The sequence below is a fragment of the Streptomyces sp. SAI-135 genome, from assembly GCF_029893805.1.
Taxonomy (GTDB): domain Bacteria; phylum Actinomycetota; class Actinomycetes; order Streptomycetales; family Streptomycetaceae; genus Streptomyces.
The window spans coordinates 6,737,959-6,795,629 of record NZ_JARXYP010000002.1 but is presented as its reverse complement, the minus strand read 5'-3'; the positions used below and the strand labels follow the sequence as shown (position 1 = coordinate 6,795,629).

Below are 57,671 nucleotides of genomic sequence, written 5' to 3'. Positions count from 1 at the left end.
CATCACCGCATATGGCGTTCGATACTCGTCACGTCCGCGTGGGGTGCCCTGGCAGTTGTCGTCACCGGTGCCGTCGGTGCCGCATCCGTGGTCGTCAGCGGCTGGCTCGCCCGTGGTGTCGAGGAAGCCAACGGAGACCGGCGTACGGCACTGGAGCGCAGCTCTCTCGGGGAATACTTCGGCGGGGTCAGCGCGGTCTTCTCCGGACTGGCTCTGCTCCTGCTCGTGGCCACTCTTCTGCTCCAGCAGCGTGAGCTGCGGATGCAGCGTCACGAACTCGCCCTGCAACGCGAGGAACTCGTCTCGTCCCGCAATGAGTTGCACCGGAGCGCCGAGGCCGACTTACGGGCCCTCCATGTCCAGCTGACACAGATGGCCATGGACGATCCCGCCCTGGCCGAGGTCTGGAACGACTACCCGGGTGAGTCGCCACAGACCCTCCGGCAGAATCTCTTCGCCAACTTGACCTTCAGCCATTACCTGTTGGTCTACAAGTGGGGCGGCATCACGGAGGCCGAGCTGGTCGCGCGAGCGGGAACACTGGTGCAGAGCTCCGCCTTCAACAGGTATTGGGAGGCTTCCCGTGGCGCGAAGGAAGTCCTGCCGCCCGATACCGACGAAGGGCGGTTGTTCAGGATCTTCGAGAGCGCGATTCGGGCCGCGCAACAGCCCGACGCGCCTCCGCCCCCTGGCTGACAAGGTGCGTCACCCCACCGGCACCGCCACCGGCGCCCCCGGCCCCACATACCGCGCCACCGGCCGAATGATCTTCGAGTCCGCCGCCTGCTCAAGGATGTTCGCGCTCCAGCCGACCACCCGAGCCGCCGCGAACGTAGGCGTGAACATCTCGCGGGGCAGCCCGCACAGCTCCATGACCACGCCCGCGTAGAACTCGACGTTGGTGTGCAGCTCCCGCCCCGGTTTCAGCTCGGCCAGGATCGCCTCCACCTGGCGTTCCACCTCGACGGCGAAGGCCACCCGGGGTCCGCCGAACCGCTGGGCGACCTCCCTGAGCATCCGGGAACGCGGGTCCTCGGTGCGGTAGACGGCATGGCCGAAGCCCATGATCCGTTCACCGGCCAGTACCCGCTCACGGATCCAGGGACCGATACGGTCGGGCGTGCCGATCGCGTCCAGGGTGTCCAACGCCCTGCTCGGCGCACCGCCGTGCAACGGTCCGGACAGCGCGCCCACCGCGCCCACCAGACACGCCACCACATCCGCTCCCGTCGACGCGATGACCCGCGCCGTAAAGGTTGATGCGTTGAAGCCGTGATCAATGGTTGAGATCAAGTACTGCTCGACCGCCCGGGCCCGCTGCGGCTCCGGCTCCGAACCCGTCAGCATGTAGAGGTAGTTCGCCGCATACGAGAGATCCTCCCGCGGCTCCACCGGCTCGAGCCCCTTGCCGAGCCGGTGCAACGCGGTGAGCAGCGTCGGCACCGCCGCGGTCGCCACGAGCGTGTCCCGGCGCCGCTCGTCCGGGTCGACGTCGTACACCGGCCGGAACCCCTTCGCCGCTCCGAGCAGCGACAACGCGGTGCGCATCCCGGCCAGCGGCCCCGAACCCCCGCTCGCCGCCGCGATCGCCGGCAGTGCCGCCCGCACCGCGTCCGGCAGCCGCCGCAACGCCGCGGTTTCGGCGCGGAAGGCCACGGCCTGTCCGGCGTCCGGCAGCTCACCATGAACCAGGAGATGCCAGACGTCCTCGAATCCGCGGGCCTGCGCGAGCTCGACGGCCGAGTACTGGCGGTAGTGATAGAACCCCTCGCGCCCCCGGACGTCCCCGACCTCGGTGTCCGTGACGACGACTCCTGCGAGTCCGCGCGGTACGTCGACGAGTGTGGTTGCGGACCTGTTGACCGACATGATTCCTCCCTGGACTTGATTCGACTGTCCATGGTTGACTCAACGCCTGTCAATGTTGATTGGATCAATACATACTAATCAACCTACCCGGCTGCGGATACGGTGACCTCTTATGCGCGATCAAGACCCCCTCCCCGGTCCCTCGGAACACCGGCTCAGCACCAAGGAAGCCGCCGAACTGCTGGGCGTGAAGCCCGAGACCGTCTACGCCTACGTGAGCCGCGGCCAGCTCAGCAGCCGACGCGTCCCCGGCGGCCGGGGCAGCACCTTCGACGCCAAGGAGGTGGAGACCCTCGCCCGGCGCAACCGCCGGGAGAGCGGCGGGAGTCCGGGTTCCGGCGGCGACCTGTCCGTACGGACCCGCATCACGTTCATCGACCGGGACCGCTACTACTTCCGGGGCGTCGACGCGACCGAACTCGCCGCACGCCACTCCTACGAAGAGATCGCGGAGTGGCTCTGGACCGGGCACATGCAGCCCGGCGTGACCTTCAGCGCCCCCGACGCCACGGTCGACACGGCCCGCCGCGCGGTGGACGCGCTGCCCGAGCACACCGGCCCCACCGACCGGCTGCGCGTCGCCGCGATCGCCGCCGCGGCGGCCGACCCGGTGCGTTTCGACCTCTCCGAGGAGGCCGTGCTCGGCACCGCACGCACCCTCATTCCCACGCTCGTCGCCGCCCTGCCGCCCGTGCTCCACGACCGGCGCCGTGACGACGTCCGGCTGGCACCCCGCCTGTGGACACGGCTCAGCGGACGCAAGCCCGACGAGGCGTACCTGCGCGCCCTGGACACCGCCCTCGGCCTTCTCGTCGACCACGACCTCGCCGCCTCGACCCTCGCGGTCCGCGTGGCCGCGTCGGCCCGCGCCCACGCCTACGCGGCCGTCTCCGCCGGACTCGGCGTCCTTGAAGGCCCGTTGCACGGCGCGGCCAGCGGGCTCGCCCACAAACTGCTGCTCGACGTGCTCGACCGGGGCGACGCGGCCCCCGTGATCGCGGAGGAGCTGCGGGCCGGTCGCCGCATCCCGGGCCTCGGTCACCGGCTCTATCCGGGCGAGGACCCACGCGCGCGTGCCCTGTTCGCCCTCCTGGAGGAGATCCCGCGCGCCGAGCCCGCCCTCCTCGCGGCCCGGGACATCGTGGCCACCACCGCTCGCCACACCCCTCTGCACGCCAACGTGGACCTGGCCCTCGCCGTGCTCACCGCCTCCTCGGGAATGCCGGCCACGGCCGGAGAGACGATCTTCGCCGTGGCCCGTACGGCGGGCTGGATCGCCCACGCGCTGGAGGAGTACGGCGAACGCCCGCTGCGCATGCGCCCGAGCGGCATCTATGCGGGCCCGAAGCCGCCGCAACCACTGCCGGAGCACTGAAAGAGGCGCGGCCGGAAGTCACCGTGCCGCAAGTCAGGTTAGGCTCACCTCTGTGAGTACCTGCTCAACGGTCTCGCACGACCTCGACGAGCCCGTTTCCGGAACCGCGGCCACCGCAAGGACCTGGCTGCTGTTGGAACAGCCCGGTCCCTGGGGCGCCAAGGCGCTCACTTCGAGCCACCTGGACCCCGCGCTGGGCCGTGCCCTGGAAGCCGCGGCGAAGGACACCGGCGTACGCGTCGCGCTCATCCGCCGCCCCGGGAGGCACGCCGACAGCGGCACACCCACCACCCGGCAGGTGTACGCCGCCCACACCGTGCCCGGTCACGTGTGGCTGCACAGTGCGACGACCCGCGATCCGCGGGACCTGCTCGACCTGGATTTCGCCGCCCTCGGCAAGGGCGACCACAGCAGCTTCGGCGCAGCACTCGGTGGGCGCCCCCACACCGGCGATCCGCTCGCGCTCGTCTGCACCAACGGCAAACGGGACCGCTGTTGCGCCCTCCTCGGCCGGCCGCTCGCCGCGGAACTGGCCGCCTCGGGCGTCGAGGGCGCCTGGGAGGTCACCCATCTGGGTGGTCACCGCTTCTCCCCGACGCTGCTCGTCCTGCCGTACGGCTACGCCTACGGACGCGCCGAGGCCCATGCCGTCAAGCAAGTCCTGCACAGCGTCCAGGAGGGCCGGATCGTGGTCGAGGGGTGCCGTGGCGGTTCCGCCTGGGAGCGCCCCGGCCAGGCGGCCGAGCTGGCCGTCCGCACGGCGGTGCGCGAATACGCGGCCGAGGCCCTGACCGTCGTACGCACCGACGGCGCGGCCCCGCACTGGGAGGTGACCGTCGCGCACGCCGACGGCCGTCACTGGCGCGTCCTGGTGGCGCAGACCGCCGCCCTGCCGCCCCGTCCGGAGAGCTGCGGGGCGTCCGCGCTCGGCTCGCCCGCGCGCATGGACGTGGTGGCGATGCACGAGGTGCGGCCGTCGGCAGCACTCGCGAGTTGACCGGGCCCACGGCCCCGTCAACTCATTGATCAAGAGATCCATGCCACACCCCCTGCGGCGGATCCGTCGCCTCCCCGTACCGTCATGGGTATGAGCCGCACTGCCCCCACCCGCCGCCTGCGCCTCGGCCTGCCTCGCAGGGTGTTCTCGCAGGTGCTTCTGATGCAGTTGGCGATCGCCGCGGGAGTGGCGGTGCTCGCGACCGGACTGTTCCTCGCGCCCTTGAGCAACCAGCTGGACGACCAGGCGATGCGCCGGGCGCTGGCCATCGCCCAGACCACCGCCGCGGAGTCGCAGATCGCCGAGCAGGTCAAGGACACGCCGCCGCTGCCCGACGGCCCGGTGCAGCGGGAGGCTGAGAGGATCCGCAGGGCGACCGGGGCCGAGTACGTCGTGGTGATGGACTGGCGAGGCGTCCGCTGGTCGCATCCCACGCGCAGCGAGGTGGGCAGGATCGTCTCGACCGACCCGGGCCAGGCCCTGGCCGGCAAGGAGATCATGCAGATCGACAGCGGCACCCTGGGGCGCACGGCCCGTGGCAAGGTGCCGCTGTACGACAGCGAGCACAAGATCGTCGGAGCCGTCTCCGTCGGCATCGCCTACGACAGCGTGCGCGCCCGGCTGATCCACGCGATCCCGGGACTGTTCGCCTACGCCGGCGGAGCCCTCGCCGTCGGCGCGCTGGCAGCCTGGCTCATCTCCCGGAGAGTCCAGCGACAGACCCGTGACCTGGCCTTCTCGGACATCTCCGCACTCCTGTCCGAGCGCGAGGCCATGCTGCACGGCATCCGGGAAGGCGTCGTCGCACTGGACCGCGCCGGCCGGATCCGCCTGCTCAACGACGAGGCCAGACGTCTGCTGGGCATCGGCGACGAGGCCGTCGGGCGCTCCCCGGACGAGGCGCTCGGGGACGGCCGTACGGCCGACGTCCTGGCCGGACGGGTGACGGGCACCGACCTGGTCACCGTGCGGGGACAGCGGGTGCTGGTCGCCAACCGCATGCCCACCGACGACGACGGTGCCGTCGCCACCCTGCGCGACCGCACCGAGCTGGAGCAGCTCGGCCGGGAGCTCGACTCGACCCACGGTCTCATCGACGCGCTGCGCGCCCAGGACCACGAGCACGCCAACCGTATGCACACGCTCCTGGGGCTGCTGGAGCTGGAGATGTACGACGACGCCGTGGAGTTCGTGGGAGAGGTGGTCGGCGACCACCGGGCCACCGCGGAGCAGGTGACCGAGAAGATCGAGGACCCGCTGCTCGCCGCGCTCCTGGTGGGCAAGGCGACCGTCGCCGCCGAGCGCGGGGTGGCCCTGTGGGTCTCCGACGGGACCCGGCTGCCGGACCGGCTGGTCGATCCGAGTGGCCTGGTCACGATCGTCGGCAACCTCGTGGACAACGCCCTGGACGCCGTCGCCGGCGCACCGCACGCGCGCGTGGAGGTCGAACTGCGCACAGAGGGCCGTACCGCCGTCCTCAGAGTGCGCGACACCGGGCCCGGAATCCCGGCGGAGCAGCGGGAACTGGTCTTCACCGAGGGCTGGTCCACCAAGGAGCCCCCCGCGCACCGCGGGCGCGGCCTCGGACTGTCCCTGGTACGCAAGCTCGCCGAACGCCAGGGGGGCAGTGCGACGGTCGGCGAGGCCGGTGGCGGGGGCGCGGAGTTCACCGTCGTCCTGCCCGACGCACTGGCGGAACCGCAACCGGCGCTCACCGCATCGACCGCCCCGCAGGCGGCCACCGAGGAGGAGTCGTGATGATCGAGGTCCTGGTCGTGGACGACGACACCCGCGTGGCGCGCGTCAACGCCGCCTACGTCGAGAAGGTGCCCGGCTTCCACGTGGCGGGCGAGGCGCACAGTGCCGCGGACGCGCTGCACCAGCTGGAGAGCCTGCCCCATGTCGACCTGGTCCTCATGGACCACTATCTGCCCGACGAGACGGGCCTGGCGGTCGTCCAGGAGATGCGCCGGCGCGGCCACCAGACCGACGTGATCATGGTGACGGCGGCGCGGGACGTCACGACCGTGCAGGCGGCGATGCGCCATGGCGCGCTGCAGTACCTGGTCAAGCCGTTCGCGTTCGCGGGCCTGAGGGCCAGGCTGGAGGCCTACGCCGAGCTGCGGCGCACCCTGGACGGCGGCGGTGAGGCGGAACAGGCCGAGGTCGACCGCATCTTCGGAGCTCTCTCCTCGCCTGCGGAGCCCGATCTACCCAAGGGGCACTCACCGACGACGGTGGAGCTCGTGCGCAGGTCCCTGATGAACGCCGAAGGGCCCTTGTCGGCGCAGGAGATCGCCGACCGGACGGGGGTGAGCCGGCAGACCGCCCAGCGCTATCTGAAGCTCCTGGAGCGCACGGGGCGGGCCAGACTCACCCTCAAGTACGGCGACGCGGGCCGCCCGGAACACCGTTACGTGTGGGCGACCCGCGCGTGAGGAGGCTCAGCCCGCGTTCTGCGCGGCGGCCTTCTCGACGAACTCGGTCGTGTACGTCTTGTCGAGGTCGACGTCGGCGTTCTGGATGTTGGGGTTGAACGCCTTGAGGACCTTCTCGACGGTCTCGGGACCGTTCTCGGGCATCACGCCGTCCTTGGTGAACATCGGCAGCGTGTTCTTGATCGCCACCGCGTACAGCAGCTTGTTGCCCTGCGAGTAGTCGGCGGGCATCTTGTCGGCGATCTGGGTGGCGCTGTGGGTGGACATCCACTTGAGCGTCTTGACGAATGCATTGGCCAACTTCTGGACGGTGTCCTTGTGACCGTTGACCCAGTCCGTCTGCATGTACAGGCTTGACGACGGATACGGTCCGCCGAGTGCCTCTTCCGAGCCCTGGGGTGTGCGCATGTCCAGGAGGATCTTGCCGGCCTTCTTGTCCAGGATCGTGGCGACGGTCGGGTCGGTCGTCATGCCGCCGTCGATCGCGCCCTGCTGGAGCGCCGAGATGAAGGTGGGTCCCGCACCGACGGCGACCGGGGTGAAGTCGCTGACCTTCACGCCGTTCTTGACGGCGAGGTACTTGGTGAGGAAGTCGGTCGAGGAGCCCAGGCCCGTGACGCCGAGCTTCTTGCCCTTGAAGTCCTTGGGTGAGGTGATGTCACCGGCCGCCTTGTTCGAGACGATCTCCACCTCGCCGGGCGCGTGCGAGAACTGCACGACCGACTCCACGTCCTTGCCCTTGACCTGCAGATCGAGCGTGTGGTCGTAGAAGCCGACGGCTCCTTGGACCTGGCCGGAGACGAGCGCTGTCTCGGCCTGGACGCCTGCGGGCTCGCTGAGCAGCTCGACGTCGAGTCCCTCGGAGTCGAAGTAGCCGAGCCGCTGGGTCAGCATCGCGGGCAGGTAGATGACCTTGTCCAGGCCACCGACCATGATCTTGACCTTGGTCCCCTTGCCGTCGCCCTTGCTGCCGGAGTCGGCCGATGCCGAGCTGGCGGCGTCGTTGGCACAGGCGGTGAGCGAGGAGAGGGCGAGCAGGCCGGCGGCGGCCAGGGTGGTGTATCTGGCGGTCTTGCGCATGGAGTTCACGTCCTTGTGAGGGGCGGTGCGGGAAGGGCTCAGGCCGGAGGGGGCTGGGCTTGGCAGGGCTGGCGGGGGCCGTGGCTGGGCAGGGCTGGGGCTCGGGAGGGGGAGGCCGTCGTGGGCCGCCTCAGCCGTCCGGCCTCAGCTGTCGGAACTCGTCGGCTTCCAGCGGAAGATGCGGCGCTCTGCGAAGGTGAGCAGCCCTTCGGCGAGGAGTGCAACGACAGCGAGGATGACCATCGCGGCGTACACCCCGGCCGCGTTGAAGGTGCCCTGCGACTGGGCGACGAGCAGGCCGATGCCCTTGGTCGCGCCGATGTACTCGCCGACGATCGCGCCGATGAGGGCGAAGCCGAAGCTGACGTGCAGGCTGGTGAAGATCCACGAGGTCGCGGAGGGGATGACGACCTGGAGCGTCACCCTGCGGTCGCTCGCGCCGAGGATGCGGGCGTTGGCGACCAGGTTGCGGTCGACCTCGCGGGCGCCCTGGAAGGCGTTGAAGAAGACGGGGAAGAAGACCAGGACGACGGCCGAGGCGACCTTGGAGGCCGGTCCGAGTCCGAACCAGATCACGAAGATGGGTGCAAGGACAATCCTCGGTATCGAGTTGAGCACCTTGATGTATGGACCAAGGACGTCGGCGAGCAAGGTGATCCGCCCCAGCGCAATACCGAACACCACACCGGCCACCACACCCACGACCCAGCCCAGCAGCGCCTCGTAGAGCGTGTACCAGATCTGTTCGCCCAAGGAACCGAGAGCGGTCCCGTGCGTCACCCAGGTCCAGATCTGGTCCCAGATCTTCGAGGGCATGGAGAAGTTGAAGGGATCGATGGCCTCGGCCCGCGAGAGCACCTCCCACAGGCCCAGGACGGCCACCAGGAGCAGCACGCGGGACGCGCCGACGACGATCCGGCGTCTGCGGGCGGCACGCGCGCGTGAATGCGCGCGGTCGGACTTGGGGCCGGGGTCTGCCATGGTCGGCGCGACCTGGGCCTCGGGCAGGACGTCAGGCGACATGGGCGGCGCCCCTCTCGCGGGTGATGCGGACCTCTTCGCCGAGGGACTGCCAGATCTCGCGGTAGATCTCGATGAACCGCGGCTCCAGGCGGACCGACTCGACCTTGCGCGGCCGCGGCAGGTCGATCTCGAAGACCTGCTTGACGGTGGCGGGCCCGGCCGTCATCACGACGACCTTGTCCGCCAGCGCGATGGACTCCTCGAGGTCGTGGGTGACGAAGACGACGGAGGCGCCCGTGCCCTCCCACAGTTCGAGGAGCTCGTCGGACATCAGGGCCCGGGTCTGCACGTCGAGCGCGGAGAATGGCTCGTCCATCAGCAGGATCTCGGGGTCGTTGACGAAGGTCGCGGCGAGCGCGACGCGCTTGCGCTGACCTCCGGAGAGCTGGTGGGGGTAACGGTCCTCGAAGGCCGCGAGCCCGACCCTGGCCAGCCATTCCCGCGCCTTCTGCCTGGCCTCCGCCTTGGGCACACCGCGAAAGCGGGGACCGGACATCACGTTGGACAGGACCGTGCGCCAGGGGAACGTGGCGTCCTGCTGGAAGACGAAACCGACCTTGTCCCCGACCCCCCGGACCGGCTCCCCGACGACCAGGACCTCACCCTCGGAAGGCTCCTCCAACCCGCTGACCAGCGTCAACGTGGTCGACTTGCCACAGCCCGTGGGCCCGACGATCGCCACGAACTCCCCACGTCCCACCGTGAGATCGAGTCCCTTGACGGCCGTGTGCAGACCCCCCGACGGGGTCCGGAATGTCTTGCTCGCGCCCCGCAGTTCGATGGCGGGGCTGGTGTCTGCGCTCATGGCCGGGGACGGTAGATGTGGCCTGTGCCACGGCATCAGTCTTCTGGGCACATGCCGTTCTTTTGCCTGCAACGGCCTGTTGTGCTCGTTTTGCGCGCGCTACAACAGCGGAGCCGAAACACGGGCGTTACGCCCGCCAGGCCTTGAGGGAAAGAGGCCCGATGATTGACGTCCTGGTCGTGGACGACGACTTCCGCGTCGCCGAGATCAACGCGAAGTACGTGGGGAAGGTTCCCGGCTTCCGGGTGGCCGCCCGCGCCCACAACGCCGCCCAGGCGCTGGCCAGCGTGCAGCGCGGGACCATCGACCTGGTCCTGCTGGACCACTACCTGCCCGATCAGACGGGCCTCGAACTCGTCCACCGCATGCGGGAACAGGGCCACGGCACCGACGTCATCATGATCACGGCAGCCGGGGACGTGACGACCGTCCAGACCGCGATGCGCCTGGGCGCCCTCCACTACCTGGTCAAGCCCTTCACCTTCGCGGCCCTGCGTACCCGCCTGGACTCCTATGCCGCCCTGCGCCGCACCGTCGACCGGGTCGGCGGCCACGGCATCGCCGGTCAGGAACAGGTCGACCGGATCTTCAGCGCCCTGCGCACCACCCCGGCGACGGCCTCCCCGGGCCTGCCCAGCGGCCACTCGGAGCCGACCACGGACCTCATCTGCCGCGTCCTCCACCACGCCGGCCACCCGCTGTCGGCCCACGAGGTCGCCGCCGAGACGGGTCTGAGCCGCTCCACCGCCCAGCGCTACCTCCGCCACCTCGAACAGGCCGGACGCCTCCGCCTGTCCCTCAGATACGGCGACACGGGGCGCCCTGAGCACCGGTACGCGTGGGTGGCGCCATAGCCCTCCGCTCGTGAGCCCCGCCCCTACACGGCCCCCGCCCCCGTGAGTGACCGCACCTCGGTCTCCGCGTGCTTGGCCTCGTCGGCGACCTCCGCCGAGGTGACCGTGCCGAGCCAGCCCGCGACGAAGCCCAGCGGGATGGAGACGACCCCTGGGTTCTGCAGCGGGAAGTACTGGAAGTCGACGCCCGGGAAGAGGGACTCGGGGCTTCCGGACACCACGGGCGACAGCAGGACCAGAGCCATGGCCGGGATCAGTCCGCCGTAGACGGACCAGACGGCGCCTCGGGTGGTGAATCCGGGCCAGAACAGCGAGTAGAGCAGCACCGGCAGATTCGCGGACGCGGCCACGGCGAAGGCGAGGCCGACCAGGAAGGCGACGTTGAGATCGCGGGCCAGCAGGCCGAGCGCGATCGCGATCACGCCGATCCCCACGGCGGCGGTCCTGGCCACGGCCACCTCGCTGCGGGGCTTGGCCCGTCGCCGCCGCAGTGAGGCGTACAGGTCATGGGCCACAGAGGCGGAGGAGGCGAGAGTGATGCCGGCGACCACGGCGAGGATCGTGGCGAACGCGACCGCGGCGACGATCGCGAACAGAACCGTTCCTCCCGTGGAGTCGGCGCCGCCGCCCAGGTCGAGGGCCAGGAGGGGGACCGCGGTGTTGCCCGCGGCGTTCGATCCCCGGACCGTCTCGGGGCCCACGATCGCCGCGGCACCGAACCCGAGGACGATCGTCATCAGGTAGAAGCCACCGATGAGCCCGATCGACCACACCACCGAACGCCGTGCGGCGCGTGCCGTGGGAACGGTGTAGAAGCGGGAGAGGATGTGCGGCAGCCCTGCTGTGCCGAGCACGAGAGCCAGTCCCAGACTGATGAAGTCGAGGCGGGCCGTCCAGTCCCCGCCGTACTTCAGACCAGGTGCCAGGAACGACTGGCCGTGGCCGCTGCGCTCCGCGGCCGTGAGCAGCAGTTGGTCGACATCTCCGTGGAACCGCACCAGCACGAGCACGGTCAGTGCGACGGTCCCACCGAGCAGCAGCACCGCCTTGACGATCTGGATCCAGGTCGTCGCCCGCATCCCTCCCAGGGACACATAGATCACCATGAGCGCCCCGACGGCGATGACGGTCCAGGACTGGGCCGCCTCGCCGGTGCCGCCGAGCAGCAGCGCAACCAGACTGCCCGCGCCCACCATCTGGGCCACCAGGTACAGAACGGACACGGTGACCGACGAAGTCCCCGCCGCGATCCGCACCGGCCGCTCGTTCATCCGCGCGGCGACCACGTCGGCGAGCGTAAACCGCCCGCAGTTGCGCACCAGTTCCGCGACGAGGAACAGCACCACCAGCCACGCCACCAGGAAACCCACCGAGTAGAGCATCCCGTCGTACCCGAAGAGCGCGATGAGCCCGGAGATACCGAGGAAGGACGCGGCCGACATGTAGTCGCCCGCGATGGCAAAACCATTCTCCATCGGCGAGAACAACCGCCCGCCGGCGTAGAACTCCTCCGCCGAACCGTGCCGGTGGCGGCTCACCCATGTCGTGATCCCCAGCGTGACCGCGACGAACGCGCTGAACAGCAACAGCGCCAGAGTCTGGTGGTCCCCCGTCACGACGACGCACCGCCCCGGGCCGAACGCGTCAGCTCCTGGGTGTCCCACCGCAGTTCGAGCGCGGCCCGGTCCCGGCGCAGCCTCGCATGCCGGGCGTAGGCCCAGGTCAGCAGGAAGGTGGTGAGGAACTGTCCAAGTCCCGCGAGCATCGCCACGTTCACAGCTCCGGCCACCGGTCGTGCCATCAGTCCGGGAGCGCTCGTCGCCGTCACGACGTAGGCCACGTACCAGGCGAAGAACCCGATGCCCGCCGGCACCACGAACCTCCGGTACCTGCTGCGCACCTCCTGGAAGGCCGCGCTGCGCTGCACCTCGAGGTAGACGTCGGCCGCCGCGGCGGCCCGGTTCTCGCGCTCCGCGCGTGCCGTCGCGACGGGTGCCGCAGCTGTGCCGTCACCGCCCGTCTCTCCCCAGCCGGAGGCGAGCTCGTCGTACCAGGGATCCTCGTACCGCACCCCGGCCCCGGCGGGTGCTTCGGCACGGGCCACATCGTGGCCGTGGTGGTTCTCGGCCGAACTCTCGGCATCCCCTCCGCTTCCGCGGGGACGAGCGTTGCTTGACTGCATGCCCAAGGATGGACAGAACGGGAAGATCCCCGACTCTTCTTCCCCGCGCTCTTCACCCCATCAGGTGATTCCTCCCATCGGTGGCCGTACAAGCCCTTTCGCATAGGCGTAACGCACCGCCTGTGCACGGTCCTTGATGCCCGTCTTGGCAAAGAGGTTGTTGATGTGGGTCTTCACCGTGGCGGTGGAGACGTGCAGCCGGCGGGCGATCTCCTGATTGGTCAGCCCTTCGGCGATCAGCGCCAGCACTTCGACCTCCCGGGCAGTGAGCCCGTCGGGCGCCTCCGTGGGCACCGGCTGCGGCGGCTCAGGGTCCGACAGCCGCTCCAGCAAACGCCGTTGGACGCTCGGCGAGAGCCCGGCGTCCCCGGAGAGCACACTGTGCACGGCCCGCACGATCTCGTCACCGCCCGCGTCCTTGGTGAGATAGCCGCGCGCCCCCGCCTTGAGCGCGGGGAACAGCGACTCGTCGTCCCCGAACGTCGTCAGCACCACGACCTGCGTTCCGGGGTACTCGGCCCGGATCCTCCGGGTCGCCTCCACCCCGTCACAGCGGGGCATGCGCAGGTCCATCAGCACCACGTCCGGGGCGAGTTCGGCGACGAGCTCCACCGCCTCCTCGCCGTCGCCGGCCGCACCCACGACCTCGATACCGGGCAGCAGACCGAGCAGCATCACGATGCCTTCGCGCACTACGGTCTGGTCGTCCGCGACCACCACCCGCGCGGACTTCTTCGTCTCCTCCCCCACGGTCACACCGGCACCTTCAACGTCACCACGAACCCTTCGTCGTCCGGCCCGGCGTGCAGCGAACCACCCAGCAACTCGGCCCGCTCCCGCATTCCCAGCAGACCGTACCCGCCTCCGGTGGTGGTGAGTTCACCCGGCGAACCGCCCGAGTCGCGCACGACCAGCGTCACCTGCTCCTCGCCGTACTCCAGCAGCATCCGGACCTTTGCCCCCGGCGCATGCTTGCGGACGTTGGTCAGGGCCTCCTGCGCGACCCTGCGCACGGCCTGCGAGGCCTCGGCCGAAAGCGGTCTGCGCTCACCCGAAATGGTGGTCTCGGCTCCGTCGGCCGTCCCGACGAGCTGGTTCAGGAACTCCTCCAGCGGGGTCATGTCCCCACGCAGGGCCGACAGCGCCTGCCGGGTCTCCGCAAGACCGTCTCGGGCCATGCCCCGAGCCGCCACCACCCTTTCCAGGATCTGGTCCCGCTCTGCGCCCCCCTCGATCAGCAACCGGGCCGCCTCCAGGTGCACGAGCTGGGCCGAGAGACTGTGGGCCAGCACGTCGTGGATCTCCCGGGCGATCCGGGCCCGCTCCGCTAGGGCCGCCGTCTCCGCCTCGGCCGCCCGGGCGGCCCGCTCCTGGCTGAGCAGCCGTTGCGCGTTGCCCCGGGCCTCGGCGTCCAGCCGCAGGACATAGCCGGCCAGGGCGAGGCCCGCGGTCGTGGCCAGGGTGGTCAGCCACACGTCGTCGTTGACAGCGGCGTAGAGGGCGAGAGCGACCACGGTCACGGGCAGGGCGGCGGCCATGGGCAGCCGTTCCAGAGCGGTGACGGCGCATCCGCACCACAGCACGAGGGCGACGACCCCGAAGTCCGCAGCCTGGGCGGCGACCGCGATCGCCAAGAGGACGCCGAAGAGCAGCAGGGAGGGCCAGAGCCGGTGCGCCAGGGTGGTGCGGAAGAGTGCCCAGGCGACGAAGGCGGACAGGAGGATTCCTGCCACTGCGCCGAGCACGCCCCAGCCCCGCACATGGCTGCTGTTGAACGCGCCCCAGAGGAGCATGGCCAGCACCAGCGACCGTATGACCCAGCCGAGCAGACGCCGAGGGCGCGTGGTCGGCTCACGCCCGAGCGCCTCCCGGGAGGGCCAGCGGGTCCAAGCGTTGTCCGTCACAGCCGTTCCTTGTTCGTGGACCGGAGCACGGGCTCACCGTACGCCGGGGCAGATGTGGCGGCGGGGCGCAGGGAGTGCGCCCGCTGGACGAGGACCCCGGAGCGCACGAAGAGGGTGGCCGCCAGGGCGAGCAGCAGCGCGGAGGAGTCCTGGTGGACACCGATCGCCGTACCGAGCGCGAGGAGGCCGACGCGCAGCGCGATGCCGACGGCCCAGACAGCCCCGCTCGCCTTGGTGCTCCTGCCCCACACCGAGCCGTCCGGCTCCGTCCATATCCGGCTCGTCCAGGCCCAGCCGGCTCCGATGGCGAGGCCGGTGAGCAGTTCGGCGGTGAGCAGGGTGATCGATGCGGTGCGGTGATGGGCGTCCACCAGTCCCGGCTCCCGAAGTGCCACGACGGCCAGGGCGGTGGGCAGCAGCCACCAGCGCCGGTCGGTGTCGATCCGGCTCGCCCGGAACTGCCGGGTGATCACCACGATCACCGCGACCACGATCAGCAACGCGTCGACGAGCCCGGACATCACAGCCTCCGTGAGCGAGGAAGGGGCTGTCGGCAGCGGACGCCACCGACACCTTCGAAGCTACGGAAATCCGCAGGTCGGGAGATCGGAGCGGGGGTGGATCACGGGTGGATTCCCAGGCGGCGGGGTTCTCCACCCGAGGGTGGAGAACCCCAGCCGCGACGGCTGACTGTGCTGCCCACCAGACATCGGCCCTCTGTGGCCGGCTCCCGGTTCACGGTCCGGCCGCGTGCTGCCTGCCCCCTGCCGCCCGATGCCTGGCGTCCGGCCGTCCGGCGCCAGAGGCCCAGCGCCTGCGGTGGCGGGGGCGCAGCGGCGGCCGGCCGGGCCGACAGGCGGGGCGACAGGCGGGGCGACGGAACACGAAGGCCTCCGTGCGATGAGGAGCTTCGACACTCCCCTCCCCACGGAGGCCTCAAGCCCAGGCCGACCAGGACGTCCGCCGAAGCTCGCGAAGGCGCTACGCGTCGATACGCGACCGGTCCAGCGTCGCCGCAGAGCCCGAGATGAACTCCTTGCGCGGCGCCACGTCGTTGCCCATCAGCAGATCGAAGACCTGCTCGGCGGCCTCCAGATCGGCGAGGTTGATCCGCCGCAGGGTCCGGTGCCGCGGGTCCATGGTCGTCTCGGCCAGCTGGTCGGCGTCCATCTCGCCGAGGCCCTTGTACCGCTGGATGGAGTCCTTGTACCGGACGCCCTTGCTCTGGAACTCCAGCAGCTTCTCCCGCAGCTCACGGTCCGAGTACGTGTAGACGTACTTGTCCTGCCCCTTCTTCGGCTGGACGAGCTCGATGCGGTGCAGCGGCGGCACCGCGGCGAACACCCGGCCGGCCTCGACCATGGGCCGCATGTAGCGCTGGAACAGGGTCAGCAGCAGGCACCGGATGTGAGAGCCGTCGACATCGGCGTCCGTCATCATGATGATCTTGCCGTAGCGGGCCGCGTCGATGTCGAAGGTCCGGCCGGACCCCGCTCCTATGACCTGGATGATCGCACCGCACTCGACGTTCTTGAGCATGTCGGTGACGGACGACTTCTGGACGTTGAGGATCTTGCCTCGGATGGGCAGCAGCGCCTGGAACTCGGAGTTCCGGGCGAGCTTCGCGGTACCGAGGGCGGAGTCGCCCTCGACGATGAACAGTTCGCTGCGGTCGACGTCGTCGCTGCGGCAGTCGGCGAGCTTGGCGGGCAGCGAGGACGACTCCAGAGCCGTCTTGCGGCGCTGTGCGTCCTTGTGCTGGCGGGCCGCGATACGCGTGCGCGCGGCGGCGACCGCCTTCTCCATGACGACCCGGGCCTGGGCCGCCGCGTCCCGCTTCGTGGACGTCAGGAACGCCTTGAGCTCCTTGGAGATCACGGTGTTCACGATGCGGCGGGCCGCCGAGGTGCCGAGGACCTCCTTGGTCTGGCCCTCGAACTGCGGCTCGGCGAGGCGCACGGTGACGACCGCGGTCAGGCCCTCGAGAGCGTCGTCCTTGACGATGTCGTCCTCGGCGACACGCAGCAGCTTCTTGGCGCGCAGCACCTCGTTCATCGTCTTGGTGACGGCCTGCTCGAAGCCGGCGACATGGGTGCCGCCCTTGGGCGTGGCGATGATGTTGACGAACGACTTGAGGGTCGTGTCGTAACCGGTCCCCCAGCGCATCGCGACGTCCACGCCGAGTTCGCGGGTGACCTCGGTGGGCGTCATCTGGCCGTGGTCGTCGAGGACCGGGACGGTCTCCTTGAAGGTGCCCTGGCCGGAGAAGCGGAGGACGTCGTTGACCGGCTTGTCGGTGGCCAGGTACTCGCAGAACTCGCTGATGCCGCCGTCGAAGCGGAACGACTCCTCGCCCTTGCTGCCGCCCTCCCCCAGGCCGTATTCGTCACGGACGACGATGGTCAGGCCGGGTACCAGGAACGCGGTCTGGCGGGCGCGCTGGTGGAGGTTCTCCAGGGAGAGCTTGGCGTCCTTCAGGAAGATCTGCCTGTCGGCCCAGTACCGCACGCGCGTGCCGGTCCGGGTCTTGGGGATCCTCTTGGCCTTGCGCAGGCCGCTGGCGGCTTCGAACTTGGCGTCGGGGCCGTTGCCTGCGAAGGCACCCGGCACGCCGCGCCGGAAGCTGATCGCATGGGTGCTGCCGGCTCGGTCCACCTCGACGTCCAGCCGCGCGGACAGGGCGTTCACCACGGAGGCGCCCACACCGTGCAGGCCGCCGGAGGCGGCGTACGAGCCACCGCCGAACTTGCCGCCGGCGTGCAGCTTGGTCATGACGACCTCGACGCCGGACAGGCCCGTCTTGGGTTCGACGTCGACCGGGATGCCCCGGCCGTTGTCACGGACCTCCACGGAGGCGTCGTCGTGGAGGATCACCTCGATGTGGTCGCAGTACCCCCCCAGGGCCTCGTCGACGGAGTTGTCGATGATCTCCCACAGACAGTGCATCAGGCCACGGCTGTCGGTCGATCCGATGTACATGCCCGGGCGCTTGCGTACGGCCTCGAGCCCCTCGAGGACGAGCAGGTGCCGCGCGGTGTAGTTGGAACCGTCCCGGTCTGCTCCTGCCAGCAGAGCTGTGGACGGCACGGACGTCTCGGCGGTCACGCGGTTCGCTCCTCGCTGAATTTCAGATGGGGCCCTTGTGGGTAAGGGCGCGGCTTCGGTAGCCGCCATGAGGGTACCGAGGCCTGGTAGAGCCGTTGTAACGCCACCCTCGTGCGGAAACACAGAGTAGTCCAGAGTCGCATACCTGTTCGATCCCTCGATGGGGTGAAGTACATATCACGTTCCCTTACGGGCATGAACCATTTAGGCTCCGGGCACGTCCTCATGAACAACCGGCAACCCAGCCGGCAGGACCGACCTTGACCGACAGCGCGAAACCGTAAGACACACAGACACGCAATACGGCACATTCGCCGCCAAACCGGCAGCAGCCAGCCGTCCGGAAAATTTCTCTCTGGGAGAAGCCTCGAGCGGGAACGTTTTGGGGCTGGTTGGATGTTGACCCTGGTACGACAGCTCGTCGAGCTAGAGAAGAGGCGACGTGACTACTGTTCTGACCCCCGCGAGCCCGCTGACGGCCGCTGACCGCTGCGACCGCTGCGGCGCCCAGGCGTACGTGCGCGTCGTGCTGCTCAGCGGCGGAGAGCTGCTCTTCTGCGCCCACCACGGTCGCAAGTTCGAGCCGGAACTCAAGAAGATCGCCGCTGAGATACAGGACGAGACGGAGCGACTGACGGCCGTTCCCGCATCCGCCTCAGAAGAAGAGCGCTGACACTTCGCGTCCACGACGAGCCAGCTCCGGCACAGGCCGGCACAAGGGCGGCGGCCCCTGTTCCCCAGGGGCCGCCGCCCTTGCTCATGGCTCCGGCGAGGACGCTCAGCGCCCCGCAGTCGCTCTCACGCGGTCCTGCGGCGTCCGTCGGCCGCGCTGCGACCGCCTTGGTCCAGCGTCCGCACCACCTCGGACACGCGGGCGTAGACACCGGGCCGGCCCGCTCTGCCGCAGCCGCTCCCCCAGGACACCAGCCCGATCAGCTTCCCCCGGGCGACCAGCGGCCCACCGCTGTCCCCCTGGCAGGCGTCACGGCCGCCCCAGTCCTCTCCGGCGCACAGCATGCTCTCGGCGCGATAGGTGCCGTCGGCGCCGCCCGGATAGGCCTTGCTGCAGCCCGCGTCGGCCAGTACGTGCACGCGTGCCGCCCGCAGGCTGCGCGCGTAGTCGCCGCCGCCCGTGCTGTCACCCCAGCCGTACACCGTGGCGCCGGTTCCCGGCTCGTACGCGGCGTCGCCGGCGGCGGCCATGGTGATGACCGCGTTCTGCGGCAGGGGCTCGGCGAGGGTGAGGACGGCGAAGTCCCCGGCGTTGCTCTGCGGGTCGTAGTCGGGGTTCACCCAGGCTTCCCGCAGGGCGATCTCCTTGCCCTGGGCCGAGAGCAGATCCGTACGGCCTGTGATGACGCGAAAGTCACTCACCTGCTCGGGCGGTGCCCCGAGGACGTCCTCGCCCATGCAGTGGGCCGCGGTGAGCACCGTGGTGCGGCCGACGGCGACACCGCCGCAGAACTGCCCGGCGCGCGTACCTCCGAACCGGTCACGGCTGGACAGTGCCACCGTCCAGGGCGCCGTGGACACCTCGACCGGGAATCCCCCGACGACGACGCTGTCTGCGGCTACGGGGGCGGCCGACGCCAGTGGTATGGCCGCCGCCACGGCCGCCAGTACCAGCGGCCGGGCCAGCGCCCGGGCAATGGGGTGACGCATGCATGCTCCTCACTCCGGGGTGGTGATCGGAAACCCAGAGTCATGCAGGGCGCATGTGCGCGCAGCACGAAGGCCCGGCTCCCGAGGGGGGAACCGGGCCTTCGGCGTCGTACGACCTGGCCTAGTCGAGGTAGTCGCGCAGTACCTGCGAACGCGACGGGTGACGCAGCTTGGACATGGTCTTCGACTCGATCTGGCGGATGCGCTCGCGCGTGACGCCGTAGACCTTGCCGATCTCGTCGAGGGTCTTCGGCTGACCGTCGGTGAGACCGAAGCGCATCGAGACGACGCCCGCCTCGCGCTCGGACAGGGTGTCGAGAACGGAGTGCAGCTGCTCCTGCAGGAGCGTGAAGCTGACCGCGTCGGCCGGGACCACGGCCTCGGAGTCCTCGATGAGGTCACCGAACTCGCTGTCGCCGTCCTCGCCGAGCGGGGTGTGCAGCGAGATCGGCTCGCGGCCGTACTTCTGGACCTCGATGACCTTCTCGGGGGTCATGTCGAGTTCCTTGGCCAGCTCCTCCGGGGTGGGCTCGCGGCCCAGGTCCTGGAGCATCTGGCGCTGCACGCGCGCGAGCTTGTTGATGACCTCGACCATGTGCACCGGGATACGGATGGTGCGGGCCTGGTCGGCCATCGCGCGGGTGATCGCCTGACGGATCCACCAGGTTGCGTACGTGGAGAACTTGTAGCCCTTGGTGTAGTCGAACTTCTCGACCGCGCGGATCAGACCGAGGTTGCCCTCCTGGATGAGGTCCAGGAAGAGCATGCCGCGGCCCGTGTAGCGCTTGGCCAGGGAGACCACCAGACGGAGGTTGGCCTCCAGGAGGTGGTTCTTGGCGCGGCGGCCGTCCTCGGCGATGATCTCCAGCTCGCGCTTGAGCTTCGGGGCGAGCTTGTCGGCGTTGGCGAGCTTGTCCTCGGCGAACAGACCGGCCTCGATGCGCTTGGCGAGCTCGACCTCCTGCTCGGCGTTGAGCAGCGGGACCTTGCCGATCTGCTTGAGGTAGTCCTTGACCGGGTCGGCGGTGGCACCCGCCACGGCGACCTGCTGGGCGGGCGCGTCGTCCTCGTCGTCGTCGGAGAGGACGAAGCCCTTGTTCTCGGCCCCCTCCTCTTCCTCCTCGCCCGGCTTGATCTCCTCGAGGACCTCTTCCTCGATGACCTCGGCGTCGTCCTTCTTGGCGGTCGTCTTCTTGGCCGCCGCCGTCTTCTTGGTGGCGACGGTCTTCTTCGCTGCCGCCTTCTTGGTGGCGACGGCCTTCTTCGCGGCGGGCTTCGCGGGCGTCTCGCCCTCGACTGCGGGCTCAGCGGCGGGAGCCGCCGGGGTGGCGGTCGCGGTGGCCTTCTTCGCGGTCACCGTCTTCGCCGCGACCGTCTTGGTGGCGGTGCGCTTGGCCGGACTCTTCGCTGCGACGCTCTTTCGGGTGCGCTTTGGCTCCGCGGCACTGACCATCAGCGTCACACCCTCTTCCTCGAGGATCTGGTTGAGGCTGCGCAGTACGTTCTTCCACTGAGTGGCCGGAATCTGGTCAGCTTCGAAGGCCCGACGCACGTCATCGCCGGCGATCTGCCCCTCGGCCTTTCCCCGCTCAATGAGAGCCATGACAGAGACGGACTCGGCGATCTCCGGCGGGAGCGTACGGGATGTGCTGGCCGACACGAACAACCTCTCGGAACGTTGGAAAACGGCTTCCGGCCCCGTCCACAGCGGACAGGAGCCGACCACCGGCCTGGGAGTGGCCGACGGCGCGGGCGGGGGGCCGGGAAGATGCACAGCGCCTGAAATGGCGTCCGTATTCCTTCCGCGGCTGTCACCTCTTAGGTCATCGCGCTGCTCCCGCGAGCGTTACGCCCAATCTGCGTGGCCCGAGTCACACCCCGTAAGCAGGCAAAAACGGTCAGACGTGGACAGACGCGGTCGCGCGTCCGTCGGGACCAGCGGAGCCCCGGGATGCCGTCACCGCGCCGCGCCGTCGGACCCCGCAGGATCCCTGAAGATCCTGCGGGGTCCGACGGGGGCGGTACGGCGGCCGAACGATGCCGCAGAAGGGGAAGGACATCCTCGACCGCGTCACCCGCGGTGCGCGGTCAGTGCTCGCGCGGCGCCGGCACCACACGCTCCACCTCGGGATGAACGGTCAGCAGTTGACGCATGGCCGCCTCGGCCGCCGGGGCGTCGCCGGTGGCGAGGGCGTCGACGATCCTGCCGTGGTGCGCCAGGGACGGCTCGTTCGGCCGGTCACAGCCGGTCACCGGGCCACCGGAGACCTGGAGGGCGGCCGAGACGATCCCGGAGAGGTGCTCCAGCATCCGGTTGCCCGCGAGCTGGATGAGCAAGGAGTGGAATTCGGCGTCGGCCCGGGAGAAGGTGAGCGCGTCGCCCTGGCTCATGGAGTGCCCCATGATCTCGACCATGTCGCCGAGGCGCTGCTGGACGTCTTCGCGACCATGCCCCGCGGCCAGGCGCGCGGCCAGCGGCTCGATCGTCCAGCGCAGCTCGCTCAGCTCGCGGCGCTGGTCCTCACGCTGCGGCCCGTAGGCCCGCCATTCGATGATGTCCGGGTCCAGGAGGTTCCAGTCACTGACGGGCCGCACGCGCGTGCCGACGTTCGGGCGGGCACTGACCAGGCCCTTGGCCTCCAGGACGCGAAGCGACTCCCGGACGACGGTACGGGAGACCTCGAAACGCTGGCCGATCTCCTCGGGGACCAGCGGCCGGTCGGCTCCCAGGTCACCGGAGACGATCATCTGGCCCAGCTGCTGGACGAGTTGGCCGTGCAGTCCGCGCCCGCGGCTGCCCGCGGCACGGCGGCCCACGCGGCCCAGCTCCGGGTCCGAGCCGTCCCACACGGAGGCTCCGACACGGCCTGCGGCCGGGGCCTCCGCGTAGGGGTAGCGGTCGAGATCGCCCGGGCCGGCCAGACCGGAGTCGGCGGAGCGGGCGGCGGTCATCATGGTGTGCGCAAGGGTACTCACGGATCCTTTGTCGGCGCCGCCTCCAACTCCCTTGAGGTCTTTGGTGAAAAGCACACGAAAGGGTGATCGCTCACCCCGTCGCAATTGACGCCTTATCGGAAAGAAATGCGCTTTTGTCGGGAAGTTGTGCGCACGTCAGGACCGGAAGCGCACAGACGGTCGTCATCGGACTCTGCTCCGCAGGGCCGTGAGCAGATATGCGCACAGCAGTCCGGACAGCGACAACGCCAGTGCCCCGCCTACCGGTTGAGCGATCACCCGCACCGCTCCGGCGAGGTAGCGCTCCCCGCCGAAGGGCCACTGCAGCAGCAAGACCTCGCGCAGCCGCCCGGGAAGCCCCGCCGCCGTTCGCACGGACGCCCCCTCCAACGCCTTCTGGACGAGGGGTACGACGACAACGGGCACGGCGACCACCGCGGCGAGCCCGGCCGTGGTGGACCGGAAGACGCCGGCCGCAAGGACCCCGGCCCAGGCGCACCCGACCACGAGTCCGAACCAACTCGCGCCCAGCGAGAACCAGTCCGCGGGAACTTCCGCGATGTCCCGTCCGTAGACGAGGTAGAGCACTTCGGCGTCGCAGCCCACCGTGAGAAAGGCCAGCATCAGCGCGGTGACGGCGGTGACCACGAGTTTCGCGGTGAGCAGTCCCAGCCGGCGGGGGACGGTGCCGCGGTCCGCAGCCAGGGCGGGGTGGCGGAACTCGTCGCCGAAGGCGAGTGCGCCGAGCAGTCCGGCCCCGAGCGCGGCCGGGGGCAGCGGCAGTTCCCTCGGCCAGGCGGCCAGCAGCCGCGCCTGCGGGGTATGACCGACTCGCGCCAGGAGTACGGCGGTGAGGGCGGACGTGACGAGTACGGCGGCGCTGGTGAGGAACCCCGTGCCGATCCCTGCCGCGCGGCGCAGTTCATAGCGCAGGGGGCGCAAGGGGCTGGGGGCGGACCTGACGGAGATGGGAGGCGGGAGGGGGGGTAGGGGGGCGGCGGTCCTGGAGACGGTGACGGGACTGGGAGCGGTATCCCCGCTTCCGGCAGCGGCGCCGCTGGGGGTGTCCGGACCGTCCTGTGCCCCCTGGTCGTCGTGCGCTTTCCGATCGCCGGGCACCGTCCGGTCGGCGTGCGCGTGCGAGCGGCTGGGCGACGCGGAACCGTCGCGCTTCTGGCTCACCTCCGTTGCCGACCCGACGACTCCATCATGGAGGGGCTCATCGGGCTGCGCCTCCGTGACGCCCGCCCCTGCCCCCTTGACCGCTTCCGCCGCCGCACGGGGAAGCGAGCCGGTACCCGGCCCCATGTCACCGATCTCGTCCGCGAGTTGGTGGACCAGGATGCCGTGGCGGAAGGCCGTCTCGCCGACATCGGCACAAGTACTGCCGTACACGGAAAGGCGGTTGCCGCCTTCCCGGACGACCTCGACGGAGCGGCGAGCCGTGCGGGCCTCCTTGGCGAGCAGGGTGGCGAGGCGGACCGCATGGGGGGTACGGACGGCGACACGAGGACGGAGTCTGGTGCGGGCGAACTCCGCGGCCGGCTGGTCCGCGACGAGTCTGCCCTGCTCGAGAGTGACGACGTGATCGGCGGCGCGCGCGGCCTCTTTGGGCTCGGACGTGGTGAACAGAACTGTGCCGCCCTGAGTGGCGTGCGCTCGCAGCATGCCGTGCAGCCAGTGGCTCTCGCGGGCGGAGAGGCCTTCGGCGGGATCGTCCAGCACGAGTGTGTGCGGGTCCGGCAACAGGGCACAGGCCAGTCCCAGGCGCCGGTCCATGCCGCGCGACAGGGTGCCGAGCCGCTCGTCGCGAAGGCTGACCAGACCCACCACTTCGAGCACTTCGTCGGCACGCCGGACCGGGACGCCGGCCGCGGCGCACAGCATGCGCAGATGGCCACGGACCGTGCGCGCGGGATGGCCGGGCACATCACCCATCAGCACGCCGATCTCGCGCGAGGGGTGCGCGATGCGATGCAGCGGGCGGCCTCTGAAGTAGGTGAGGCCACGGCCCTGTTGGAGTTCGAGCATCAGTCTGAGCGCCGTCGTCTTGCCCGCGCCGGTCGCTCCGAGAAGCGCGGTGACGCGGCCCGCACGGGCTTCGAAGGACACGTCGTCGACCGCGGGCGGAAGGTCCTTGCGGGAATTGCTGGTCAGTCCGAAGGCCTGGATCACCCGTAGCAAGATAGCGCGTTATGTCCGTTTTCCGGGGTTGTCACACCTCGGGGCGCAGCATCGGAGGGTTGAGAAGAGTGGCACCGCCTGCCCGGAAGAGCTGGGCCGGGCGGCCGCCCTGTCGTGTGGTCGTGCCACCGGTGGGGACCAGGAAGCCCGGAGTCCCGGTCACCTTGCGGTGGAAGTTGCGCGGGTCCAGCGCCACGCCCCACACCGCCTCGTAGACCCGGCGCAACTCGCCGACGGTGAACTCGGGTGGGCAGAACGCGGTGGCCAGCGACGAGTACTCGATCTTCGAGCGGGCTCGCTCCACTCCGTCCGAAAGGATCTGCGCGTGGTCGAAGGCGAGCGGGGCCACCGGCTCCCCGTCCCGGCCGTAGCCGCCCTGTTGCAACAGCTCTTCGACTGGCGCCCAGCGCGCGTTGCTGGCGTCACCGCCTGCCCGGGGGGCGGGCAGGTCGGGGGCGAGGGCGAGGTGGGCGACGCTCACCACGCGCATCCGGGGATCACGCTTGGGGTCGCCGTAGGTGGCGAGCTGCTCCAGGTGCGCTCCGTTGTCCTGCACAGGGACGGCAGGGTCATGGGCCCGCAGACCCGTCTCCTCGGCCAGCTCGCGCGCGGCCGCCTGCGCCAGGTCCTCATCGGCCCGAACGAATCCGCCGGGAAGCGCCCAGCGTCCCTGGAACGGCGGCTCGCCCCTGCGCACCGCGAGCGCACACAGGGCGTGCCGGCGAACGGTCAGTACGACCAGGTCCACGGTGACGGCGAAGGGCGGAAAGGCTGACGGGTCGTAGGGCATGCGGCGATCATAGTCGTCTGCCTGACGATAAACACTCCCTTCGCCGATCGCATCGGCCCTTGATCCACTGCCCCCTGAACAGGTATCTCTTCACCTGCCCACCTCTGCCGGAAGGGGTGAGCTACGAGGTCACGTCCCCAGTTGCAGGCCTTCGGCGGCCTCCTCGACCATGGCGAGCCCGAGTCTGCTGACCCGTACCGAGAACGGGGCCCCCGCGATCCTCAGTCCGGTCAGGCTGATCTCGCCGAGAGGGGCGCTGTGCACGGGACGCAGGGTGACCGTCCCCGCCGGCACGTCGGGGCGGATTCCCGCGAGGGCGCTGAGGAGCAGGACGCCGGCGGCCGCCGCCGTGGCCGCCGGACGGCAGGCGGCCGGGTGGGGAAGGGGAGCGCCGCCTTCGGTGCGTTGCTCACCCGCGTACATCTCGGGGAGCCGGTGGCCGAAGGCTTCCGCCGCGGCCAGGAGACCGCGCAGGAGCGACCCAGCCTCCTTCTCGTACCCGGCGACTGCCAGGCCCGCCACGGCGATCGCCGTCTCGTGGACCCTTACGGCGCCGGCGCGATGGCCGAACGGGTTGTAGCCCGCCTCCTTGGTACCCAGTCCGCGCAGGCCCCAGCCCGAGTCCATGGCCTGGCTTCCGAGCAGTCGGGCGAGTTGCTCGGTCTGCACTCTGTCGAGCAGGCCGGGCGCGTGTTCGCCCCCGCCCAGCAGTCCTGTGTCCAGGAGATGGGCAGCCGCGGCACCGAGGTGGGACATGCGGCGCCCGTCGGGGGCCCGCGCGGCCACCGGCCGACCGCCGCTGCGGTCCTCGACCCAGAAGTCCTCGCGGAAGGCCGTTCGCAGTTCGCGGGCCCATTGCCGCAGCGCCGCCCCGCCAGGTCTGTCGAACGTGTCGAGCAGGTCGGCACCGAGGACTGCCGCGCGATGCGCATGCGCCTGCGTCTCGCAGCGGACGGGACCGCCGGGCTGTGGGTCGCACAGATAGGTTCCGTCCCCCACGGCCGCTTGCAGCCAGCGCAGGCACCGCTCGGCCGTCGGGAGGAGCTCTTCCGTCTCCTGCGGCGGGAGTCCCCACCGGAAGGCCTCCGCGAGCAGAGCGGGGAAGAGCAGAGTTGCCTCGGTGCCCGTACAACTGGCCGGCAGGTGCGCCCCCGCGTCCCGGCGCGGCCCGGGGATCATCCCGGCCTGCGCCGTCTGTCCGCGAAGTTGCGTGCGCGCGAGGGTGCGGAGTGTGCCGGCGGCGAGCCGGGTACCGAGAGGCAGCGCCATGCGGGCCGCGACGAGCGCGTCGGCCGGCGCGAGGCCGCAGCGCCAGGGGGCGCCCGCCGCGAGGTGGGTGTCAATGGGGTGGGCCGGATCGCGCAGCAGCAGTGCCTGGAGATCGTCAATGCTCGTGCGCAGCAACGGCTCGACGGCGGAGTGATCTCCCGCCGCGCGAGCGAAAGCCAGCGGACTGGTCGCCGAGCGTCCCACAGCCCGGACGGGGCCCGCGCCCTCCAGCCGCACGCTCAGCTCCAAGCCGATCGTGCCGCCCGGGGGCAGGTCGAACTCCCAGCGCAGCAGGCCTGCCGACGCGAGCGCGTCGGCGGGTGGCGGGTCGGCCGTGACCGACGCGCCGACGGCCCCACTGGACCAGCGCAGGCCGGAGTCATGAACGATCGCGGGCAGTTCGGGTCCCGCTCGACCCGATGCGATCGCACCCAGATCAGCCAGGTCCGTGCCGAGGGCCACCTCCACGGGCAGTCGTAGCGGGCGGGTGGCGGCGCTGTGCAGCATGATGCGTTCGGTCCCGTCCGCGTGGCGACTGCGCTCCACCACTACGTCGGGGTCCGGGCCCGCACCCTGGGACACACGAGCGGTGGCCACGAAGCGGGCGCGGTCCGCCCCGGTCGTCCGTGCCTGGACCGCGAGGGGTTCACGTCCGGCGACACGGATCTGGCACCGGGAGAGCACACGTCGTCCGGCGCGGTAGAAGCCCTCCAGCCCCCGGCCGGTCAACTGCCCCTGACTCGTGGAGATGGCGAGGCCCGGAAGCGCCACGCAGATGAGAGCCGAGTGGACCGGGGGAAGTTCGGCCAGGCCCAGGGGACGCGAGGAGGGGTTGTGTGGCGGCGGCGGCCCGGACGGGACAGGTGAGGGCGGGCGGGAAGGACCGCTCGCCGTCGGAGGCGGGATCCGGCCCTGCCCTGCCGGTGTCGGCGGGCGCTGTACCGGCCCCACTGACGGAGACGGCTCGCGGTCCCGCGACAGCGAGGGAGCGAGGTCCCGACGGTCCTGATCCGGAGTGGGATCCAGGCGGTGGTCCGCCACGTCCACAGTGCGCTTGGGGCCAGTTGAAAACCCTGGCTCGGACATACCTGTTTCCTTGGCCCGCGGCGGCGGACCGGCGCTTCCTTCCCACCTCGTCGAAGGCGCGCCGAGGGCGGGGCGGCCCTCGGCGGTGGAGGGCGGAGTCGGCTGCTGCAAGGGGTGCTTCCTCTGCGCTCTGCGCGGTTCGGGTGTGCTGGGTGTGTCGGGCGTGCGGTACAGGGCTCCTGAAGGACATGGGTGATGCGGTGGCACGGTCCGGCAGGGGGTTCCGCCACTCAGGTGAACGGGACGGGCTTGCACAGGGTCACGCCCCTGGGCCCGGAAGCCGACCGAATGGCGGCGGACCGGAACCGCCGCCCGACCGTCCGGAGCAACTGCCGATCGGTGGCCCGGGATCGTCACCCTGCGGCACAGGCGTGATCACTCACGCGCGACGCGCCTCCAGCGGTCGCTCATCGCTCCTCCTCGGCGGCACCGCCCCCGGACCGTGTGGCTTCGGGACGGCGCCCGTCCTCCTTGCCTGCGGTGCGGCGGGCAGCACCGGGACGTGTACCGCGCGTTGACCGGGAACGCGGGCGGGATTCCTCAGCGTCGGACTGTCGCCCCTCCGCCTCCGCCGGCTGCGGACGAGCACCGACGCGAGCGCCGGGACGCACCCGCTTGCGTCGGCGGGAGGCGGTGGTGGGCGGTGGCGCGGGCAGAGACTCGTCGGCGGCAGAGGAACTCGTCGGCAGAGCGCCGACGGCATCGGTGGAGCACGTCGGCAGAGCGCCGGCGGCATCGGTGGAGCACGTCGGCAGAGCGTCTACGGCCCGTGAGGAACACTGAGGATCCTCGCCTGAGCCATGCGGGTTCGGCCTCGTCAGCTCGTCCGTCGCCTTGGCCGTCGCCGCGCCGGCGGACCGCACAGTCTCCTGGGACCGTGTGCGAACATCGCAGACCTCACGCCCCTCCCGCCCTTCGTACCCCTCTCGCCCTTCACGCCCATCTCGTTCCGCACGCAGGCACCGGCGGATGGCCTCCGGATCGAGTCCCTCGTTGCAGGCCTGGTGCAGGAGCCGGGCGAAGAGATAACTGGGATCCGCCCCCAGGGCCATGGCCAGAGCCTCCCGGGCCTCGATCTCGTCCCCCGCGGACCATGCGACCCATCCGGCGAGGGTGAGCGGCGCCGCCGCATGCTCGCCGTACGGTCCGACGCATCGGCGGGCCAGAGCGCGCCACAGACGAAGGGCCGGTCCGGCCTCCTCCGCCTCCATCCACTCGGCCGCGCGGTCCCGGGTCGTGCGGTCCTGCAGACCGAGAATGAGTTCCGCCGCGTCGTCGTGACCGAGCAGTCCGTCGTCCCGCATGTCGGCCTGGAGGGTGCCCGCCACCGGTGCCGCCTCGGCGAAGCGGGTCATGGTGCGCCTGGCCAGGCGCAACGTGTTCTCGGCCACGTCCACCCGGCTCGCCTGGTCGAGCATCCTGGGGATCAGCGCCATGCCGGCGGTGTCCAGGGCGACCTCCTGTTCCAGGGCGGCCGCGGTCTCCCACGGCTGCAGCCTGGCCCGCAGCTCGCGGAGTGTGCCGCGCACCTGCAGTCCGGCGTACGTGGCCGCGGCGGCGAGCACCGACGTGCCGGGCAGTCCCATCGGAAGCCCCTCCGCAGGGCAGCACCCCTCGCTCGGACAGCAGTACGACCAGTAACGGCCGTCAGAGATGCACAACGCCTCGATCACCGGAACGTCGAGTCGGCCGCACTCCGTGCGCAGCAGCCCGGCGAGCGGGGCGAGCCGCTCCGTGATCTGCCTGCCCGTCTCGCCCGCTCCGGGTTCCTGACAGAGGTAGGCGACCATCTGCTCGGGGCGGCCGCCCCTGCGCTCACTTCCGGTGATCAGTCCGTGGGCGAGCTGCCGGGCGACGGCCGGCCAGTCGTCCTTGTTCGCCGGAATGCCGAGCCGGGCGCGCCCCCCGAACCGGCCGCGGCCGCCGCGGTCGTGCAGGGCCACCAGGACGATGCTGTCCTCTGGCCGGTACCCGAGGAGGTAGGGCACGGCGTCCGCCAGCTCGCCGGGAGTCCGCAGCGTGACCTGGTGTTCGGCGCCATGGGCGTCGAATCCGACGCGGTTGCCGATCCGCGAGCCGTCGTTGTCCGGTCCGTCACTCGCTCGTCCGTCGCTGAGAGGTCCGTCGCTGTTCCGCCCTTGGCGGATCCGTTCCTCGCCGTTCCGCCGACCGCCGATCTGCCCGCCGCCGTCCTCTCCGCCGTTGGCCCACCCGTCACCGTTCCGCCCCCGGTTGTTGCCGTTTGCGGCGGGTCCCGTCGTTTCGCTGTGATTCGTCATGCGCAGACGATCTCGCGGATCTCGATGTTCCGTTTGAGCCTGTGGATAAGTCCGATCAGGGCCACGACAAGCCGTCTGCCGTCGTCCACAGCCGAGCCGCCGCGCAGCCCCGTTGTCGGAGGCGTCCTGTTGTATGGGGGCATGACGCACACGAGCAAGACGGAGTTGCGCGAGGCTGCCGACGGGATCCTCGTCCGGCTCGTCGGTGACAGCACCGGATCGGCGCGCCTGCGCGAGGACCAGTGGCGGGCGATCGAGGCGCTGGTCGCCGACAAGCGCCGGGCCCTGGTAGTCCAGCGCACAGGGTGGGGCAAATCAGCGGTGTACTTCGTCGCGACGGCCCTGCTGCGCGAGCGCGGCGCCGGACCGACCGTGATCGTCTCTCCGCTGCTCGCGCTCATGCGCAACCAGGTCGAGGCAGCTGCCCGAGCCGGCATTCACGCCCGGACCATCAACTCCTCGAACCCCGAGGAGTGGGAGACCATCCGGGCCGAGGTCTCCGCGGGCACCGTGGACGTGCTGCTGGTGAGCCCCGAGCGGCTCAACAACCCGGACTTCCGCGACAACGTCCTGCCCGAACTGTCCGCGGCCACCGGCCTCCTGGTCGTGGACGAGGCGCACTGCATCTCCGACTGGGGCCACGACTTCCGCCCCGACTACCGCCGGCTGCGCACCATGCTCAGCGATCTCCCTCCCGGGGTGCCGGTCCTGGCCACCACCGCCACGGCCAACGCCCGGGTCACGGCCGACGTGGCGGAGCAGCTGGGCACGGGCACCGGCTCGGACGCGCTGGTCCTGCGCGGTCCGCTCGACCGCGAGAGCCTGAGCCTCGGCGTGCTGCACCTGCCCGACGCCGCCCACCGGCTGGCGTGGCTGGCCGACCACCTGGACGACCTGCCGGGCTCCGGCATCATCTACACGCTGACGGTGGCCGCCGCCGAGGAGATCACCGCTTTCCTGCGGCAGTGCGGGCACACCGTGGCCTCGTACACGGGAAAGACGGAGAACGCCGAGCGCCAGCAGGCCGAGGAGGCTCTCCTCGCGAACAAGGTCAAGGCGCTGGTGGCCACCTCCGCGCTCGGCATGGGGTTCGACAAGCCCGACCTCGGCTTCGTCGTGCATGTCGGCTCACCGTCCTCCCCCATCGCCTACTACCAGCAGGTCGGCCGCGCCGGACGCGGTGTCGAGCACGCCGAGGTGCTGCTCCTGCCCGGCCGTGAGGACGAGGCGATCTGGTCCTACTTCGCGTCCGTCGCGTTCCCGCCGGAAGAGGCCGTGCGACGCACTCTGGACGCCCTCGCCCGGGCGGACCGGCCGCTGTCGCTGCCCGCGCTCGAACCACTGGTGGAGCTCAACCGCACCCGTCTGGAGATCATGCTCAAGGTGCTGGACGTGGACGGCGCGGTCCATCGGGTCAAGGGCGGCTGGATCGCCACCGGAGCTCCCTGGTCGTACGACACCGAGCGCTACGCCTGGGTGGCCAAGCAGCGCGCCGCCGAACAGCAGGCCATGCGGGACTACGCCACCACCACTGGCTGCCGCATGGAGTTCCTGCGACGGCAGTTGGACGACGAGCAGGCGGCTCCCTGCGGCCGCTGCGACAACTGCGCCGGTCCCCGTTTCCCCGCAGACATCTCCCCCGCCGCCCTGGACACGGCAGGTGGCTCGCTCTCCCGCGCCGGTGTGGTGGTGGAGCCCCGCCGCATGTGGCCCACGGGCCTGCCGGCCATCGGCGTCGACCTGAAGGGCCGTATTCCACCCGGCGAGCAGGCCTTGCCCGGCCGTGCCCTCGGGCGGTTGTCGGACATCGGCTGGGGCAACCGTCTCCGGCCGCTGCTCGCACCCCAGACGCCGGACGGCCCTGCTCCCGACGACGTGGCGAACGCCGTCGTGACCGTGTTGGCCGACTGGGCCAGGTCGCCCGACGGCTGGGCCTCCGGAGCCCCGGACGCACCGGCCCGTCCCGTCGGAGTGGTCACCGTTCCCTCACGCAGCCGACCCCAGTTGGTCCACTCGCTGGGAAGTCGGATCTCCGCCGTCGGCCGCCTGCCGTTCCTGGGGTCCCTCGCGTACACGGACCACTCCGACGATCTCTCCCTGCCCCGTTCCAACAGCGCTCAGCGACTGCGCGCCCTGCATGGGGCACTCATCGTGCCGCCGCCCCTGCGGGAAGCGCTGCAGACGGCCGCGGGTCCGGTCCTGCTCGTCGACGACATGACCGAGACCGGCTGGACCCTCGCGGTCGCCGCCCGGCTGCTGTTGCGGTCAGGCGCCCAGGGGGTGTTGCCTCTGGTGCTGGCCGTACGTGGCTGAGCAGGCACCGGAAGCGACTGCTCGCCTCGCGCGTGCGCACCTGTCCGGGCCCGGAGTTGCCTGGCCCGGAGGTCCCAGGCGTCGCCCGGCAAAACACTGGGTAGGGATATAAGCCACGAACCGTCTGATTCGGGTCGGCGAGCCCAATTGCTCGTTGCCGCAACCAAGTTCGACAGGAAGAATTGAGGTCCGCTCCCCGCACGGCCTCGCCCGTTGACCGGTAGGGCTCTGCTGCGGTGCGCGCTCCCCCGAATCCGACCCCGCCCGCCGTATGGGCGCGTAGCCGAAGGGAGGACCGTGACCTTCGGATTCGCTCCGTCCTCCGCGGCGTCCACGTCGTCAGCCGACCTGTCCGCCGCATCCGCCAACCCTCTGGCCCGTCTGCTCGAACCCGCCGAGTGGGCCGAGGCCGGCATCCCGCTGCTGCGCAACCCGCGCGAGGTCGTCAGTGGGCTGCACTCGCGGCACCGTCCCAAACCGGCGACCGCGATCGTGGCGGTCCTCGACCCGGACGAACGGCTGCGTGCCAGCGCCTCGTTCACGCGCCGTCCGGCGCCGGCCGACGGCTGGATGTTCCGGAACACGCTGCTGGCCCAGCTGCGCCGGGTGATCCCGCACGACCTGCGGCGCCGCACCCCGGTGCGCACCGCCGTACTGCTCTACTGCCGTGAGGGCGACGCGCGTTGGACGCAGGAGGACGGCGCGTGGATGTGGGGTCTGCGTGACGCCTGCACCCTGCACGGGCTGCGCTGCGGGGCATACATCACGCTGACGCGCGACGGGTGGCAGGTGCTCGGCGAGGGACGCGGCGGCCGCCGGCCGAACGCGGACTCCGCGCCGGAGCCCTTCGCCACCTCCGAGTCACCGCCTCTGCTCCCGCGCACCGGCGGCGCCGCCTCGGAGGTACTGCGCCGCGCGGCGGCCCGCTGAGCAGACCCGCCCCGATCACCGTTCTTCGGCCGTACGTCCGTGACGTACGGCCCTGCGTCCCTGCCGCCGGACCCACTCGCGCGACGTCGTGGCGCCCGGCCCTCGGTGTCATGGCGCCGAGCACACGTTTCCGGCACTGGCACGGCATACAGTCCGAGCCGGACATCCGGTGAGCCATGGGCACGCCGACTTACCCGCCGTGCAGGTGCCGCTCGAGCGGCACCTCGCCTCACCCCCCGTGTCCCTGCGGGGCACCGAAACCGGCTCAGACGCCTGCGCCCAGCACCGAGTTGATCTGCTGCGGGTCTCCGCAGACGATCAGCAGGGCACCGGCCCGGGAGTGGGCCAGCGGCAGGGCCTCGGTGACAGCGGCGGCGGAACCGCCGTTGACGGCGACCACGACCACCGGACGGGACGCAGCACGCGAGGCCGCGGAGGCGTCCGCGTAGAACACGTCGTCGCCGGCGTCGTGCTGGCCCCAGTAGGCCGCCTCGCCGAAGGACAGCTCATGGGCGGCCCACGGATGCTGTTCGCCGGTGGTGATCACCAGCACTTCACCGGGGGCACGGCCCGACTCCAGCAGGAGGTCCACGGCTTCCTCGGCAGCGTCGAGCGCACCGGCGGCCGAGGCCGGGATGAGCTGGATCTGCGGAGCCGCCGAAACCGAGGCAGGAGCGGGGGCCGGGGCGGGACGGGCAGCGGGACCCGGCACTGCGGGCTTGGCCACGGCCACGTCGTGCGGCGTCCGCTGCACCGGCGGCGCGGGCCGCAGGGGGCCGGGACGACCGGGACGCGGCGGAGCCACAGGGCGTGGACCGGGTACGGGACGGGGGGTCGGCGCGGTGCGGCCGCTGGCCGGAGTGGCGCGGGGACCCTGGGCACTCTCGTGAATCTGAGGCTCCTCGGGAATGAGAGGCATAGGCTGATTTTTATCAAACGTTGGTGCGGATCGCGCCAGCGGGTGGCACATCAGTGCGAGCGGATCGTCAGAAATCGAAGCCGAGCTGGCCCTCGATCTCCGGAACGCTTCCGTCCGCCCAGCTGCGGGCCTTCTTGAGGTGCCGCCACTGAGGCAGCGCATCAAGATACGCCCACGACAACCGGTGGTACGGGGTGGGGCCCCGAACTTCCAGCGCGGCCTTGTGCACGGGTGAGGGATACCCGGCGTTGGCCGCGAAACCGAAGTCTGCATGGTCGATACCCAGTTCGGCCATCATTTTGTCGCGCTGAACCTTGGCGATCACCGAGGCCGCGGCGACAGCCACACAGGACTGGTCGCCCTTGATCACGGTCCGGACCTTCCAGGGCGTCCCGAGATAGTCGTGCTTCCCGTCGAGGATCACCGCGTCCGGCCGGACCGGGAGAGCCTCCAGGGCTCGCACGGCGGCGGTCCGCAGGGCGGCTGTCATCCCCATGTGGTCGATCTCTTCCGGAGACGCGTGTCCCAGGGCGTACGACGTCACCCATGTCCGCAGTTCCTCTGCGAGTTCGGTGCGACGTTTGACGCTGAGCAGCTTGGAGTCGGTGAGGCCTTGGGGCGGTCGGCGCAGGCCGGTGACCGCCGCGCAGACGGTGACGGGGCCGGCCCAGGCACCTCGCCCCACCTCGTCGACACCGGCGATGATCTTCGCTCCGGTCGTGGCACGAAGTGAGCGCTCGACGGTATGAGTAGGCGGTTCGTACGGCATGGCGCCCTTAGCGTACGCCGCTCGGATCACCCTGCGACACCCCGGTTTCCCCGGACGGTGCCGGGACCCTCACGAAGAGCGCTCAACGTCCGCTCGACCGCAGCAGCGGCAGCACGTACTGGTCGATCATCTCTTCGAGATCGTCGTCGCCCCATTCGCTACCGCGCATCTTGGAGCGGTACATCATCATGGCGGGGATGGCGTCGAAGACGTAGTCGTTCGCCGCATCAGGGCGCACCTCTCCCCGCTCTATTCCGCGGGTGATGATCTCGCGAAGCAGCTTGATGCTCGGCTCCACGACTCCGTTGAAGATCACGGCATGGAAGCGCTCGGCCTGAGCCTGATCGCATTCGTGAATGACAGAGCGCAGAGCGAGTCCGGGGCGCGAGAACATCGCCTCCCGCGCCTGACGGCACAGCTGGAGCAGGTCCTCGCGCACCCCGCCGAGGTCGGGCGCCTCGGCGAAAGGCGGCAGTCCGGCCCGGAGGGCGTCCGCGACGAGGTCCTCCTTGGACGGCCAGCGGCGATACACGGCGGCCTTGCCGGTCTGGGCTCCGGCGGCGACGCCTTCCATGGTGAGGCCGTTCCAGCCGACCGTACTGAGCTGTTCCAGCGCGGCGTCGAGAATCGCACGCTCCAGCACGGCGCCGCGCCGACGGAGGGAGGCCGTCTGAGCGGGGGCGGCCGTCCAGCGCGAGGTAACCATCTGAGTGTCTCCAGCGAACAGTGGAAGCGGGTTTCCGGGGAGGGGCGGGACAGCGCGCGGCGGCATAGGGGGATACGCCACGCGCCAACAAACTTAAGTGAACGCTTGCGTTCACTACTGGGGACTCACTACCGTTGACGCGACAGTGAACGCGACCGTTCACTAAGCCGCTTGTGGGGGACCCATAGTGACTACCTCTCAGTTGATCGATGATCAGAAACCAGGCGCTGCACGCCGGGCAGGGCGACCCGGCATCGCGCTCGCCGTCATCGCGGCCTGCCAACTCATGGTCGTACTCGACGCGACGATTGTGAACATCGCGCTGCCGCACATTCAAGACGCTCTCGAGTTCAGCACCACCGACCTCACATGGGTCGTCAGCGCCTACACGCTCACCTTCGGCGGCCTGCTGCTCCTGGGCGGCCGGGCGGGTGACATCCTCGGGCGCCGCAGGGTCTTCATGACCGGCATCCTGCTGTTCACCTTCGCCTCGCTGCTGGGCGGTCTGGCCCAGGAGCCCTGGCAGCTGCTGGCAGCCCGCGTCCTGCAGGGTGTGGGTGGCGCAATCGCCTCGCCGACCTCGCTGGCGCTGATCACCACCACGTTCCCCGAAGGGCCCGAGCGGAACAGGGCCTTCGGCGTCTTCGCCGCCGTCTCCGCGGGCGGTGGCGCCATAGGCCTGCTCGCGGGAGGCATGCTCACCGAGTGGCTCGACTGGCGCTGGGTGCTCTTCGTCAACGTGCCGATCGGCGTGCTGATCGCCGTCCTCACGCCGCTGTACATCAGCGAGTCCGAACGGCACAGCGGCCGCTTCGACATCGCGGGCGCCCTGACCTCCACGGGAGGTATGGCCCTGCTGGTCTACGGCTTCATCCGTGCCGCGGACGAGGGCTGGCGCGACAGTCTGACCCTCGGGTCCTTCGGTACGGCCGTGGTCCTCCTGCTCGCCTTCGCCTTCATCGAGTCGCGCGCCAAGGAGCCGATCACCCCCCTGCGCATGTTCGCCGACCGCAACCGCTCGGGCACTTACGTGATCATGCTGAGTCTCGCCGCCGCGATGTTCGGCATGTTCTTCTACATCGTCCTCTTCGTCCAGAACGTCCTGGACTACACCCCGATCGAGGCCGGTCTCGCCTTCCTGCCCGTGACGGTCGTCATCGCGCTGGGCGCGGGCCTGTCGCAGCGGTTCCTGCCGGTCCTCGGCCCGAAGCCGTTCATGCTCACGGGCTCGGCGCTCGCCGTGACCGGACTCGCCTGGCAGGCCCTCATCAGCTCCGACAGCTCCTACGTCGGTGGGGTGCTCGGCCCCATGCTGATCTTCGGCTTCGGCATGGGCCTGAACTTCGTGACGCTGACGATCACCGCGGTCTCCGGTGTCGCCCAGCACGAGGCCGGCGCGGCCTCCGGGCTGCTCAACACCACACAGCAGGTGGGTGGTTCGCTCGGTCTGTCCATCCTGACGACCGTGTTCGGGTCGGCCAGCAAGGACGAGGCGGAGAAGCAACTGCCGCACTTCATGGCCGACGGTTCGGCAGAGCAAAAGGCGGAGTTCGCCAAAACGCACCAGTTGCCCGCCCCGTGGGGTCACGAGGTACTCGCCCAGGGCATCTCGTCGGGCTTCGTGGCGGCCGCCTCGATGGCCGTACTCGCCCTCGTCAGCGCCTGGTTGGTGATCAAGGTCCGCAAGAGCGACCTGGAGGCGCTCGCCGGCACGGCGGGACCGGGGCTCGGCTGACGGGGCCGGGCTCCCGACGAGCCGCGGATGGCCGGGCCGAGTCCAGGGGACCGACGGCGAGGACGACAGTCCGGCCATCCGCACCGGAAGAACCACGTACAGCCGAGCGAACAGCAGCAGCCACCCCATCACCGCACCCCGCCCCTCTCGCACCCCGTGCGCGCGCCGACCCGTTCGTCGCAGAGCGACTGCCACAGCGACTGTCATGACAACGAGCGTCCGATTACGCAGAGTTCCCAGCGGGCACGGAGAGTTTCGGCGATGTGACGGTGACGGATGCCGGGCTTCTACTCCGTCCGCAACCACTCCGGAAACGCCTCGGTCCGTCGCACCCACTCGGCGGGCGGCGCCCCGGCCTTCCCCGACGCGATCACGCCCCCCACGATGGCGCAGGTCGTGTCCACGTCACCACCGACCTGGGCCGTCGTCCAGAACGCCTCTTCGTAGTCGCCCAGGGACCTGGCGGCGGACCAGAGGGCGAACGGCACGGTGTCATGAGCCGTCGTACGCCGCCCACAGCCCAGCACGGCCGCGACGGTGGAGGCGTCGCCGTAGTCGAGCATGTCGCGGGCCCGCCGCAGGCCCGCGCCGACGGCACTCTTCGGAACGAGCGCGATGACGCCGTCCAGCAGCGCCCCGGGGCTGGGCGGTCCGCCGGGGGCGGCGGCCAGCGCGGCGGCCGCGGCAACGGCCATGGCGCCGACGACGGCCTCGCGGTGCTGATGCGTGGGGTACGCCGAGATCTCCGCCTGGTGGGTCGCCTGCTCCGGATCGTCCGCGTAGAAGGCGCCGAGGGGCGGGATGCGCATCGCGGCGCCGTTGCCCCAGGACCCCTGCCCGTTGAAGAGGGCCGCCGCGAGCTCACGCCAGTCGCCGCCCTCGCGGACCAGCCGCAGCAGTCGGTTGACGGCGGGCCCGTAACCGCGGTCGAAGTCGTGGTGCTCGGCGAAGGACCGGGCCAGGGCGTCCTGGTCGACCCGGTGGTGGGCGGCCAGGACGGCCACCACCGAGCAGGCCATCTCGGTGTCGTCGGTCCACTGCCAGGGGCCGGACGGCAGCTCGCGGTTCTTCAGCAAGGGGTAGTTCACCGGCACGAAGAACTGCGAACCCAGTGCGTCTCCCACGGCCAGGCCACGCAGACTGGCCAGGGCGCGCTGCAGGCGGTCGTCGGGTGCGGAGTCAGCGGTCATCGGTCTGCCACTCTAATCGGTGATCTAATCGGTGATCCCGTACGGCTCCGGCTCCCGCCAGCGCTTGAAGGGCCGGTCAAGCGCGTATTTGCCGTCGTCCCCGAGAACGAGCATCCGCATCTCGGCGTTCCCCGGATTCGACAGCGACTCGAATTCGGCGACCGTCCAGTGGAACCAGCGCATGCAGAACAGCCGCATGGCCAGGCCGTGCGTCACGATGAGGACGTTCGGCGGGTGGTCGGGCGCCTCGAAGCTGCGGAACAGGCTCTCCAGGAAGCCACCGACCCGGTCGTACACGTCGGCCCCGGACTCGCCCTGGGCGAACCGGTAGAAGAAGTGCCCGTAGGCGTCCCGGTACGCCTTCTGGAGCCGTACGTCGTCCCGGTCCTGCCAGTTCCCCCAGTCCTGCTCCCGCAGCCGGGGCTCCTCACGCATTCGTATGAGCTCGGGGTCCAGGTGGAAGGCCCGGAGCGTCTCGTGGGTACGGCGGTACGGGGAGACGTACACGCTGACACGCTCACGACCGAAGATCTCACGCAGCCGTTTGCCGGTCTCCTCTGCCTGCCGCCAGCCCTGCTCCGTCAGGGCCAGGGCGTGGTCGGGCTCGCGCTCATACACGGTGTCATCAACATTGCCCGTTGACTCCCCGTGCCGGACAAGGACGATTCGCCGTGGTCGTGCCATGCCAAGACCCTAGATCGGGTCGGGGCGGATCGAGCACTCGTACGGCCTCCATACGGCGTAGGTCACACATTTCCCGCACCATCGGCCACCCAGAGGCGCACGTCCGGTCGGTCCGGATGTCAAACGGTCCAGGCCGGTTCGAGGTCCAGGATGTCGCCCGTGAGGGCGGCGACATCCGCTTCGGTCTGCGCCCGGAGCGCGAGCCGTTCCACACGCTCGCTGCGGTACTTGCCGTGCTCCGCGGCCGACCGCCACATCGAGAGCACCAGGAACTCGTTCCCCGGGGCTTCACCGAAAAGGCCGCGGATCATGCCGGGTGAGCCGGCCATCGCCGGGTTCCAGACCTTCTCCTGCATCAGGGTGAAGTGCTCCGCGCGCTCCTCATGGACGCGGCAGTGGGCGAACCGCACCAGGTCGGCGTCGGTGAAGCGGGGCTCGAAGCCCGTCTTCACGTCGAAGCGGTGGTCGAAGAGTTTGACCTGGATGTCCTTGAACGTGCCTGACTGGGCCGCCGCAAGCCGGTCATGGGAACGCGCCATGAAGGAGTCGTAGAAGGAACGGCTCTCCCAGAAGGAGAAGATGTGCGCCACACCCTGCCGCCCCCGGCTCCAGCCTCCGCCCTGTCCCCGAAACCCCGGCTCTCCCAGAAGCCCCGCCCACTTTCGCTGCCCCCGCTCGAAGCCGCGGCGGTCCACCACGGTGCAGCGAATCCACTTGACCAGCACCGCGCCATGGTAAGGCCAGGGAGCGTGGCGCCGGTCACGCTCGGCGGCAGAGGTGACCCCCGAGTGACACACGCGCGTGGCAGGATGGACAACCGGTCTTGCCCGACCGGCAGTTCGGGCCGTGGACACAGGGGGAAGGGGAAAATCTGGTGAGCGGCATCAACAAGGGGATCCGCAAGGTCGAAGTCGCGCTCAAGTGGGATCCCAGTCCGGCGGGGCAGTCGCCCACCGACCTGGACATCGTCGCCGCGACCTACGTGGCGGGCGATCCGTACGGCGATCCCGCCTATGTGGTGCACTTCGACAGCCGCTCCCCCGACGGCACCATCTATCTCAACCGGGACAGCAAGGACGGCAAGGGCTTCGGCTGGGACGAGGTCATGACCCTCGAACTCGACCGGCTGGACGCCCGGTACACGCGCGTGGTCGTCGGCGCCGTCATCCAGCAGCGCTCCGCGCACCGCACCTTCGTCGGGGTGGTCAACCCGGGCCTGCGCATACGAGAGGGCTACACGGTCCTGGCCGAGGACGACTTCGGCGGCGTCCTCGGCGCCACGGCCGCGAAGGTCGCGGAGTTCGTGCGCCAGGAAGACGGCACCTGGGACTTCCACCCGGGGATCAGCGGCTTCGAGGAGGACCCCGCGACGTTCACCCGGAGCATGGGCCGGGCGTGACGTGTCAGCCGGCGGTCCAGCCCGGGACCGTCGGCAGCACCGTCTCGGCGACGCGGAACAACGCGAAGTCGTCGGGCGGGACGTCGTCCTGACGCCATATCGAGATCTCGTAGAAGCCGCCGCCGTCCTCGGTGTCCTTGGCGACCACCAGGCTGCGGGCGATGCCGCCGGGGCCGGTGTCGACCTTGCCGCCGCCGAGGTTGAACTTGAGGGCGACGGTCCGGTTCGAGTAGAGGACCGCGGGGTGCCCGCCGACTGTCCTGTTCTGTGCCGAACTGCCCAGGAACCCGGCCATCTCGGCCACCGGGACGTCGTCGCCGGACGCGGAGAGCTGCACCGTGTAGGTGGACAGCTGGACCTCCGCCTCGGGCGTGACGGTCCTGGTGCCGTCGGCCCAGTCGCCCACGCTCTCGTTGCCGCTGGCGTTCATCGCGTACTCGGTCGGCGTACCCAGCAGGGTCGGCAGGTCGGCACGGTTCAGCGCCGTGCACAACTGAACACCTGAGACGGGCTTCGACGGCCGGGCGTCTCCCGACCTATGGCACTCGGCCGGCTCGGGGTCACCGGACTTCTGCTGAAAGGTCCCTGACAACACAAGAGCGGCGAGCCCCCCGACCACCACCAGTGCCGCCAGGGCCTGTCCCCACTCGTTCGGCGCCTTCTCGGGCTGTCTCACGCCCTGCGCCGCATCGGCGGTCTGCTGCTCAGCCATGTTCCCCGTGTCCCCCACCCTGCTGTTCGCGCCGGTCGTGCGCTGGGGGAGCCTAACGTGTGATCGTCACGTGGAGAAACGGAAAAGACCGAGGGCGGTGCAGTCGATGTCCGACTGCACCGCCCTGGACGGCCGACTCAGATCAGCTGCAGCCGCTGGTCGAACCGCAGCCCTCGCAGATGTAGCAGGAACCGGCCCGCTGCATCTTCGTACCGCAGGAGAAGCACAGCGGGGCGTCCGCCTGGATGCCCAGCTGCATCTCCACCAGTTCGGCGCTGGTGTGGGCCTGCTGCGGGGCGGGCTTGGCCGCCTCGACCTCGGCCTTGGGCGTGGCGACCGCCTTCAGCTCCTGGGCGCGCGGTGCCGACTGGGCCAGCCCCTCGACGTCGACCTCCTCCTCGGTCGGCTCGTAGGAGCCGGTCTCGAGGTGGCGCTGACGCTCCTCGGCGGAGTGGATGCCGAGCGCGGAGCGGGTCTCGAAGGGCAGGAAGTCGAGCGCCAGGCGGCGGAAGATGTAGTCGACGATCGACTGCGCCATCCGCACGTCCGGGTCGTCCGTCATGCCGGCCGGCTCGAAGCGCATGTTGGTGAACTTCGAGACGTACGTCTCCAGCGGCACGCCGTACTGGAGGCCGACGGAGACCGCGATGGAGAACGCGTCCATCATGCCCGCGAGGGTGGAGCCCTGCTTGGACATCTTCAGGAAGACCTCGCCGAGACCGTCGTCCGGGTAGGAGTTGGCGGTCATGTACCCCTCGGCGCCACCGACCGTGAAGGACGTCGTGATGCCGGGACGGCCCTTGGGCAGGCGCTTGCGGACCGGGCGGTACTCGATGACCTTCTCGACGGCCTCGCGGATGGTCGCCTCGGTCTTCTCAGTGACCTCGGCCTTCTCCTTCTCCTTGGTCTTCGCGGAGAGGGGCTGGCCGACCTTGCAGTTGTCGCGGTAGATGGCGAGCGCCTTGACGCCCATCTTCCAGGCCTCGAAGTAGATCTCCTCGACCTCCTCGACGGTCGCCGACTCCGGCATGTTGACCGTCTTGGACAGGGCGCCGGAGATCCACGGCTGGATCGCGGCCATCATGCGGACGTGGCCCATCGCAGAGATGGAGCGCTCGCCCATGGCGCAGTCGAACACCTCGTAGTGCTCGTGCTTGAGGCCGGGGGCGTCGATCACATTGCCGTGCTCGGCGATGTGGGCGACGATCGCCTCGATCTGCTCCTCCTGGTAGCCCAGGCGGCGCAGGGCCTGCGGGACGGTGCCGTTGACGATCTGCATCGAGCCGCCGCCGACCAGCTTCTTGAACTTGACCAGAGCGAGGTCGGGCTCAAGGCCGGTGGTGTCGCAGGACATCGCCAGACCGATGGTGCCGGTCGGGGCGATGACGGACGCCTGGGAGTTACGGAAACCGTTCTTCTCACCGAGACGCAGCACGTCCTGCCAGGCCTCCGTGGCGGCGGCCCAGATCGGCGTGTCCAGGTCGTCCATGCGGACGGCCTTGGTGTTCTCGTCGGAGTGCTGCTTCATGACCCGCAGGTGCGGCTGCGCGTTGCGGGCGTAGCCGTCGTACGGGCCGACGACCGCGGCGAGTTCGGCGGAACGCTTGTACGACGTACCGGTCATCAGGGAGGTGATGGCCCCGGCGAGGGCGCGGCCGCCGTCGGAGTCGTAGGCGTGGCCGGTCGCCATCAGCAGGGCGCCGAGGTTGGCGTAGCCGATGCCGAGCTGGCGGAACGCGCGCGTGTTCTCGCCGATCTTCTGGGTCGGGAAGTCCGCGAAGCAGATGGAGATGTCCATCGCGGTGATGACGAGCTCGACGACCTTGGCGAAGCGCTCGACCTCGAAGGACTGGTTGCCCTTGCCGTCGTCCTTCAGGAACTTCATCAGGTTCAGCGAGGCGAGGTTGCAGGACGTGTTGTCCAGGTGCATGTACTCGCTGCAGGGGTTCGAGCCGTTGATCCGGCCGGACTCCGGGCACGTGTGCCAGTGGTTGATGGTGTCGTCGTACTGGATGCCCGGGTCGGCACAGGCCCACGCGGCCTCGGCCATCTTGCGGAACAGCGCCTTGGCGTCGACCTCTTCGATGACCTCGCCGGTCATGCGGGACGTCAGACCGAACTTGCCGCCCTGCTCGACGGCCTTCATGAACCGGTCGTTCACGCGGACCGAGTTGTTGGCGTTCTGGTACTGGACGGAGGTGATGTCGTCGCCGCCCAGGTCCATGTCGAAGCCCGCGTCACGCAGGGCGCGGATCTTCTCCTCCTCCTTCACCTTGGTCTCGATGAAGTCCTCGATGTCGGGGTGGTCGACGTCCAGGATGACCATCTTGGCGGCGCGACGCGTGGCGCCGCCCGACTTGATCGTTCCTGCGGAGGCGTCGGCACCGCGCATGAAGGAGACGGGACCCGAGGCGTTGCCGCCCGAGGACAGCAGTTCCTTGGAGGAGCGGATGCGGGAGAGGTTCAGGCCGGCGCCGGAGCCGCCCTTGAAGATCATGCCCTCTTCCTTGTACCAGTCGAGGATCGACTCCATGGAGTCGTCGACGGACAGGATGAAGCAGGCCGAGACCTGCTGCGGCTGGGGCGTGCCGACGTTGAACCACACAGGGCTGTTGAAGCTGAAGATCTGGTGCAGGAGGGCGTACGCCAGCTCGTGCTCGAAGATCTCCGCATCGGCGGGCGAAGCGAAGTACTTGTAGTCCTCGCCGGCCTTCCGGTACGTCTTCACGATGCGGTCGATGAGCTGCTTGAGGCTCACCTCGCGCTGGGGGGTGCCGACAGCACCGCGGAAGTACTTGCTGGTGACGATGTTGACCGCATTCACCGACCAGAAGTCGGGGAACTCGACGCCACGCTGCTCGAAGTTGACCGAGCCGTCGCGCCAGTTGGTCATGACGACGTCACGGCGCTCCCAGGCCACCTCGTCGTACGGGTGCACGCCGGGGGTGGTGTGGATCCGCTCGATACGCAGGCCCTTGTTCGCAGCCGCCTTGGTGCCCTTGGCGCGGGAACTCCGTGCCGGACCGCTCGCCGTCTCTGTCATGCCGCCTCCCTGTACGGGCGAAAACGCCCTGAAGTGCCCCGTTGTTCCCGTGGCACGTTGTTCTGTCTGGTATTGCGGGCACCCACTCGCTACCGCCCGCAACAGGTCCTGGTTCGCCGCCGTCCGGCCGGCCCGGGGTGCTGGCCCGGTCCGGCCCGCCGATCAGTCGGCGGCGCGGGCGGGCTCGGGGACCTGAGCAGTCCCCCCGGGCCCGCGATCGTCTTCCTGGCTCCCCGCGACGGCCTCGTCGGCGCCCACAGCCTCTGCGCGGTCCTCGTCGTCCGCGGCGGGGGGTCCCGTGTCTTCCCTCAGTTCCGCGATCGCGGCCTCGAAGTCCTCGAGCGAGTCGAACGCCCGGTAGACGGAGGCGAATCGCAGATACGCGACGAGATCGAGCTCCTGCAACGGACCGAGTATGGCCAGCCCCACGTCATGGGTGGTCAACTCGGCGCTCCCGGTGGCCCGCACCGCCTCCTCGACCCGTTGGCCGAGCTGGGCGAGCGCGTCCTCGGTGACAGGCCGTCCCTGGCACGCCTTGCGCACGCCGTTGATGACCTTGGTACGGCTGAAAGGCTCGGTGACTCCGGACCGCTTGACCACCATCAGCGAGCACGTCTCCACGGTCGTGAAACGACGGGAGCAGTCCGGACACTGGCGGCGCCTGCGGATCGACGTGCCGTCGTCGGTCGTACGACTGTCGACGACGCGGCTGTCGGGGTGCCTGCAGAAGGGGCAGTGCATGAACTCCCAACCCTCCTCACAGCAGACTCAATAGCCTCGCTGAGCCCCATGGGCCCCTCGAAGCAGCCCCAAGCATAGGCGATCGCGGCGGGCGTGGAGACCCGGGGGACCACAACTTCTGGGCTGCTGTAGCAATCCAAGCACTACATGTAGGGATTGGCACGGCATACACGCCGTACACGCGCGTCGCGCCTGTATGGGCATGTGCCGTACGGCCGTCCCTGCGCCCGGCGAACACGACGCACAGGCGTATCGCTGCGGCGCATGCGGAGATACCGTGGGCGCCACAAGGAGGGGACGTGGGATTCCCGCACAGATGGGAGCCGGTACCCGGCCTGCACGGCCCTGGATGGCAGACTGGGGCGACGACCCACGAGGTCGCCATCCGGCGGTGAAGAGTACAGCAATGTGCCCTTTTGTTCGGCAGGCGGCGCGTTAGCCATACACCCAGACACATGATCGCGTCAGGCGCTTCGCGATTTTTCACTCGAACGTGTGTTTGGCGCAACCTTTCGAAAGCAACTACCGTTGTCCAGCAGGGAGACCATCGAGAGGGGCCGACGTGACCACGACCGCAGACAGTGCCACCATCACTGCCCAGGACCGTTCCCAGGGCCGACTCGAGCCGGTGCATGCGATGAACGAAGCCGTGAATCCCGAGGGGCACAAGCGCTCCCTGCCGGGCCGACCTCCAGGCATCCGGGCCGACAGCTCGGGACTCACCGACAGGCAGCGCCGGGTGATCGAGGTCATCAGGGATTCCGTCCAGCGGCGCGGCTACCCGCCATCGATGCGGGAGATCGGCCAGGCGGTCGGTCTGTCCAGCACCTCGTCCGTCGCACACCAGCTGATGGCACTGGAGCGCAAGGGCTTCCTGCGCCGTGATCCGCACCGCCCGCGCGCGTACGAGGTGCGCGGCTCCGACCAGGGCACCTCGGTGCAGCCCACGGACACCGCGGGCAAGCCCGCCGCGTCGTACGTCCCCCTGGTGGGCCGGATCGCCGCCGGTGGTCCGATCCTCGCCGAGGAATCCGTCGAGGACGTATTCCCCCTGCCCCGCCAGCTCGTCGGTGACGGTGAGCTGTTCGTGCTGAAGGTCGTCGGCGACTCGATGATCGAGGCCGCGATCTGCGACGGCGACTGGGTCACCGTGCGCCGCCAGCCCGTCGCCGAGAACGGCGACATCGTGGCCGCCATGCTCGACGGCGAAGCCACCGTCAAGCGCTTCAAGCGCGAGGACGGCCATGTCTGGCTGCTTCCCCACAACTCCGCGTACGAGCCGATCCCGGGCGACGACGCGACCATCCTCGGCAAGGTAGTCGCGGTTCTGCGGCGCGTCTGAGCGCCGCGGCCGACCTTGCCGCCCAGACCGGGCCCCGGAACCCCTGCGCCGGTTCCGGGGCCCTGTGCTGTCCACGCCTGGGACACGTCGGCGCACTGTTCAACGTCGGCGACTCGCCGCCCACCTTCTGTTGGCCCGACCCTGCACCGAGTCAGGCCAACAGGCGTTCACCCGATCTCCGCCTGAGCCTTCTCGGCTTCGGCGGCGAGCTCCGCCGCTTCCGTGGCCTTCGCCGCCGCGTCGATCGCCGCCAGCGACTTGCGGACCTGGTTACGGTCCGTGGTGTACCAGAAGTCGGGAAGTGACGCCTTGAGATAGCTGCCGTACCGCGCCGTCGCCAGCCGCTGATCCAGTACGGCGACCACGCCACGGTCCCCCGAGGCCCGTACGAGGCGTCCTGCGCCCTGGGCCATGAGCAGCGCGGCGTGCGTGGCCGCGACCGCCATGAAGCCGTTGCCCCCCGCGTCCTCGACCGCCTTCTGGCGGGCGCTCATCAGGGGGTCGTCGGGGCGCGGGAAGGGGATCTTGTCCATGACCACCAGCTGACAGCTCGGGCCGGGCACGTCGACGCCCTGCCAGAGAGACAGCGTGCCGAAGAGGCAGGTCTTCGGGTCGGCCGCGAAGTTCTTGATCAGTTCGCCGAGGGTCTCCTCGCCCTGGAGGAGGATCGGGAACTCGGGGATGCGGGAGCGCAGTTCCTCCGCGGCGAGCTGGGCCGCCCTCATCGACGAGAAGAGCCCCAGGGTGCGGCCGCCGGCCGCCTGGATGAGCTCCGTCAGCTCGTCGAGCATGTCGACTCGGTCACCGTCCCGCGCGGGACGCGCAAGGTGCTTGGCGACATAGAGGATGCCCTGCCTGGGGTAGTCGAAGGGCGAACCGACGTCGATCCCCTTCCACCTCGGCAGGTCATCACCCTCTGCTCCCTCCGGAGCGAGCCCCAGAGACGCTCCTACGCCGTTGAAGTCGCCGCCCAGCTTCAGGGTCGCCGAGGTCAGGACCACGGAGCGGTCCGCGAACAGCTTCTCCCTCAGCAGGCCCGACACCGACATGGGAGCCACGCGCAGGGAGGCGCCGAAGCGGTCGTGACGCTCGTACCAGACGACGTCCCACTCCGAGCCGTTCGTGATCCGCTCCGCCACGTCGTGCACCGACTCCACGGAGGCGAGCGCCTGCTTGCGGACCGCGTCCTCGTCCTGGACCGACTTGTCGCGCGTCGCGCCGATCGCGGAGATGACCGTACGGGCGGCGTCGCGCAGGGCCATCAGCGCGTAGCCGAGGTCCTCCGGGATCTCCTCCAGGCGGCCGGGCAGGGCGAGCTCCATCAGCCGCTCGAAGCCCTCGGCCGCGGTCTGGAGCTGGTCGGCCGCCTTCTCGTTGACGAGCTTCGCGGAACGGCGCACCGCGCGGTTGACCTGGCCGGGGGTGAGCTCGCCGGTGGCGACGCCGGTGACCCGGGAGACGAGCTCATGCGCCTCGTCGACGATCAGGACCTCGTGCTGGGGAAGCACGGGGGCGCCTTCGATCGCATCGATCGCGAGCAGCGCGTGATTGGTGACGACGACCTCGGCGAGCTTGGCGCGCTCACGGGCCATCTCGGCGAAGCACTCGGCGCCATAAGCACACTTCGTCGCTCCCAGGCACTCGCGGGAGGACACGGAGATCTGCGCCCAGGCACGGTCGGAGACACCCGGCGTGAGGTCGTCACGGTCACCGGTCTCGGTGTCCTGCGACCAGTCCCGCAGCCGGATCAGGTCCTGGCCCAGCTTGCTGGTGGGCGCGGCGGCCTCGAACTGATCGAAGAGGCCCTCCTCCTCGTCCTGCGGGACACCCTCGTGGAGGCGGTGCAGACACAGATAGTTCGACCGGCCCTTGAGCATCGCGAACTCCGGGCGGCGGCGCAGCAGGGGGTGCAGCGCATCGACCGTGCGCGGCAGGTCGCGCTCGACGAGCTGTCTCTGCAGGGCCAGGGTGGCCGTGGCGACGACGACCCGCTCCCCGTGTGCGAGCGCGGGCACGAGATAGCCCAGCGACTTTCCGGTACCGGTGCCGGCCTGCACCAGCAGGTGGGAACCGTCGTCGATCGCTTCCGCGACGGATTCGGCCATGGTCACCTGGCCGGGGCGCTCCGTACCGCCGACGGCAGTGACGGCAGCATGCAGGAGTTCGGGGAGTGAGGGCTTCGTCATAGCGCGACCACCCTACGACCCGGGACTGACAAAGGGGTGATCAAGGCGGTGACGAAGGGCGGGATCAAGACCTGGGGCTCCTCGGAGAAGCAACGGATGGAGATCGGATCGGCTCCAGCCGGTTCGGAATCGACCGGGGCTCGTCTGGTCGGGACCGGCTGGGGGCTGGTCGCGGATGTCTGGTGACTGATCGGGACTGGCCGGGGCTGATCGAGACGACTTCGATACGACGGCGGCGGCCGATACCGATCGTCACCCCGTGGAGTGGTGGGGCGGGTGGTGGGGGGCGGCGGTCGTGTGGTCCCGGGCGCTTCGGAAAAGGTTCCGTGGTGGGTGGGAACCGACTCGGCGCGAGCGGTGTACCAAAAGTGCTTGCGCGATGACGTGCTGCTACATCACATCGCGCAGGGACCGGTCTCGGATCATGAGGGCCGCCCGCTTGGCGGGCAGGTTCACCTCGGCGGAGAAGCGGAATCCTGCGCTCAGGAAGGCGGTGACGGACGGAATGTTGCGAAGGTCGGGTTCCGCGACGACTCGGGCACAGGCGCGCCTGTTGTCGAGCACGAGATCGGCGACGGCTCTGAGAAGAGTGCTGCCACGACCGCGTCCCCGATCGGTGTCGCCTCCGATGAGGAGATGGATACCGGTGTCGTGCGGCCTGGCCGGATAGTGACGGGCCAGGGGATCCAGGTCTGCCCGGTAGATCTCCCAGTAACTCATCGGGGTGCCCTCCAGCACTCCGAGGCAGGGCACGCTGCGTCCGTCGCCCGTCAGCTGGGAGCGCAGATGCTCCTCCGTCACGTCCTGGGGCCCGGCCAGCTCCCAGAACGCGGCCACGGCGGGGTCGTTCATCCACCGGGACACGAGGGGAAGGTCCCGCTCGACGCGCACGGGCACGAGCTGGAACACGCCGACCGGGGTGGTGACCGGTCCCCATTCGGCGACGCAGTCGAGCAGGTCATCGCAGGCCTGGATGGATCGGACAGTCGTTGGGTGCTTGTCGCCCCGACTCTGGTGCTCGTGCCCGGCTTCGGCATCGGTGTTGGTGTGGGGGTGAGTTCGGGGGTGGGTATCGCCTGCGCCGGGATTTCCCGTCTCGAAGAGTGCGACGAGTTCGTCCGGCAGGCGCAGGTCCAGCGTGTCCTCCTGGTCGGTGCTCCGATCAGCGCTCCGGTCGGCGCCCTCGACCGTCCCGGCCCCGTCCGGAGCGGGGCAGGTGCTGGTGCCGACATCGGGCCCGGGGGCGGAAACGGTGTCGGCGGTCGGGTCGGTGGGAGACACGGGGGCGCTCCTCTCAGAAGGCGGGGCGGGTCATGTTCCTCAGAAATGAAGGGGGTTGGCGATGGTGACGTAGACGGACTGGGTGTCGACCGGACCGACGAGTTCGTCCAGGCCGTGCACACGGGTCAGCAGATTGGCCTTGCAACGCAGGACGGGCGCGTCGAGCAGGCGGCCGGGAAGCGTGGAGCGCAGTCGGGCGGGCCCTGAGGCCACGTCGGCGAGGAAGCGCCGGAAGGCGGCGAGCAGCAGCCGTTCGTCGGCCAGGCCCTGGGAGCCGAACGCCCCGATGAGGCCGAGGACGTTGTTGATGGCGAGGTAATAGGCGAAGCGCTCGTCAGTGACCTCGTCAGAGACGAAGGTGTCGCTGTGGACCCCGATGCCGGGCAGCCGGGCGTCGAGTTCCGCCCGTCGGGACTCGCGGAAGTAGTAGCCCTGGTTGTCGCGGTAACGGCCGCCGACGGGCCAACCGTCGCCGTCCAGCAGGACCAAGGTGTTCTGCTGGTGTGCCTCCAGCGCGATCCCTGCTTCCCCGTCGAGCCACAGCACCGGGCGGACCACGTGTTCCAGGTAGCGCAGGAACCACTCGGTGGCGACGGCACCTCGGGGCCGGCCGGTGCGGGCGGCGAGGCGCGTGACCACTTCGCCCAGCCGGGACCGCCAGGTCGGCCGGTCCGCCTCCCGGCAGTCCCCGTCCTGGCGCCCCCTGTCCGGACGGTCCTCGGCGGTGCCCGCTCGGGCGTGAGGGCGGGGTGAGACAAGTCCGGCGATGCAGGAGACGTCATGTGAGGGGGTGAACGGGTTGTGCCGGATCACTACGTCGATTCCGGGGACGGGAGTGCCGTCACGGCCGTCGACGGCGAGCCAGGCCGGGTCGCGGACGATGTCGAACCCCGGGTGAGCCGCCTGCCACTCAGTGGCCAGGCCGCTGCGAAGGAGGCGGTGCACCTCGACGCCCCGGTGGAGTTCCTTGCGCAGGTTCTCGCGGCGGGAGTTGGTGATGCGCAGGCCCAGCGAGAGCTTGAGCATGGCGGGGGCGCCGGAGCGATGGACGGTGCGTACGGAGGAGGTGGGACACCAGTGGGGGCCGTGGGGGCCCAGATCCTGGAGCAGTCCGCTGTCGAAGAGAGGCGCGGTCTCCGGGCGGTGCCGGACCTCCCGGAGTTGCCAGGGGTGCAGCGGCAGAAGCGCGTGTCCGTCGGGCAGCGTCAGGTCGGAGCCGGCCAGACGCCGGGTGAGCTGGGCGGCGGAGACGGGGCGGCCGCGTTCGGTCCAGGCCGAGTCGGTGGCGAGGAGAGAGGGGGCGACAGTTAGCCAGTGCAGAGGGAAGGAGCCGCGCAATTCGGGTGAGTACCAAGCCGCTTCAGCTTCGGAGAGACCTTCGCGGCTCTTTGGGGCCGGGTGCAGGGGGTGGCCGAGGACGAGGGCCTGTTCCGCCGTGAGGAAGAGGTCGGGGCCGTCGTCGGGGTTCTTGCGGCGCTCACGCACGAAGGTAGCGGTGCGGCGGACTGAGTCGGCCACGCGGGCCACGAGTTCGGCACCGCCTGCGGAAACGGGGGCCGGGGCCTGTGTCGGCATCGACTCACGGGTGAGCAGTGCGGCGACGGTCACCGCGTCGGCCGGCGGGGCTTGTTCGGGGGCATTGGCGAGGCGGGGGAAGCCAAAGCGGTGCCATCCCGTCGGCGACCAGTAGTGAACAGGGACGAGGAGGGATGTACCGCTAGCGGGGAGGGGGATGCGGAGGGGGCCGCTCACGGGAGCAGACAGGCCGGTCTCGCGGACCCAGCAGCGCAGGAGGTTCTCGACGGCCGCGGCTTCGGCCGTGGTGTGGGGGTCTGGGTGGTCCAGGGGATCGACGGTGGTGCTGCGCAGATGTTCCCGGTCGGGTGGGCCGCCCTGGGACGGGGTGCGGGCCGGGCGGGAGCGGCCCTGCGGGGACGGGGCTGTGCCGGAGTTGTTGTGCGGATGCGTGGGGGTGGAGTTGTGGCGGGTGGGGGTGGTGTTCACGTTCGGTGTTCCTCGGGGGTGGTTCTGACTCGGGGGTGGTTCTGGCTCGGGGGTGGTTCTGGCTCAGGGGTCTGGCTGGGGGTCGTTCTGGCTCGCAGGCGGTTGTAGCTCCACGAGGTTGATGCCTCGGGGGTAGCGGGTTGAGGTCGCTGTTCCGTGACCGGTTCCGGTTCCGGTGCCAGTGCTGGTGGGGGCGCCAGTCCCGGTGGCGGGGCGGCTGATTGCGGGATTCGTGCTGGATGAGTAGTCGAGTCGATGGAGGTGAGCGGTGTTCGGGAGGACTTCGTTGAACAATCCGCTGGAGAGCGTCGGCCGTTCGGAGGGTTCGGCCGGCGGCGCGCGGTCAGGCCTGTGGCGTGAGGGGTGGTGGCGGCTGCGGAGGCTGACTGGACTCGGGCTCCTGCCTTGGCCCCGATTCCGATGCCGGCGTCGAATGCGGCTCCACCTCCGACCCGCATCCGATCCGGACGGCCAGCCGCGTTCCTGCCGCCGAGGCCTACGCGAGGGCGGAGGACGAAACCGGGGCCGAGCCCGCAGACACATCCCGCTTCGGATGTGGTCGCGACCGCCCCCGCAGCTACCCCGCCTCCTGGCCCGGCCCCCAACCTCGACGCTGCTGTGGCCTCACACCGCCACGCCCGTGGACTCGGGCCACCTCTGCCACGGCGTCGGCGAGGCGGTCGAGGACGGCGGTCGCCTGTTCATCGGTGATCGTCAGGGGCGGGAGCAGGCGGACGACGCTGGCGTGACGACCGCCGAGCTCGACGATCAGTCCACGTCGGAGGCACTCCCGTTGCACAGCGGCGGCAAGCGCCGGAGAGGCGGGCCGAGGGGATGGGGCGGCCCCGGTCATCAGGGCCGTGCTCACATCACCGGCGCTGTCCATCCCGACCGTTTCCGACAACCCAGGGGGCCCATCAACCTCACCAGGCCCAGTACAGGCAGCAGCCCCAGCAGCAGTGTCACCGAACCCACCGACCCGCCCCTCCCCCTTCGTCTCCCCATCCGCAGCGCTCTCCGCCTCCCCGTCCGCATCGCCCTCCGCCTCCACCATCTCCACCCCGATCATCAACCCCCGCCCCCGCACCTCACCGATCACAGCGAACTCCCTTGCCAGCGAACGGAGTTGCTCCAGCATCCGCGCCCCCAGCGATGCCGCGCGCGTGGTGAGGCCGTTCTCGCGGACGTAGGCCATCGTGGCCGTGCCCGCGGCCATGGCGAGTTGGTTGCCGCGGAAGGTGCCGGCGTGGGCGCCGGGTTGCCAGACGTCGAGGTCGTCGCGGTAGACGACGACGGCGAGGGGGAGGCTGCCGCCGATGGCCTTGGAGAGGACCATCACGTCGGGGGTGATGCCGCTGTGCTCCACCGCCCAGAAGGCGCCGGTGCGCCCGACCCCCGTCTGCACCTCGTCGGCGATGAGCGGGATCGAGCGGTCGGCCGTGATCCGACGCATGCGCCGCATCCACTCGTCCGGGGCCGGGAGGACTCCGCCCTCGCCCTGGACGGGTTCGAGGATCATCCCGGCGGGCAGCGGCACCCCGGATTTGGGGTCGTCGAGGACGGATTGCGTCCAGCGGGCGGCGAGTTCGGCACCGTGCGGGCCGCCTACGCCGAAGGGGCAGCGGTAGTCCTGCGGATAGGGCAGCCGGGCGACCCGTACGTCGGAGGCGTGGCCGGACGCCTCGCGCGCGCCGGAGGTCATGCCGTGGTAGGCGCCGGCGAAGGCGAGCACGTCGTTGCGGCCGGTCGCGGCGCGTACGAGCTTGAAGGCGGCCTCCACCGCGTCGGTGCCGGCCGGACCGCAGAACTGCACACGTGCACGGTCGGCGAGCCCGGGAGGGAGGGTGCGGAACAGTTCGGTGACGAAGGCGTCCTTGACGGGCGTCGCGAGGTCGAGGACCTGAAGGGGGGCGCCCGAGTCGAGGACCTTGCGAATGGCTTCCAGGACGACGGGGTGGTTGTGTCCGAGGGCCAGCGTGCCGGCACCCGAGAGGCAGTCGAGGTAGCGGCGTCCGTCGGCGCCCTCGATGGTCAGACCGCGTGCGCGTACGGGGACGATCGGGAGGGCGCGGGCGTAGGTACGCGCCGCGGACTCGCGGGCCGACTGGCGCCGCAGGATCCCCTCCTGCGCGGCGCGGGCCTGCGACGGTTGCGCGACGGCGGTGGACCCCGCCGTGGCCTCCCCGGGTGCGGTGTCGGTCACGGCCATGGTTCTCCCGTCGTCGCACTGTGCAGGGGCAAGCGGTTCCCTTTCACGGACTCGCCCGCCCCGACATACGGAGCCCCGGGACCCATTGCTCGACTCCTCGGCACATCGATGCCCCGACCACCGGGAAATCTCCGGGGGTTGGGGCGGGGACCGGGACACGGGGGACCGCACCGTCCGCTGGCAGCAAGCCCCCACCGCTACCAACCGCGGACTGTGCAACGGGTTACGGGTTGTCCGAAGATCTTTGGCGTGACGAAACTGTTGCGGTTCCGTCGGAAGCAACCCATAGCGGGCGCATAGTGTGTGATGCCGTTCCGGGGCACTGTGCTGGAGGGTGGATCGCGGGCCGTCCGCGGGAAGTCCCCGGTTCCGGCGCCGGGTTCGTCCACACCAGGGGGAGGCAGAGCATGCGATCCGAACCGCTGTTGTTGACCGCTCGCGGCGAAGGCGGAAGGGGCGCGCGCCGCAGAACCTCTCCCGTCCTCGCCGCCCTGGCCCTCGTCTCGGTGCTGGCGCTGACCGCCACCGGCTGCGGCTCGGGCGATCCGGACGCGAACGCGCAGGCCTCCGGCTCCGCCGCGTCCGAGGGAGACGGCAAGATCACGATCCCGGACGACATCAGGGACAGGCTCAAGGAGCACGGGATCGATGTCGACAAGTGGAAGGACGGCGCCTGGAAGGACTGGGACAGGGACGACTGGCTGCGCGAGGCCCAGGACTACATCAACCCCATCATCGAGGGCCTGTGGGACCCGGAGCGGATGCGGCGGGCCGAGGATCCCGGCCGCGGTGTCCAGGAGAGCGACCTCTCGGGTGACCAGGGGGTGACCGACCCGGAGCCGGCGCCGGTGGACGCGAAGGCCGTGTCGCCTACGTATCACGACAACGTCCCCGAGGCGGGCAAGGTGTTCTTCGACTCCCCCGAAGGCACGATGGTCTGCTCGGCGACGGTCGTGGCGGACCCGGCGCACCCGGGCAAGTCCAACTTGGTGTGGACGGCGGGGCATTGTGTGCACGCGGGCAGGAGTGGCGGCTGGTACCGCAACCTCGCGTTCGTGCCGTCGTACAACGACCAGGCCCTCGGGGCGGAGGAGTTGGCCGGTGCGACCGAGGACGAGCTCGCTCCGTACGGCGTCTGGTGGGCCGACTGGGCGGGGACCTCGGACCAGTGGATCGCGCAGGGCGGTCCGACGGGAGGGGACGGGGCGCCGTACGACTTCGCCGTCATCCATGTGACGCCGGAAGGGGGTGGTAGCGGCAAGTCGTTGGAGGAGACGGTGGGTTCGGCACTGCCGGTCAACTTCGCCGCGCCGGCGGTGCCGCGGGTGGAGAGCATCACGGCCAGCGGTTATCCGGCGGCGGCACCCTTCGACGGGGAGACGCTGTACCAGTGCCAGGACAGGCCGGGACGGCTGTCGATCAACGCGTCGGCTCCGACGATGTACCGGATCGGTTGCACCATGACCGGCGGTTCGTCCGGGGGCGGCTGGGTCGCGGAGGGGGCGGACGGTGAGCCGGCGCTGGTCTCCAACACCTCGATCGGCCCGGTGAACGCGGGCTGGCTGGCCGGGCCCCGGCTGGGCGAGGTGGCCGAGGGGGTGTACGACTCGGTCAGTCGCAAGTTCGCGGGCCGGTGACGGCATCCGGCCACCCAGCCACCCAGCCACCCAGCCACCCAGCCACCCGAGCATCCGGCCACCCTGAGCCCCCGGCCACCCCGGCCACCCCGGCCACTCAGAGCGCCCGAGCACCCGAGCACCCGGTCGACCACGGACGCCGGTGGGCCTGAACACGCTGAAGGCCCGCCCCTTCTCGAAACGGAAAGGGGCGGGCCTCTCAGGAGAGCTGCGAGGCTCAGGCCACGACGGGTGCCGGTACGTACGGCGCGAGTTCGGCGGCCAGTTCCTCGTGCACCCGCACCTTGAGCAGGGTGCCCTCCGCCGTGTGCTCCTCGGAGATCACCTCGCCCTCGTCATGGGCGCGGGCGACCAGCTTGCCGCGGGTGTACGGCACGAGCGCCTCGATCTCGACGGACGGCCTGGGCAGTTCGTTGTCGATCAGGGCGAGCAGTTCGGTGATGCCCTGGCCGGTACGGGCCGAGACCGCGATGGCACGCTTCTCGATCCGCATCAGCCGCTGGAGCGTCAGCGGGTCCGCCGCGTCGGCCTTGTTGATCACGACGATCTCGGGCACGTCGGTGGCGCCGACGTCCCTGATCACCTCGCGTACGGCGGCCAGCTGCTCCTCCGGGTTCGGGTGCGAGCCGTCCACCACGTGCAGGATCAGGTCGGACTCGCCGACCTCCTCCATGGTGGAGCGGAACGCCTCGACCAGGTGGTGCGGCAGGTGCCGTACAAAGCCGACGGTGTCCGCCAGGGTGTACAGACGGCCGCTCGGGGTCTCGGCCCGGCGGACGGTGGGGTCCAGGGTCGCGAACAGGGCGTTCTCGACCAGGACGCCGGCGCCTGTGAGGCGGTTGAGCAGGGACGACTTGCCGGCGTTGGTGTAGCCCGCGATGGCGACCGAGGGCACCTTGTGGCGCTTGCGTTCCTGGCGCTTGATCTCGCGGCCGGTCTTCATGTCCGCGATCTCCCGGCGCATCTTCGCCATCTTCTCGCGGATCCGACGCCGGTCCGTCTCGATCTTGGTCTCACCGGGACCACGGGTGGCGAGGCCGCCGCCCTTGCCGCCGCCCATCTGACGGGACAGCGACTGACCCCAGCCCCGCAGTCGCGGCAGCATGTACTGCATCTGCGCGAGCGCGACCTGCGCCTTGCCCTCACGGGACTTGGCGTGCTGGGCGAAGATGTCGAGGATCAGGGCCGTACGGTCGACGACCTTGACCTTGACGACGTCTTCCAGGGCGATGAGCTGGCCAGGGCTGAGCTCGCCGTCACAGATGACGGTGTCGGCGCCGGACTCCACGACGATGTCGCGCAGCTCCAGGGCCTTGCCGGAACCGATGAAGGTGGCCGCGTCGGGCTTGTCGCGACGCTGGATCACGCCGTCGAGCACGAGTGCGCCCGCGGTCTCCGCGAGGGCGGCGAGCTCCGCGAGGGAGTTGTCGGCGTCCTGGGCGGTCCCCGTGGTCCAGACGCCGACGAGGACGACCCGCTCCAGACGGAGCTGTCGGTACTCGACCTCGGTGACGTCCTCGAGCTCGGTGGAGAGACCGGCGACACGGCGCAGGGCCGCGCGCTCGGAGCGGTCGAACTGGTCGCCGTCCCGCTCTCCGTCGATCTCGTGGCTCCAGGCGACGTCCTCTTCCATCAGGGCATCGGCCCGAAGACCTTCGGCGTATGTGTGCGCGAGGCGCTGCGTGTCCTGGGAAGGGGATGAAGAGGAGGTCATTTGATCCTTACGTCGATGGGGATTCCGATTCGGCGGTCATGTCTTTCAACGCACGAACGTCCCGGGAGATTCCCGCGCCCCGTGCCGCGCCGACCTGAAGATGGTCGCACGGCACGGGGCGTCTCGTCACCGCCTTATTTCACCGGTGCGGCGCGGGTGCCCGCGGTGGCTGGCGTGGCCTTCCAGTCCGGGTGTCCGGGCATCGGCGGGGTCTTCTCGCCGTAGAGCCAGCCCTGCAGGAAGCCGCCGAGGTCGCGTCCGGAGATCTCGGAGGCGAGGTGCACGAAGTCGGCGGTCGAC

At 70.2% G+C, this 57,671-nt stretch carries 45 protein-coding genes (2 of these 45 only partly in view); 13 read left to right on the top strand and 32 right to left on the bottom strand.

Features of this window, described 5'->3' with window-relative positions; all coding sequences use genetic code 11:
• A protein-coding gene (locus M2163_RS35265) for a DUF6082 family protein (RefSeq protein WP_280848876.1) crosses the window boundary here: on the top strand, positions 1-696 show its 3' portion. Its footprint begins 9 nt before the window's first position; the window shows 696 of its 705 coding nt (coding positions 10-705); its start codon lies off the left edge, out of view; its stop codon occupies positions 694-696.
• Between the two features lie 9 nt (positions 697-705).
• Here the strand turns inward: M2163_RS35265 and M2163_RS35260 are convergent, their stop codons facing one another.
• Positions 706-1,869, bottom strand: a complete 1,164-nt coding sequence (locus M2163_RS35260; RefSeq protein WP_280895983.1) for a citrate synthase/methylcitrate synthase — start codon at positions 1,867-1,869, stop codon at positions 706-708.
• 112 nt (positions 1,870-1,981) lie between these two features.
• Between M2163_RS35260 and M2163_RS35255 the strand changes: the two genes are divergently transcribed.
• From M2163_RS35255 to M2163_RS35240, 4 genes are all read left to right on the top strand, one after another.
• Positions 1,982-3,244 carry a citrate synthase gene (locus M2163_RS35255; protein WP_280895982.1) on the top strand — a complete coding sequence of 421 codons (1,263 nt, stop codon included), beginning with the start codon at positions 1,982-1,984 and terminating at the stop codon, positions 3,242-3,244.
• A 52-nt stretch (positions 3,245-3,296) separates the two neighbouring features.
• A complete protein-coding gene (locus M2163_RS35250; RefSeq protein ID WP_280895981.1) occupies positions 3,297-4,241 on the top strand; it encodes a sucrase ferredoxin in 945 nt (314 codons plus the stop codon).
• A gap of 90 nt (positions 4,242-4,331) precedes the next feature.
• Positions 4,332-5,999 (top strand): sensor histidine kinase, encoded by a 1,668-nt coding sequence (locus M2163_RS35245; protein ID WP_280895980.1) that lies wholly within the window; start codon positions 4,332-4,334, stop codon positions 5,997-5,999.
• Entirely contained in the window at positions 5,999-6,679 is a 681-nt protein-coding gene (locus tag M2163_RS35240) for a response regulator (protein WP_280848884.1), read from the top strand. Before M2163_RS35245 ends, M2163_RS35240 begins: the two co-directional genes overlap by 1 nt.
• 6 nt (positions 6,680-6,685) lie before the next feature.
• Here M2163_RS35240 and M2163_RS35235 read toward each other — a convergent pair whose 3' ends face one another.
• The 3 genes from M2163_RS35235 to M2163_RS35225 form a co-directional block, all read right to left on the bottom strand.
• Positions 6,686-7,759 (bottom strand): ABC transporter substrate-binding protein, encoded by a 1,074-nt coding sequence (locus M2163_RS35235; RefSeq protein ID WP_280895979.1) that lies wholly within the window; start codon positions 7,757-7,759, stop codon positions 6,686-6,688.
• Positions 7,760-7,903: 144 nt separating this feature from the next.
• A complete protein-coding gene (locus M2163_RS35230) occupies positions 7,904-8,782 on the bottom strand; it encodes an ABC transporter permease (RefSeq protein WP_280895978.1) in 879 nt (292 codons plus the stop codon).
• A complete protein-coding gene (locus M2163_RS35225; protein ID WP_280895977.1) occupies positions 8,772-9,587 on the bottom strand; it encodes an ABC transporter ATP-binding protein in 816 nt (271 codons plus the stop codon). Before M2163_RS35225 ends, M2163_RS35230 begins: the two co-directional genes overlap by 11 nt.
• A 161-nt stretch (positions 9,588-9,748) precedes the next feature.
• Here M2163_RS35225 and M2163_RS35220 point away from each other — a divergent pair, with 161 nt between their 5' ends.
• Positions 9,749-10,441 (top strand): response regulator, encoded by a 693-nt coding sequence (locus tag M2163_RS35220; RefSeq protein ID WP_280848888.1) that lies wholly within the window; start codon positions 9,749-9,751, stop codon positions 10,439-10,441.
• Positions 10,442-10,464: 23 nt separating this feature from the next.
• Here M2163_RS35220 and M2163_RS35215 read toward each other — a convergent pair whose 3' ends face one another.
• The 6 genes from M2163_RS35215 to M2163_RS35190 all read right to left on the bottom strand — a co-directional run bounded on the left by M2163_RS35215 (position 10,465) and on the right by M2163_RS35190 (position 17,632).
• Positions 10,465-12,057, bottom strand: a complete 1,593-nt coding sequence (locus M2163_RS35215; protein WP_280848890.1) for a cation acetate symporter — start codon at positions 12,055-12,057, stop codon at positions 10,465-10,467.
• A complete protein-coding gene (locus M2163_RS35210) occupies positions 12,054-12,623 on the bottom strand; it encodes a DUF485 domain-containing protein (protein ID WP_280848891.1) in 570 nt (189 codons plus the stop codon). Before M2163_RS35210 ends, M2163_RS35215 begins: the two co-directional genes overlap by 4 nt.
• Before the next feature lie 60 nt (positions 12,624-12,683).
• Positions 12,684-13,379 carry a response regulator transcription factor gene (locus M2163_RS35205; protein ID WP_280848892.1) on the bottom strand — a complete coding sequence of 232 codons (696 nt, stop codon included), beginning with the start codon at positions 13,377-13,379 and terminating at the stop codon, positions 12,684-12,686.
• Positions 13,376-14,527, bottom strand: a complete 1,152-nt coding sequence (locus M2163_RS35200) for a histidine kinase (RefSeq protein WP_280848893.1) — start codon at positions 14,525-14,527, stop codon at positions 13,376-13,378. Before M2163_RS35200 ends, M2163_RS35205 begins: the two co-directional genes overlap by 4 nt.
• Positions 14,524-15,048: a DUF1453 domain-containing protein gene (locus M2163_RS35195; RefSeq protein WP_280895976.1), complete on the bottom strand. Its 525-nt coding sequence runs from the start codon at positions 15,046-15,048 to the stop codon at positions 14,524-14,526. The genes M2163_RS35200 and M2163_RS35195 overlap by 4 nt, the downstream gene beginning before the upstream one ends.
• A 460-nt stretch (positions 15,049-15,508) precedes the next feature.
• Positions 15,509-17,632, bottom strand: coding sequence for a DNA topoisomerase IV subunit B (locus M2163_RS35190; RefSeq protein WP_280848895.1), 2,124 nt, complete (start codon positions 17,630-17,632; stop codon positions 15,509-15,511).
• 442 nt (positions 17,633-18,074) lie between these two features.
• Here M2163_RS35190 and M2163_RS35185 point away from each other — a divergent pair, with 442 nt between their 5' ends.
• Complete coding sequence (locus M2163_RS35185) at positions 18,075-18,305, top strand: hypothetical protein (protein ID WP_053848812.1); 231 nt, start codon at positions 18,075-18,077, stop codon at positions 18,303-18,305.
• Positions 18,306-18,430: 125 nt separating this feature from the next.
• On the opposite strand, the gene M2163_RS35180 is transcribed toward M2163_RS35185, so the two are convergent.
• From M2163_RS35180 to M2163_RS35150, 7 genes are all read right to left on the bottom strand, one after another.
• Entirely contained in the window at positions 18,431-19,294 is an 864-nt protein-coding gene (locus M2163_RS35180) for a serine protease (RefSeq protein ID WP_280848896.1), read from the bottom strand.
• Positions 19,295-19,415: 121 nt separating this feature from the next.
• Entirely contained in the window at positions 19,416-20,954 is a 1,539-nt protein-coding gene (locus tag M2163_RS35175; RefSeq protein WP_280848898.1) for an RNA polymerase sigma factor, read from the bottom strand.
• A 428-nt stretch (positions 20,955-21,382) separates the two neighbouring features.
• On the bottom strand, positions 21,383-22,270 hold the full coding sequence (locus M2163_RS35170) for a FadR/GntR family transcriptional regulator (protein WP_280848899.1): 888 nt from the start codon (positions 22,268-22,270) through the stop codon (positions 21,383-21,385).
• Between the two features lie 162 nt (positions 22,271-22,432).
• Positions 22,433-24,424 carry an ABC transporter ATP-binding protein gene (locus M2163_RS35165; protein WP_280895975.1) on the bottom strand — a complete coding sequence of 664 codons (1,992 nt, stop codon included), beginning with the start codon at positions 24,422-24,424 and terminating at the stop codon, positions 22,433-22,435.
• Positions 24,425-24,464: 40 nt separating this feature from the next.
• Positions 24,465-25,223 (bottom strand): NUDIX hydrolase, encoded by a 759-nt coding sequence (locus tag M2163_RS35160; RefSeq protein WP_030326766.1) that lies wholly within the window; start codon positions 25,221-25,223, stop codon positions 24,465-24,467.
• 129 nt (positions 25,224-25,352) lie between these two features.
• Positions 25,353-27,263: a glycogen debranching N-terminal domain-containing protein gene (locus M2163_RS35155; protein ID WP_280895974.1), complete on the bottom strand. Its 1,911-nt coding sequence runs from the start codon at positions 27,261-27,263 to the stop codon at positions 25,353-25,355.
• 722 nt (positions 27,264-27,985) lie between these two features.
• Positions 27,986-29,857 carry a DUF4192 domain-containing protein gene (locus M2163_RS35150; protein ID WP_280895973.1) on the bottom strand — a complete coding sequence of 624 codons (1,872 nt, stop codon included), beginning with the start codon at positions 29,855-29,857 and terminating at the stop codon, positions 27,986-27,988.
• Positions 29,858-29,998: 141 nt separating this feature from the next.
• On the opposite strand from M2163_RS35150, the gene M2163_RS35145 reads away from it, so the two are divergent.
• Both M2163_RS35145 and M2163_RS35140 read left to right on the top strand, forming a co-directional pair.
• On the top strand, positions 29,999-32,170 hold the full coding sequence (locus tag M2163_RS35145; RefSeq protein ID WP_280895972.1) for a RecQ family ATP-dependent DNA helicase: 2,172 nt from the start codon (positions 29,999-30,001) through the stop codon (positions 32,168-32,170).
• A 297-nt stretch (positions 32,171-32,467) separates the two neighbouring features.
• On the top strand, positions 32,468-33,100 hold the full coding sequence (locus M2163_RS35140) for a hypothetical protein (RefSeq protein ID WP_280848904.1): 633 nt from the start codon (positions 32,468-32,470) through the stop codon (positions 33,098-33,100).
• Positions 33,101-33,365: 265 nt separating this feature from the next.
• On the opposite strand, the gene M2163_RS35135 is transcribed toward M2163_RS35140, so the two are convergent.
• The 3 genes from M2163_RS35135 to M2163_RS35125 form a co-directional block, all read right to left on the bottom strand.
• The gene (locus tag M2163_RS35135) at positions 33,366-34,019 is read right to left on the bottom strand and encodes a hypothetical protein (RefSeq protein ID WP_280895971.1); all 654 of its coding nucleotides are present in this window, start codon (positions 34,017-34,019) and stop codon (positions 33,366-33,368) included.
• 67 nt (positions 34,020-34,086) lie between these two features.
• Complete coding sequence (locus tag M2163_RS35130) at positions 34,087-34,788, bottom strand: ribonuclease HII (RefSeq protein ID WP_280848907.1); 702 nt, start codon at positions 34,786-34,788, stop codon at positions 34,087-34,089.
• A gap of 82 nt (positions 34,789-34,870) precedes the next feature.
• Complete coding sequence (locus M2163_RS35125) at positions 34,871-35,494, bottom strand: TetR/AcrR family transcriptional regulator (RefSeq protein ID WP_280895970.1); 624 nt, start codon at positions 35,492-35,494, stop codon at positions 34,871-34,873.
• A 187-nt stretch (positions 35,495-35,681) separates the two neighbouring features.
• Here M2163_RS35125 and M2163_RS35120 point away from each other — a divergent pair, with 187 nt between their 5' ends.
• Positions 35,682-37,229 (top strand): MFS transporter, encoded by a 1,548-nt coding sequence (locus tag M2163_RS35120; protein ID WP_280895969.1) that lies wholly within the window; start codon positions 35,682-35,684, stop codon positions 37,227-37,229.
• 287 nt (positions 37,230-37,516) lie between these two features.
• Here M2163_RS35120 and M2163_RS35115 read toward each other — a convergent pair whose 3' ends face one another.
• From M2163_RS35115 to M2163_RS35105, 3 genes are all read right to left on the bottom strand, one after another.
• Entirely contained in the window at positions 37,517-38,419 is a 903-nt protein-coding gene (locus tag M2163_RS35115; RefSeq protein WP_280895968.1) for an ADP-ribosylglycohydrolase family protein, read from the bottom strand.
• Positions 38,420-38,443: 24 nt separating this feature from the next.
• A complete protein-coding gene (locus M2163_RS35110) occupies positions 38,444-39,103 on the bottom strand; it encodes a phosphoglycerate mutase family protein (RefSeq protein WP_280848912.1) in 660 nt (219 codons plus the stop codon).
• A gap of 119 nt (positions 39,104-39,222) precedes the next feature.
• Positions 39,223-39,828: a YdbC family protein gene (locus M2163_RS35105; RefSeq protein WP_280848913.1), complete on the bottom strand. Its 606-nt coding sequence runs from the start codon at positions 39,826-39,828 to the stop codon at positions 39,223-39,225.
• A 149-nt stretch (positions 39,829-39,977) separates the two neighbouring features.
• Between M2163_RS35105 and M2163_RS35100 the strand changes: the two genes are divergently transcribed.
• Complete coding sequence (locus M2163_RS35100) at positions 39,978-40,502, top strand: TerD family protein (RefSeq protein ID WP_280895967.1); 525 nt, start codon at positions 39,978-39,980, stop codon at positions 40,500-40,502.
• Positions 40,503-40,506: 4 nt separating this feature from the next.
• Here the strand turns inward: M2163_RS35100 and M2163_RS35095 are convergent, their stop codons facing one another.
• The 3 genes from M2163_RS35095 to nrdR all read right to left on the bottom strand — a co-directional run bounded on the left by M2163_RS35095 (position 40,507) and on the right by nrdR (position 44,998).
• On the bottom strand, positions 40,507-41,214 hold the full coding sequence (locus M2163_RS35095; protein ID WP_280895966.1) for a DUF6215 domain-containing protein: 708 nt from the start codon (positions 41,212-41,214) through the stop codon (positions 40,507-40,509).
• A gap of 142 nt (positions 41,215-41,356) precedes the next feature.
• Positions 41,357-44,257 (bottom strand): vitamin B12-dependent ribonucleotide reductase, encoded by a 2,901-nt coding sequence (locus M2163_RS35090; RefSeq protein WP_280895965.1) that lies wholly within the window; start codon positions 44,255-44,257, stop codon positions 41,357-41,359.
• 162 nt (positions 44,258-44,419) lie between these two features.
• The gene (nrdR, locus tag M2163_RS35085) at positions 44,420-44,998 is read right to left on the bottom strand and encodes a transcriptional regulator NrdR (protein WP_280895964.1); all 579 of its coding nucleotides are present in this window, start codon (positions 44,996-44,998) and stop codon (positions 44,420-44,422) included.
• A 562-nt stretch (positions 44,999-45,560) separates the two neighbouring features.
• Between nrdR and lexA the strand changes: the two genes are divergently transcribed.
• Positions 45,561-46,340, top strand: a complete 780-nt coding sequence (gene lexA, locus M2163_RS35080; protein WP_280848918.1) for a transcriptional repressor LexA — start codon at positions 45,561-45,563, stop codon at positions 46,338-46,340.
• Positions 46,341-46,507: 167 nt separating this feature from the next.
• On the opposite strand, the gene M2163_RS35075 is transcribed toward lexA, so the two are convergent.
• The 4 genes from M2163_RS35075 to M2163_RS35060 form a co-directional block, all read right to left on the bottom strand.
• Positions 46,508-48,526: an ATP-dependent DNA helicase gene (locus M2163_RS35075; protein WP_280895963.1), complete on the bottom strand. Its 2,019-nt coding sequence runs from the start codon at positions 48,524-48,526 to the stop codon at positions 46,508-46,510.
• Between the two features lie 390 nt (positions 48,527-48,916).
• Positions 48,917-49,807, bottom strand: a complete 891-nt coding sequence (locus M2163_RS35070; RefSeq protein WP_280895962.1) for a GNAT family N-acetyltransferase — start codon at positions 49,805-49,807, stop codon at positions 48,917-48,919.
• A gap of 39 nt (positions 49,808-49,846) precedes the next feature.
• Positions 49,847-51,676 carry an IucA/IucC family protein gene (locus M2163_RS35065; protein ID WP_280897360.1) on the bottom strand — a complete coding sequence of 610 codons (1,830 nt, stop codon included), beginning with the start codon at positions 51,674-51,676 and terminating at the stop codon, positions 49,847-49,849.
• A 712-nt stretch (positions 51,677-52,388) separates the two neighbouring features.
• Positions 52,389-54,020: a diaminobutyrate--2-oxoglutarate transaminase family protein gene (locus M2163_RS35060; protein ID WP_280895961.1), complete on the bottom strand. Its 1,632-nt coding sequence runs from the start codon at positions 54,018-54,020 to the stop codon at positions 52,389-52,391.
• Positions 54,021-54,427: 407 nt separating this feature from the next.
• On the opposite strand from M2163_RS35060, the gene M2163_RS35055 reads away from it, so the two are divergent.
• Positions 54,428-55,657: a hypothetical protein gene (locus M2163_RS35055; protein ID WP_280848923.1), complete on the top strand. Its 1,230-nt coding sequence runs from the start codon at positions 54,428-54,430 to the stop codon at positions 55,655-55,657.
• Between the two features lie 217 nt (positions 55,658-55,874).
• Here M2163_RS35055 and hflX read toward each other — a convergent pair whose 3' ends face one another.
• Positions 55,875-57,371, bottom strand: coding sequence for a GTPase HflX (gene hflX / locus M2163_RS35050; RefSeq protein ID WP_280848924.1), 1,497 nt, complete (start codon positions 57,369-57,371; stop codon positions 55,875-55,877).
• Between the two features lie 134 nt (positions 57,372-57,505).
• Positions 57,506-57,671 carry the 3' end of a M1 family metallopeptidase gene (locus M2163_RS35045; protein WP_280895960.1) on the bottom strand. The gene runs 1,391 nt beyond the window's last position, so only the last 166 of its 1,557 coding nucleotides appear in the window; the start codon falls outside the window, past its right edge; it ends in the stop codon at positions 57,506-57,508.

Coding starts and splice junctions, on each gene's coding strand:
- nrdR (WP_280895964.1), bottom strand. CDS start 44,998: ATGCACTGCCCCTTCTGCAGGCACCCCGACAGCCGCGTCGTCGACAGT.
- M2163_RS35075 (WP_280895963.1), bottom strand. CDS start 48,526: ATGACGAAGCCCTCACTCCCCGAACTCCTGCATGCTGCCGTCACTGCC.
- M2163_RS35110 (WP_280848912.1), bottom strand. CDS start 39,103: ATGGCACGACCACGGCGAATCGTCCTTGTCCGGCACGGGGAGTCAACG.
- M2163_RS35125 (WP_280895970.1), bottom strand. CDS start 35,494: ATGGTTACCTCGCGCTGGACGGCCGCCCCCGCTCAGACGGCCTCCCTC.
- M2163_RS35220 (WP_280848888.1), top strand. CDS start 9,749: ATGATTGACGTCCTGGTCGTGGACGACGACTTCCGCGTCGCCGAGATC.
- M2163_RS35095 (WP_280895966.1), bottom strand. CDS start 41,214: ATGGCTGAGCAGCAGACCGCCGATGCGGCGCAGGGCGTGAGACAGCCC.
- M2163_RS35160 (WP_030326766.1), bottom strand. CDS start 25,223: ATGCCCTACGACCCGTCAGCCTTTCCGCCCTTCGCCGTCACCGTGGAC.
- M2163_RS35245 (WP_280895980.1), top strand. CDS start 4,332: ATGAGCCGCACTGCCCCCACCCGCCGCCTGCGCCTCGGCCTGCCTCGC.
- M2163_RS35060 (WP_280895961.1), bottom strand. CDS start 54,020: ATGGCCGTGACCGACACCGCACCCGGGGAGGCCACGGCGGGGTCCACC.
- M2163_RS35255 (WP_280895982.1), top strand. CDS start 1,982: ATGCGCGATCAAGACCCCCTCCCCGGTCCCTCGGAACACCGGCTCAGC.
- M2163_RS35135 (WP_280895971.1), bottom strand. CDS start 34,019: ATGCCTCTCATTCCCGAGGAGCCTCAGATTCACGAGAGTGCCCAGGGT.
- M2163_RS35235 (WP_280895979.1), bottom strand. CDS start 7,759: ATGCGCAAGACCGCCAGATACACCACCCTGGCCGCCGCCGGCCTGCTC.
- M2163_RS35090 (WP_280895965.1), bottom strand. CDS start 44,257: ATGACAGAGACGGCGAGCGGTCCGGCACGGAGTTCCCGCGCCAAGGGC.
- M2163_RS35130 (WP_280848907.1), bottom strand. CDS start 34,788: ATGCCGTACGAACCGCCTACTCATACCGTCGAGCGCTCACTTCGTGCC.
- M2163_RS35240 (WP_280848884.1), top strand. CDS start 5,999: ATGATCGAGGTCCTGGTCGTGGACGACGACACCCGCGTGGCGCGCGTC.
- M2163_RS35180 (WP_280848896.1), bottom strand. CDS start 19,294: ATGCGTCACCCCATTGCCCGGGCGCTGGCCCGGCCGCTGGTACTGGCG.
- M2163_RS35055 (WP_280848923.1), top strand. CDS start 54,428: ATGCGATCCGAACCGCTGTTGTTGACCGCTCGCGGCGAAGGCGGAAGG.
- M2163_RS35195 (WP_280895976.1), bottom strand. CDS start 15,048: ATGTCCGGGCTCGTCGACGCGTTGCTGATCGTGGTCGCGGTGATCGTG.
- M2163_RS35260 (WP_280895983.1), bottom strand. CDS start 1,869: ATGTCGGTCAACAGGTCCGCAACCACACTCGTCGACGTACCGCGCGGA.
- hflX (WP_280848924.1), bottom strand. CDS start 57,371: ATGACCTCCTCTTCATCCCCTTCCCAGGACACGCAGCGCCTCGCGCAC.
- M2163_RS35115 (WP_280895968.1), bottom strand. CDS start 38,419: ATGACCGCTGACTCCGCACCCGACGACCGCCTGCAGCGCGCCCTGGCC.
- M2163_RS35230 (WP_280895978.1), bottom strand. CDS start 8,782: ATGTCGCCTGACGTCCTGCCCGAGGCCCAGGTCGCGCCGACCATGGCA.
- M2163_RS35145 (WP_280895972.1), top strand. CDS start 29,999: ATGACGCACACGAGCAAGACGGAGTTGCGCGAGGCTGCCGACGGGATC.
- M2163_RS35225 (WP_280895977.1), bottom strand. CDS start 9,587: ATGAGCGCAGACACCAGCCCCGCCATCGAACTGCGGGGCGCGAGCAAG.
- M2163_RS35150 (WP_280895973.1), bottom strand. CDS start 29,857: ATGACGAATCACAGCGAAACGACGGGACCCGCCGCAAACGGCAACAAC.
- M2163_RS35210 (WP_280848891.1), bottom strand. CDS start 12,623: ATGCAGTCAAGCAACGCTCGTCCCCGCGGAAGCGGAGGGGATGCCGAG.